Genomic DNA, 57,671 nt, shown 5'->3' with positions numbered 1-57,671 from the left:
TCGAGGAGATGGGCAGCCTCGGTACCGAGAGCCTGTTCCAGCACCCGGGTTTTGGTAACCCGGCCTTCCATGGTGGCCTTGATCACCTTCGGCTGCTCGTAGATTTCCTTGAGCATGAAGTGACGGTATTCGCCCTTGTCGGCGGAATCCGCGCCGTGTTCGAAACGGGTTACTTCCCGCTCCACTGCCTGACCTGCACGATCCAGGATGGTGATGCCATCCTTCTTAATGTCGGCAATGTCGCCTTCTTCCAGAAACATGAAGCGATCGGTGACCGGCAGCAGGGCCAGCTGATCCGAGGCGATGAAGTTCTCACCGATACCCACGCCGATAACCAGGGGGCTGCCCTCGCGACAAACCACCATATGGTTGGGTTCATCGGCGTGAACAACGGCCAGTGCATAGGCACCACGAAGACGGGCAATGGCGGCCCGCACCGAATCGTGAAGGTTACCCAGGACGCGGTAGTTCTTCTCAATCAGGTGGGCAACGACTTCGGTATCAGTCTGTGAGGTGAACTCGAAACCGTCAGCCCGGAGCTCTTCACGGAGCTCCTGATAGTTCTCGATAATACCGTTATGGACGATGGCCAGTCGCTCGCCCGACATGTGCGGATGGGCGTTGATCTGGGAGGGCTCGCCATGGGTTGCCCAGCGGGTATGAGCGATGCCCAAGTGGCCCGCGAGCGGGTTTGCTTTCATTGCATCCCCGAGTGCGGCAACTTTACCCACTTCCCGCGCACGCTGGACGCTGTGATCGCCACCGATCACAGCCATGCCAGCGGAGTCATACCCCCGGTATTCCAGACGGCGCAGACCCTCAAGAAGGATACCCTGAACGTCCCTTTCCGAAACCGCGCCTACAATTCCACACATGCTACTCTACCTGTCTGTTGATCGTTTCTATCAGTGTTTCTTCGGCTTTTCCCAACCGGCAATATTACGCTGTCGGCCCCGGGCGACTGCAAGCTCGTGATCGGCAACGTCGCGGGTAATGGTCGAACCGGCGCCAATGGTGGCATCCGCCGCAACCGTGACCGGGGCGACCAATGAACAATTGGAACCCACGAAAACACCATCTCCAAGAACGGTCTGATACTTGTTTGCACCATCGTAATTGCAGGTAATGGTTCCAGCCCCCACGTTCACTCGCGCGCCCAGAGTGGCATCACCAACGTAACTAAGGTGGTTGATCTTGCTACCCTCGCCGACTGTGGCTTTTTTGAGTTCAACAAAGTTCCCAACTTTTGTATTGGCACCTAAGTGATTGCCGGGCCGGAAACGCGCGTATGGACCAATCTGCCCATTCTCTCCAATTTTCGAACTCTCGATCACACTGTAGGCCTTGATCTCCGTTCCGTCACCCACTTCTGCATCCTTAAAAATGCAGCCCGGCCCTATTCGGACATTGTTACCAATTTTCACGTCGCCCTCGAAAACCACGTTGATATCGATGAAAACATCGGTACCAACCTGCAAACGACCACGCACATCCACCCGCTCCGGATCGGCGAGCGTAGCGCCGGCGAGCATCAACCGTTCGGCCTGGTGACGTTGAAACCAGCGTTCTAGTTCAGCGAGTTGGACTCGGTTATTGACGCCCTGGACTTCGAACAAGTCTTGAGGTTGGTTCACGACAACATCAACCTCATCACCCGCCGCCAGGGAGATGATGTCCGTTAGGTAGTACTCGCCCTGTGCATTGTCGTTTGATAGTTGGGGTACCCAGGCTTTGAGGTGGGAAGCCATGATCCCCATAATGCCTGTGTTCACCTCCCGGATACCCGTCTGCTCGGTACTAGCGTCCTTTTGCTCGACGATCGATGTGACTCTGCCACGATCATCTCGCACGATTCGTCCGTATCCTGTGGGGTCGTCCATCGTGACAGTCAAAAGGCCGAGACTGTCCGGCGCGACGTGACTCACCAGGGTCGCTAGAGTTGGCTCCTGAATCAGCGGAACGTCACCGTAGAGAACAAGAACCCTTGCATCATCAGGAAGGTAATCCAAAACCTGGGCAACCGCATGCCCGGTTCCAAGACGCTCTGTCTGTTCAACCCAATGGATGCCATCATCCTCAATGAGCTCTTGCACCTGGATCGCACCGTGACCAATAACAGTGTGAATCTTCTCGGCACCCAACTGATGCGCCGTGTTGATCACGTGCTGCAACATCGGTCTTCCGGCAAGGCTATGCAATACCTTAGGCATCGCCGAGTTCATACGAGAACCCTGGCCAGCGGCCAGAATAACAACGTGTAGCGGACTCATGAGGGGTCAGGCTCCCTGTAGTTTGATCTCTATCGTCAGTAAACAAAAAAACCGCACCCCTCGTGGCCGGAGGCACAACGCTTAGCGTTGGTCTTCCAGCCGCTCAGGATGCGGCTTCGGTGTTCGGCAAACCCGAAACGGAAATGCTTAGCGCATTTTGTTACGCAGCTGCTGGATGGTACGAAGCTGGGCAACAGCTTCGGCCAACTCTGCAGCGGCACGGGAATACTCGAATTCACCAGTCTGGTTGGCAAGTGCTTTCTCGGCTTCTTTCTGAGCGTCGAGCGCGGCTGCTTCGTCCACATCCTTTGCACGAACCGCGGTATCCGCCAACAAAGTTACCAGATTGGGCTGGACCTCCAGATACCCGCCGGACACGTAAAGAATTTCTTCTTCACCACCCTGCTTGATGATCCGAATAGGACCAGGTTTCAGCTGAGTCAGCAGCGGAGCGTGACCCGGGGCAATACCCAGGTCACCTTCAGAGCCTGCTGCAACCAGCATTTCTACCAATCCGGAATAGATCTTTGTTTCGGCACTTACCACATCACAATGCACGGTCATACCCATGTCAGTTGCCTCTTTGATCGATCCGGAAACAAATGCAACGGCTCAGATTAGCTCTTTGCCTTGCTCTTCATTTCCTTCGCTTTCTCGACCGCTTCCTCAATAGTACCAACCATGTAGAAAGCCTGCTCAGGCATATCGTCATAGTCACCGTTGAGGATGCCCTTAAAGCTGCTGATGGTCTCCTTCAGGGACACGTACTTACCGGGCGAGCCGGTGAATACTTCAGCAACGTGGAACGGCTGGGACAGAAAACGCTCGATCTTACGGGCGCGGGATACAACGAGCTTGTCATCTTCTGACAGCTCATCCATGCCCAGAATGGCGATGATGTCTTTCAGTTCCTTGTAGCGCTGCAGGTTAGTCTGCACGCCACGGGCCACTTCGTAGTGCTCTTGGCCGATGACCAGCGGATCCAGCTGACGAGAGGTGGAATCCAGCGGATCGATCGCCGGGTAGATACCCTTGGAGGCGATGTCACGGCTCAGTACAACTGTAGCATCCAGGTGCGAGAAGGTGGTTGCTGGCGAAGGGTCAGTCAAGTCATCCGCCGGCACGTAGACCGCCTGGATGGACGTGATGGAACCGTTCTTGGTGGAGGTAATACGCTCCTGCAACTGACCCATCTCTTCGGCCAGAGTCGGCTGGTAGCCTACCGCGGACGGCATACGACCCAGCAGTGCCGATACCTCGGTACCTGCGAGGGTGTAACGGTAGATGTTGTCAACGAACAACAGTACGTCACGGCCTTCGTCACGGAACTTCTCGGCCATGGTGAGACCGGTCAGGGCCACACGCAAACGGTTTCCGGGAGGCTCGTTCATCTGGCCGTAGACCATCGCTACTTTATCAAGGACGTTGGAGTCCTTCATTTCGTAGTAGAAGTCGTTACCTTCACGAGTCCGCTCACCAACACCCGCGAATACGGAGAGACCGGAGTGCTCTTTCGCGATGTTGTTGATCAGTTCCATCATGTTTACGGTCTTGCCTACACCGGCACCACCGAACAGGCCAACCTTACCACCCTTGGCAAACGGGCAGATCAGGTCGATAACCTTGATACCGGTTTCCAGCAGGTCCGCAGACGCTGCCTGATCGGCATAACCCGGTGCCTTGCGATGGATCGCCCAGCGCTCGTCTTCGCCGATTTCGCCCTGCTCGTCGATGGGACGACCCAGAACGTCCATGATACGGCCCAGGGTCTGAGTACCAACAGGTACGGAGATTGCCTTGCCGGTGTTTTCTGCTTTCAGGCCACGCTTCAGGCCTTCAGTGCTGCCCATGGCGATGGTACGAACAATGCCGTCACCCAGCTGCTGCTGGACTTCCAGAGTTGTTTCGCCACCTTCAAGCAGCAGTGCGTCATACACGTTGGGTACGGAGTCACGTGGAAATTCCACGTCGATAACCGCGCCAATGATCTGAACGATTTGTCCGCTACTCATGCTCGGTTCCTCGTTATCTTAGTAGTCAATAAAACCAGTTGGACTGTGGGCGAGATCAGACCGAAGCCGCGCCGCTCACAATCTCCGAAATCTCTTGGGTGATGGCTGCCTGACGCGCCTTGTTATAAGCCAACTGAAGTTCGTCCATAATGTCACCGGCGTTATCAGTTGCGCTCTTCATGGCGATCATCCGGGCTGCCTGTTCACATGCCAGATTTTCTACCACACCCTGGTATACCTGGGATTCAATAAAACGTGGCAGAAGACCATCGAGGATCTGCCTGGCATCGGGCTCGTAGAGATACTCCCACTGGTTCTTGATCTCTTCGTCTTCGCTTTCCGGCAGGGGCAGCAGCTGCTCCACCTTCGGGCTTTGGGTCATGGTGTTCACGAATTCATTGCTCACTACGTAAAGGCGATCAATCTTGCCTTCGGAGAACGAATCCAGCATGACCTTGACGTTGCCGATGAGTTTTTCAGAGCTCGGGCTGTCACCCAGATGGGTCAGCGCCGCGACGACATTACCGCCGTAGCTCCGGAAAAAGGATGCGCCTTTCTGCCCGATAGCGCACAGATCGGTTTCCACCCCTTTTTCCTTCCACGCTCGCATTTCACGGACAAGCGCTTTGAACAGGTTGCTATTCAGACCACCACAGAGGCCACGGTCAGTAGACACCACAATATAACCGACACGCTTAACCTCGCGGTCGACCATGAACGGGTGCTTGTACTGAGCGTTCGCCTTGGCAATGTGCCCGATCACCTGACGCATCTTTTCCGCATACGGGCGAGTTGCCTGCATGCGTTCCTGAGCCTTGCGCATTTTACTCGCAGCCACCATTTCCATGGCGCTGGTGATCTTTTGCGTGCTCTTGATGCTTGAAATCTGGTTACGTATTTCTTTGCCGACGGCCATAACTCACTGCCTTCTCAAGTTAGACACTCATTGCTACGAAAACCGGCCCGCGATAAACATCGCAGGCCCCTTTTCTTACCAGCTCTGAGTGGTCTTGAATTTCTCAAGTGCAGCTTTAAGGCCGGCAGCGATTTCGTCGTTGAAATCACCTTTCTCGTTGATTTTGTCGAGGAGGTCTTTCTGCTCAGAGCGCATCCAGTCAAGCATCTGCGCTTCGAACTTAACAACCTTGTCGACATCAACGTCGTCCAGGAAGCCTTCGTTGGCTGCGAACAGAACCGTGCCCATCTCAGCCACTGACATCGGGCTGTATTGGTTCTGTTTCATGAGTTCCGTAACACGCTGACCGTGCTCAAGCTGCTTTCGGGTTGCTTCGTCAAGGTCGGAAGCAAACTGGGCGAACGCAGCAAGTTCACGATACTGGGCCAGAGCCAGACGGATGTTACCGCCGAGCTTCTTCATGATCTTGGTCTGGGCCGAACCACCTACCCGGGATACGGAGATACCGGCGTTCATCGCCGGACGAATACCGGAGTTGAACAGGTTGGTTTCCAGGAAGATCTGGCCGTCAGTAATGGAGATTACGTTGGTCGGTACGAACGCAGACACGTCACCGGCCTGGGTTTCGATGATCGGCAGAGCGGTCAACGAACCGGTCTTGCCTTTCACTGCACCGTCGGTGAACTTCTCAACGTAGTCAGCGTTAACGCGGGATGCGCGCTCCAGCAGACGAGAGTGCAGGTAGAAAACGTCACCCGGGTAGGCTTCACGGCCCGGCGGACGACGCAGCAGCAGGGAGATCTGGCGGTAAGCCACAGCCTGCTTGGACAGATCATCGTAGATGATCAGGGCGTCTTCACCACGGTCACGGAAATACTCGCCCATGGAAGTGCCGGAGTACGGAGCCAGGAACTGCGTAGCTGCAGGGTCAGCAGCGCCGGCGGCAACCACGATGGTGTGGTCCATGGCGCCGTGCTCTTCCAGCTTGCGCACAACCGCGGCAATGGAAGACTGCTTCTGACCGATAGCAACGTAGATACACTTGATGCCGGTGTTTTTCTGGTTAATGATCGCGTCGATGGCGACAGCGGTCTTACCAATCTGACGGTCACCGATGATAAGCTCACGCTGGCCGCGACCGATCGGCACCATGGTGTCGATGGCTTTCAGACCGGTCTGGACCGGCTCATCAACGGACTGACGTGCGATAACGCCCGGCGCAACCTTCTCGATTGGAGAGGTCAGTTCGGTGCCCAACTCGCCCTTGCCATCAATCGGGTTACCCAGAGAGTCCACGACGCGACCCATCAGTTCCGGGCCAACCGGAACTTCCAGGATACGACCGGTACAACGTACCTTCTGGCCTTCCGCCAGTCCTTCGTAGTCACCCAGAACAACCGCACCTACGGAATCACGCTCCAGGTTCAGAGCCATACCGAAGATGCCGTTGGCAAATTCAATCATCTCGCCGTACATAACGTCGGCAAGACCATGGATTAGCACGATACCGTCAGAAACGGACAGGATCGTACCTTCATTTTTTGCTTCGGAAGAGATGTCGAGCTTCTCGATTCTCTTCTTGATGATGTCACTGATCTCGGATGGATTCAGTTGCTGCATGCCAATATCCTCAAACCTTGTGCTGAAATCAGGAGCCCAGAGCGTCGGCCAGCTTGGTCAGCTTTCCGCGTACAGATGCGTCAATGACCAAATCACCAGTGCGGATAATCGCACCGCCAATCAGAGACTTGTCCAGTGACGCTGCGAGTGACACTTTCCGCTCGAGTTTGGTCGAGAGTGCCTGGGCGAGCTTCTGTTGCTGTTCGTCCGTCAGCTCGAAGGCTGCGGTAACTTCGATATCAACAGTGCGCTCCAGATCAGCCCGGTACGTGTTGAAGAGCGCTGAAATCTCAGGAAGAAGAGTCAGCCGGCGGTTTTCTGCCAGTATGGCAAAGAAGTTACGAACCTGTTCGGTGACGCCCTCTTCGGCGACCTCCAAAATCAGCTCTGCCTTCTTCTGCTCTTCCAGACCCGGATTCGCGAGAAGCTGTCGAATGCTTTTGTTCGCGGTGACCTGTCCGGCAATCGTCAGCACCTGGGACCACTCAGCCATTTGCTCGTGGTCCTGAGCGGCCTTGAATGCTGCTTTTGCGTATGGACGGGCCAGCGTTCTCAGTTCTGCCATGATGAACCTCGTCGTTTAAAGTTCTGCCGCCAGTTTTTCCAACATTTCGTTGTGCTTGGAGGCATCGACAGAGGTTTCCAGGATCTTCTCAGCACCAGCGACGGCAATTGCGGCAATTTCTGCACGCAGAACGTCACGAGCCTGATTTCGTTCCTGTTCAATTTCGGCCTTGGCCTGCTCAATCAGCTTTTCGCCTTCTTTGCGGGCGTCATCTTTGGATGCTTCCACAATTTGGGCGGCACGCTTGTTGGCCTGTTCAATAAGGCCGGCGGCCTGCTGCTTGGCTTCACGCAGTTCCTGAGCTGACTTTTCCTGAGCCAGTTCCAGATCGCGCGCAGCGCGGTCTGAGGCAGCCAGTCCGTCAGCGATCTTCTTTTGACGCTCCTGCAGTGCAGCCATGATTGGCGGCCACACGTATTTCATGCAGAAGACGACAAAGATAAAGAACGCGATGGCTTGACCAATCATCGTCAAATTAATGTTCACGTCTTCACCTCTCGCCTGTTTTGTTAAGAATCATCTGACCGGGGCGAAACCCCGGCTCTGGCGACTCGATTAACCGGCGATCTGGCCGACAAACGGGTTGGCGAAAGTGAAGAACAGAGCGATACCAACACCGATCATGGTTACGGCGTCCAGCAGACCTGCAACGATGAACATTTTAACCTGCAGCATCGGGGTCATTTCCGGCTGACGCGCAGCGCCTTCCAGGAACTTGCCACCGAGGATACCAAAGCCAATCGCAGTACCCAGGGCACCCAGGCCAATCAGCAGTGCAACGGCAATAGCGGTCATTCCAACTACAGTTTCCATGATAACTCCCAGTTTTCAGTTAGGTTTTTCAGTTTAAGGGTTTAGGGTTTAGAACTACGGCTTAATGGTGTCCGATCAGTGACTGTCTTCGTGAGCCATGCTCAGGTACACGATCGTCAACATCATAAAGATGAATGCCTGCAGGGTGATAACCAGAATGTGGAAAATCGCCCAGGGAACAGACAGTGCCCACTGTGCCCAGAAAGGCAGCAGTGCAATCAGGATAAAGATCAGCTCGCCGGCGTACAGGTTACCGAAGAGACGCAGGGCCAGCGAGATCGGCTTGGCGATCAGGCTCACACCTTCCAGCAGGAAGTTGATCGGGACAAGCAAAATCTTCAGGAACAGATTGTCGGAAGAGAAGGGGTGCAGGGTCAGTTCACCGACGAAGCCACCCACGCCCTTCACTTTCAGACTGTAGTAGATGATCAGTGCGAATACCGACAGGGACATGCCCAGGGTAACGTTAACATCCGTGGTCGGAACGACCTTCATGTATTCCAGACCCATCAGATGGAACAGCTGGGGCAGGAAGTCCACTGGCACCAGGTCCATCAGGTTCATCAGGAACACCCAGCAGAAAATGGTCAGCGACAGCGGCGCGATCACCTTGTTCTTGCCGTGGAAGGTTTCCTTGACGCTCTGATCGACAAACTCAACCATCACTTCAACGAAGTTCTGGAGCCCACCAGGCTGGTCCGAGGTAGCACGCTTCGCAGCCAAACGGAAAATAAACAGGAAAAGGGCACCGAGCGCGACCGCCCAGCCCAGTGAATCAATATGCAGTGCCCAGAAGCCCATGTCGGATGCTTCCCTGCCGGTGTGAGCCAGCGTCCAGGTTGCATCTTGAAGTACGGTTCCGTCGGCACGCTCATAGCCTGCCGGAAGTTTACCGTAGGTGAGGTTCTGGAGGTGATGCTGGATATATTCGGATGCACTTCCTGCCATAACGGTTTCCCAGGTCCAGTTAGCTTTGCTGCGTATTGCTGCCCGCCAGAAGCGGTGTCAACCAATTGGTGACCAGCATGATCGCAAATGTTAAAAAAAGTGCCGCTATATCAAGCGGCTGAATCCATTTGAACACCATCGTGAAGAGGATGGCGCACAGGATGAGCTTTCCGGCCTCACCCTGGTAAAAAGACGTCATGATCTTCTTGGCAGACCGCGCGCCGGCGTAGCGGAATGCCTTGAGCGCAAAATAACCATGGGGGATCAGAAAAATAAGTCCACCCAGCAGCGCTGAATAACCGGACACCTCGCCTCGCAAGAGAAACGCCAGGCTGACGAAGACAAGTACCACACTCTCTATAACAAACCATCGTGCGATGGGTGGACGGCCAATACCGCCTGAAGCTGCCTTCGTCATGTTCGTTCCGGAAATACGGTGCTTTTCGGTCGATGTCGTTTAAAAAGTAAGCAAATACACCGACACGAGCGCCGCAGATTATATGTGTTCAATGTGCACGAATCAACAAAACCGGGAACCGGCTGATCGGTCAAAAGCGGCGTAATAACTGGGTTTTGGCAATTTTCGTCACAAATAGACGGCCGTTCAGTTTTTCACCACTACATGTTGTGTACGTAACCAGATACGAACTTTCGTAGGGGGGTCGGAAGACCCACAAAAGCCCAACGATTTTATTTGATGTGGCCCAGAATGCCGTCGAGTTCGTCGAGGGAACTGTACTCGATCACCAGCTTGCCTTTGCCGCGCTGACCGTGATCGATGGACACCCGCGCACCCAGACGCTCAGCCAGATCATCCTGCAGCGCACGAATGTTTGGGTCCACCACTCCCTTTTTCCGGGATTTGCTGTCTGGTGTTTCCTGCTGCACACGGCGGACCAGGGCCTCGGTCTGTCGAACCGAAAGGGATTTGGCCACCACCTGTTTGGCCACCTGCATCTGCAGCTCCGGCGCCAGGGTCAACATCGCCCGGCCATGGCCCATTTCCAGATCGCCATGCTCGAGCATAATACGAACGTCTTCGGACAAACCGATCAGTCGAAGCAGGTTGGTAATGGTAGTGCGGGATTTGCCAACGGCTTCGGCCACCTGGGCCTGGGTCAGGCCAAACTCATCCTGGAGGCGCTGAAGGGCGAAGGCTTCTTCAATGGGATTGAGGTTCTCACGCTGAATGTTCTCGATCAGCGCCATGGCGATGGCCGCTTCATCGGGCACATCACGGATGATGGCCGGAATGCTGTCCAGTCCGGCCATCTGGGTGGCACGCCAGCGGCGCTCACCGGCGATCAGCTCATACCGGCCTTCGGCAATGGGACGAGCCACGACCGGCTGCATCACGCCCTGTTGGCGAATTGAATCGGCCAGTTCCTGCAGGGCGGCAGGGTCCATATCGCGGCGGGGTTGGTAACGGCCACGCTGGATCAGATCAATGGGGACTTCGCGGAGCTCACCGTCGTGGTCTTTCAGCTCCTGGTCAAGATTGACCTTGGAGCCCGCCAGCAGGGCGCCCAATCCACGTTCACCCAATCCTCGTTTCTTCGCCGCCATGGTGTCAGTCATTCTTCCCGTTGAAAATCGTTGTACTTAAGTGAGTGACAGGGCGGTATGTTACACCGCAACCGGCGCGGATGTCTTTTTTGAACCGTGGCGCCGTACCATTTCGCCGGCCAGGGCCAGGTAGGCGATGGCACCCTTGGAGGCACGGTCATATTTCAGAGCCGGAACCCCATAGCTGGGGGCCTCGGCCAGACGGACGTTGCGGGGAATCACTGCACGATACACCTTGTCGCCAAAGTACTCGCTCAGTTGGCCGGACACGTCCAGGGTAAGGCTATTGCGCGGGTCGTACATGGTGCGCAGAATGCCTTCCACCTGCAGATTCGGATTGACCGTTTCCTGGATCTGCTCAACGGTGTTCATCAGCGCGGCCAATCCTTCCAATGCATAGTATTCGCATTGCATAGGGATCAGCACAGAGTCTGCCGCCGAGAGGGCATTCACTGTCAAAAGGCTGAGCGATGGCGGGCAATCAATGAGGATGTAATCGTAGTTGTCACGAACGGTGTTCAACGCCAATCTCAGGCGGTGTTCGCGACCAATCTCGTTCATCAGTTCCACTTCGGCCGCTGTCAGGTCGCCGTTGGCAGGAAGGATATCGAACCCGGAGGCCTCGGCGGGGATAATCACCTCGGCAGCGCTGGCACGTTTGGTCAGCATGTCGTAGCCGGACAGTTCCAGGGCGTTTTTATCCACACCGCTGCCCATGGTTGCGTTGCCCTGGGGATCCATGTCCACCAGCAACACCCGACGCTTGGTGGCGGCCAGGGAGGCAGCAAGGTTGACGCAGGTGGTGGTTTTGCCCACACCGCCTTTCTGATTGGTCACTGCAATCACGCGCGCCATGTCCTGCCTCCTTGTTTATGGGTTAGCGGTTCAGAAATTGGACTGCCAAACTACCGGGAATTCACGGTCCGGGCGATCACCAGCAGATGGCGGTCGCCATCGGCGCCCGGTACGTCCAGGGAGTGGCTGGATGTTACCTGCCAGCCAGCCGGAAGGGCAGACACTTCATCATCCGGAAACTGACCTTTCATGGCAAGGAACTCACCCTCATTTGCCAACAGATTGCCGCACCAGCTCACCAGATTCTCCAGCGCGGTAAAGGCGCGGCTGCTGATCTGGGTAAAAGGTTCCGGAGGATTGCAATCTTCCGCGCGCCCGTGAACAACCTCGACATTATCCAGGCCGAGCTCCAGCACACACTGGTGGAGAAATCGGGTTTTCTTGCCGTTGCTGTCGAGCAGAGTAAAGCGCTTTTCCGGCAGGGCGATCGCCAGGGGAATACCGGGCAGACCGCCGCCGGCTCCTACATCGAGGAGATGATCCGTGGTTACCCACGGCAGAATGCTCAGGCTGTCGAGCAGCTGCCGGGACACCATGACACGCTCATCACGCACAGCCGTGAGGTTGTAAGCCCGGTTCCACTTATTGAGCAGGCCCAGAAAAGCCAGCAGCTTTTCCTGCCGATCGTCTGCCAGCGATAGGCCCATCGTGACCAGCCCGTCCCGGAGCTGGCCCTGCCAGAGTGACTTGGTCATGGGCGCAGGTCAGGCCGACTGTTTGCGCAGCAGATCGCGCTTTTTCAGGTGCACCAGGATCTGGCTTACCGCCGCCGGGGTCACACCCTGGATACGGGAGGCCTGGGCCACGGTTTCCGGTCGCACGGTCTTGAGCTTCTGCTTGATCTCATTGGACAGGCCACCGATCACGTCATAATCCAGATCCACCGGCAGGGCGGTGTTTTCATTTCTGCGCAACCGCTCGATCTCGTCGGTCTGACGTGAGATGTAACCCTCGTACTTGATCTCGATTTCCACCTGGTCTGCGACAACCGGATCCTCGGCCTGCTCGGCACCAATCTCAGCGATGTGGCGGTAGACAATCTCGGGACGACGCATCAGCTCCGCCAGGGACTGATCCCGGGTCATCGGCTGCTTGAGAAACCCGTTCGCCCGTTCGCCGGCCTCGGTGTTCGGATGAATCCGGGTGGCTTCGAGACGGCTGCGTTCGGTGGCGATCGCCTCACGCTTGTCATTGAACTTCTGCCAGCGCTCATCGTTCACCAGGCCCAGCTTGCGTCCCGTTTCGGTCAGGCGCAGATCGGCATTGTCCTCGCGCAGGATCAGGCGATACTCGGCGCGGCTGGTAAACATGCGGTAGGGCTCGGAAGTGCCCATGGTGATCAGGTCATCCACCAGAACACCCAGGTAGGCCTCGTCCCGGCGCGGGTACCACTCGTCTTTTTCCTGGGACCGCAGGGCAGCGTTGATCCCGGCCAGCAATCCCTGGGCGCCCGCTTCTTCATAGCCGGTGGTGCCGTTGATCTGGCCGGCGAAGTACAGGCCCTGGATGAATTTGGTTTCCAGGGTATGGCGCAGGTCCTGCGGATTCAGGTAATCGTATTCGATGGCGTAACCCGGCCGGGTGATATGGGCATTTTCAAAACCGGGAATCGACCGCACCGCCGCCAGTTGGATATCGAACGGCAGGCTCGTGGAAATCCCGTTCGGGTAGAGCTCGTTGGTGGTCAGCCCTTCGGGCTCCACGAAAATCTGATGGGAATCCTTATCGGCAAACCGGTTTACCTTGTCCTCGATCGAGGGGCAGTAGCGGGGGCCCACCCCCTCAATGCTGCCGGCAAACATCGGCGAACGGTCGAACCCGCTGCGGATAATTTCGTGTGTCTGTTCGGTGGTCCGGGTCACGTAGCAGCACACCTGTTCCGGGTGCTGGCTACGGCTGCCGATGAAAGACATCACCGGCGTGGGGTCATCACCCCATTGCTCCTGCATCACCGAGAAATCCACAGACCGGGCATCAATCCGCGGGGGCGTACCGGTTTTCAGACGACCAACGTTGAACGGCAGTTCCCGCAGGCGTTTGGCCAGGGCATTGGCCGGAGCATCACCGGCACGGCCACCGGCATGGTGTTGCATGCCGATGTGGATAACGCCGCCGAGAAAGGTACCGGTGGTGAGTACCACGGTCTTGGCGTTGAAGCGGATGCCAGTCTGGGTGACGACACCGGTGACCTGGTCGTTTTCCACAATCAGATCGTCCGCCGCCTGCTGAAACAGCGTCAAGTTCGGCTGGCTCTCCAGGGTATGACGGATGGCGGCCTTGTAGAGAACGCGATCAGCCTGGGCACGGGTGGCACGGACTGCCGGGCCTTTGCGGCTGTTCAGTACCCGGAACTGAATACCGGCCTTGTCGGTTGCCTCGGCCATGGCACCGCCAAGCGCATCGATTTCTTTCACCAGATGGCTTTTGCCAATACCGCCGATGGCCGGGTTACAGGACATCTGGCCCAGGGTCTCAATGTTGTGGGTCAGCAGCAGGGTCTGAGAACCCATGCGTGCAGCCGCCAGCGCGGCCTCGGTACCGGCATGGCCACCACCAATGACAATGACATCGAAACGGGTCGGAAAATCCACAGCTCACCTCGGAAATCGGGGGATAAAATAGGGCGGCGAGTATAACGCCTCACCCGGGAAATTGCAGTCAGGATGTGCAAATTTTAACCAGAGACGAACCACGTTGAAAGCAGCAGCGGCCAGGTAAGGACTCAAAAGGGGACTTTTCCGGGCGTCCATTGGATAGTGGAAAACCGAAATCTACGGCTTTTCATAGGCTTGGATCACTCTTCTCAGAAAAGTTTTCAAGAAAGTTATCCACATGCAAGACTACTTATTAATCACCCTAAAAAAACAACTAACTTATTGTTTTATATAATTTCTTAGAAATTAATCCAGAGGCTTTCCGTAGGTTGTCCAACTAATTATCCACAGAACTCCCGGCTGTTTTACGTCGAAGTCGCCAGACCACCAGCAACACCACTCCGTTCAGGAGCGAGAGCAGCAGGAAAAACCCCGGAATGCTGACCTCCAACACACCAAGCACCACAATTCCGGCCAGGGCACTCACCACCATGAACAACGCGTTAATGACATTCAGCGCAGCAATGATACGTGCACGCTTGGTCCGTGGCGTTTCGTGCTGAATAAAGGCGTACAGAGGCACGATGAAAAGACCACCGCAGATTCCGATACCGACCAGATCCATCAACACCCGCAGGTAGACAGGATCGGTTACCAGGGTCCACCAGGTGGAGGCCACGGGGTCATCCGGCACAGCAAAATACAGGTCGATCCCGAATAGACTCAGCCCCAGGGCACCCCAGGGCACGGGCGACAGGGTAATCCGGTGTTTGGTAAGTCGCTCACACATCATGGAGCCAATGGAAATGCCGATCGTGAACATGGCCAACAACAGGGTCACCACGGTTTCGTCGCCCAGAAGGTTGGTGCGGGCAAAATTGGGAAACTGGGTCAGATAGGCTGCTCCGAGAAACCAGAACCAGGAGATGGTCAGCACTGCCAGCAACACCTGCCGGCGCTCGGCCGCCAGAGCCATCAGTCTCCAGGTTTCGAGCACCGGGCGAAAACGGACATGAACACCGGAACCATCGGATTCGGTCGCCGGAACCTGACGCGCCGCCAGATAGCCGAGTACCGCCATGACAAAAACGGCCACCGCCGTCAGCCGGGCGGCCGTCTCAAAACCCATCAAAAGCCCCGCGGCAATGGTGCCCAGAAGAATCGCCACAAACGTGCCCATACCAACAAGGCCATTGCCGCCCACCAACTCATCGTCCGCCAACACCTGGGGCAGGATCGCGTATTTCACCGGGCCGAAGAACGTGGACTGGGTACCCATCAGGAACAGCAGAACCAGCAACAACTCGTACCAGCCGAACCACAGCCCGAGTGCGGCAATGGCCATGATCACAATTTCCGCCAGCTTCACATTCCGGATGATCCGGGATTTCTCATAGCGATCCGCCATCTCGCCGGCAATACCGGAGAACAGGAAAAACGGCAGTATGAAGAGGAAAGCCGCAAGGTTAACCACCACATTCACCGAAAGCCCCATCAAACTGCCGGCACTGTAGGTAATCAGCAGCAACAGCGCGTTCTTGAACAGATTGTCGTTGAAGGCGCCGGAGAACTGGGTCAGATAGAACGGCAGGAACCGGCGTTGGCCAAGCAAACGGAACTGACTTTTTGATGGCATCAGGAAATCCTGTTTTGGTGCATTGCCAACGTTCCCGCGCATAATCTGCCCGGATCCGGTGCAAGAGTGCGGAAACCGGCGGCAAAGCTCAATTATTTGACGGGGTTAAGCAAAGCTAAATGCTTGATTTTTGACTGTCTGGTACGGAATTCGCTTAATCTCCCTGTTCAGACACTCTTTTATCATCAGGCCAGGATGGCCAGACCATTGGCAGTATAAAGGTTCCTGACCATGAGCAGCGTAGTCCGACTTCCACGGCGCATCTATCGCGGAGCCGAAATAACCCGGGCTCCCAAGATCATTGACGACTATGATTTCAGTTCTGTTTACCAGCCGATCCTGAGCCCGACCCATCGAAAACTGGTTGGCTACGAGGCATTGGTCCGTGTCAGAAAGAACAATGAGAGCATCTCTCCGTTTACGCTTTTCGAACAGGCCGAAAAAAACAACCAGACGCCGGAGCTGGACCGGCACCTGTTGCAGCTTCACCTGGATAATTTTGCGGCCAGCTCCCAGGCCGTATGGCTGTTTCTGAACATCAATCCCGGCACCTGCATCCACCCGGAAGCCTCCCTGGAAAAGCTTGCTCTGCAATGCCAGCGTAGCGGAATCGATCCCGAGAAAGTGGTTCTGGAGCTGGTGGAAACGGCATCCGACAACCCGGCCGCACTTCTGGAATTTATCCTCAAGGCCAAAGCACATGGCTTTCAGATCGCTATCGACGATTTCGGTATGGGCGATTCCAATTTCGAGCGCCTTTGGCGCATCAATCCGCTCATTGTGAAACTCGACCGAAGCCTCTTGGTAAACGCCGAGAACAACAGTCGCGCCCGGATGCTGCTGGAAAGTCTGGTAAAGATGATCCGCGAAAGCGGCAGTCTCGTGCTTCTGGAAGGGATCGAGAACCACACCCAGGCTCACATTGCCCTGCAAACGGAGGCAGATCTTCTGCAGGGCTTCCTGTTCGCAAGGCCGTCCAACCTGAAACAACACGAGCCGGAACTGACCGAACAGGCGTTGAAACGCATCATTGCCGATTCCAGCGAGTCGTCAGCCCAGGACATACGGGATCAGGAAAGTTATTTCCGCCTTCTGCGTTTCGAAATTCTCGAAGCCTGCCATTCCCTGAGCCGGGAGCTGCCGTTCAACAACGCCTGCAACAAGCTGTTGGAAGTGGATGGCGTGAAACGCTGCTTCCTGCTCAATCCACAGGGCATCCAGCAAGGCAACCTTGCCCGCGCCAATCCGGACATTCATCGCGGAAAGTTCAATCCGCTGTACCATTCCGCCGGCGCTCAATGGACCCACCGGGAGTACTTCCGGAATGCCCTGGAGAGGCCCCAGCACATCAGCAGCTGTCGGCCCTATGTCGGTCTGCCGGACGCAAAACGTACCGTCACCCTGTCAACAATGCTGCCGGGGCAACAGGTTTTCTGTGTCGACATCCACCCGGATGAAATGTTCGGCGGCCAGCTGGAATTCCCGGCCACCCTGTAATCATCCGGTCGGTCAGAAATCGTCGGCGCGTTTCTGTGGAGCGGCGGCCATTCCTGTGCCACCAGCCTGTCCGGACGCCTGGCGTTCCAGTTCTTTTTCCACCGCATTGGAAGATTTGGCAAACCGTGCCAGCAGGTTGTAGAGCACCGGGATGATGAACAGGGTCAGCGTGGTGGCGAAGATCAGCCCACCCAGAATAACCATACCAATCGCCGCCCGACTCTCGGCGCCGGCACCGGTGGCAATGACCAGGGGCACGGCACCGAAAATCGTCGATATGGTGGTCATCAGTACCGGACGGAAACGCAGGCAGGCGCCCTCGAGAATCGCCTCCCGCACCTCGTAACCCTTGTCCCGGAGCTGATTGGCGAACTCGACGATCAATATCCCGTTCTTGGCCATCAACCCCAGCAACATGATGATACCGATCTGACTGTATATGTTCAGACTGATACCCGTCCACCAGAGCGCCAGCAGCGCTCCGGTTACCGCCAGCGGCACCGATAACATGATAATCAACGGATGTATCCAGCTTTCAAACTGGGCTGCCAACACCAGGAACACGATGACGAAAGCCAGCGCAAAGGTAATGTAGATTGCCGCCGAGGATTCCTGGAATTCCCGGCTCAGGCCCTTGTAGCTGACGCGGGCTTCCGGCGGCAGGTTATCCACAGCCAGGTTGTTCAGGTAGGTCAATGCCGAACCCAGGTCGTAGCCATCCGCCAGCGAAGCACTGATCACCACGGCGGGCAGCCGGTCGATGCGGCGGAGGTCCGGGTTGGCGCCGATTTCCTGCACGGAAACCAGTGCCTGCAAAGGAATCAGGTTACCGCCCTCCCGAGGCCGCAGGAAAATCTGGCCCAGGTCTTCGGGCGTCGCCCGGTTGGCGGCTTCCGCCTGGATAATCACGTCGTATTCCCGACCACGATCAATGTAAGTCGTTACCTGGCGCGAGGCCAGCATAGTCTGAAGAGTGAGGCCCACGTCCTCTACCGTGATATCCAGATCCGCGGCCCGCTCCCGGTCGATATTCACCCGCAGTTCCGGTCGGGTCAGTTCAAAGTCGGTATCCAGGTTCTGGAGATTCGGGTTTTCCTTGGCCCGCTCAACGATCTCCTGACTCCAGGCCTGCACTGATTCGTAGTCCGGACCAGCCACCACAAACTCCACGGCCTGACTGAATCCCCGCTGGCCGAGACCCGGCGGGTTCACGGCCACGGTTCGGATCCCGGACACATCGGCCAACTTTTCGCGGATTTCGCTGGTCACTTCCTGCTGCTTGATATCCCGCTCTTCCCAGGGCACCAGGCCCATGATCATGAACGCATTATCCTCTTCATCACGGAACCCGACGATGGCGAGCAGGCGGTTGGCAATGCCCTCATCCAGGTATGGCAACAGGGATTGCTCCACCTGGCGAACGTAATGATCGGTGTACTCCACCGTCGAGCCCCTGGGCGCACTGGTAGGCATGATGATCACGGCACGGTCTTCGGTGGGCGCCAGCTCCTGAGGCAATTTCGGATACACCACGGCGGCAATGACCAGTCCGACAAGACCGAGGCCCAGTAACAATCCCGGCTGCCTCAGGGAAAACTGCAACAGCCTTCGGTAACCGTTGGTCAGGCCATTCAAGACCTTTTCGCTCGCGGCCCAGAGACGATGCCCTTCTGCCGATTCCGGGCTGTGCCGGAGCCACTTGGAACACAGCATCGGTGCCAGGGTCAGGGCAACGAGGCTCGAAAACACCACCGCGGCGGCCAGGGTAAAGCCGAATTCGGCAAACAGCCGGCCAATGTTGCCGCCCATGAACGAGATAGGGACGAACACCGCTACAAGGGTCAGGGTGGTCGCTATCACGGCAAAGGCAACCTGCTTCGCGCCCCGGTAGGCGGCAAGCAACGGCGGCTCGCCCTCATCAATCCGGCGCTGGATGTTTTCCAGCATTACGATGGCATCATCCACCACCAGGCCGATGGCGAGGATCACCGCCAGCAGGGTCAGTACGTTGATGGAAAAACCCAGGAAGCCCAGACCAATAAAGGCGCCAATCACCGCGACCGGAATGGTCACCGCAGGAATCAGGGTAGCCCGCCAGGAACGCAGGAACAGGAAGATAACCAGAATAACCAGGGACACAGCGATGGCGAGCGTGGTGACGACTTCCTTTATGGAAGCCCGGATGAAGATGGATTCGTCGTAGCTTTCCGCGATGGTCACTTCCGGTGGCAGGGTCTCGCGAATTTTCTCCAATTCGGCGCGGACGGCATCGGAAACCGCCACGGTGTTGGCCTTGGACTGGCGGATAATACCCATGCCAATGGCGGTCTGGCCGTTGGCGCGCAGGCGGCTGACATCCGACTCCACCCCCATCTGAACATTGGCCACCTCACCGAGACGCAGCAAATCGTTGCCATCGCGACGAATCACCAGTTCCCGGAACTGCTCGACGTTAGACAATCGGCCTTCCGCACGAACCGTGAAATTACGAGTGGAGGAATCCACCGATCCTGCTGGCAACTCTACGTTGTTCGAGCGCAACGCCCGCTCAACTTCCGCCACGGTGATATCCCGGGCCGCAAGCCGTTCCCGATCCAGCCAGACCCGGATGGCATAGCGCCGTTCTCCACCGATACGGACGTCGGCAACACCATCGAGTACCGACAACCTGTCCGCCAGGACCCGGTCGGCAAAGTCACTCAACTCGGCACTGTCCCAGACATCACTGCGAAGGGTGACCCACATCATCGGCCGTGCATCGGAATCCGCCTTACGCACCACCGGTGGATCGGCTTCGTCCGGCAGCTGGTTGGCCACCCGTGACACCGCATCACGGACATCATTGGCGGCAATATCCACATCCCGGGCCGTAGTAAATTCAATACTGGTTCGGGATTCGCCCTGCTCGGTGGAGGATTCGATAGAACGAATGCCCTCGATGCCACTGATGGCACCCTCGATCACCTGGGTAATCTGGGTATCCACCACCTCGGCTGCTGCGCCGGTATAATCGGTGGAAATGGAGACGACCGGTGGGTCAATATCCGGGTATTCTCGCACTGGCAGGCCCATCAGGGCTGCCAGCCCGAACACCACGATCAGAAGACTGAGAACCGTTGCAAATACCGGCCGCTTGATGGAAACGTCAGAGAGGACCACCGGTTACGACTCCCTGGCCGTGATAAAACGGTTCTCGGGAATGGCCTTGTCATCCTCAAGCACGCGTACCCTATCGCCGCTGCTGAGCCGATCCTGGCCAGTCACAATCACTGGATCGTCCTGGCTCAAACCGTTCGAAACTTCCACAAACCCGGGCATGCGCGACCCCAGGTTCACCGAAACCCGCCGGGCCACACCATCTTCAGCCACAAACACATATTGCTCATCACCCCGTATCATCACCGCCTGCTCGGGGATCACCAGTGCTTGCCGTTCCCGGAGCGTTAGCGTCGCAGACATGAACTGTCCTGGCCGGAGCAGACCATCCGGATTATCGATCAGTGCCCGGACGGGCAGCGACCGGCTCAACTCACTGACCCTGGAACCCAACTCCACCAGCTGACCGGAAAACTTCTGGTCCGGGTAGGCCGGCGATGCGCCTCTCACCTCTTGTCCGAGACTCACCTGCCCCAGAAAACGCTCCGGGATCGAAAAACCCAGTTCCATGCGGTCGGTGGTATCCAGGGTAGTCACCGAGGTTCCGGCAGTAATGTAGGCCCCGATACTGATGTCACTCAGCCCGACCACACCGGCAAACGGCGCTTCGATCCGGTGGTTCTCCAGACGGACCCGCGCTGACTGTCGCTGGGCCACGGCCACATCGACTGCCGTTCTCAGCTCATCCACCTGCGACTGGGAAATACTGTTGTTGGAGCGCAACCGCTGTGCCCTTTCATACCGCCGGCGGGCATCCGCCAGTTGCGCCTCGATCACCTGCAGGTCTGCCCGGGCCTGGCGATCATCAAGCCGCAACAGCACCTCGCCCTGCCCCACCCGGCGGCCGGTTTCCAGACTCAGTTCCACCACCCGGCCACTGACTTCAGTGGTCAGTTCCACCGCGTTAAGGGCTTTGAGACTGCCAACGGCATTGACCACATCCCGTACCGTCTCCATCTGCGGAAGCATGGTGTTGACCGCGCTGGCGGGACGTTCACGGCCGCTCTGGGCGGCGGTCCCATCATCGAAGTTCTGATACACAAAAGCGCCACCGATAGCGACAGCCACCAGTACCAACGCAATCAACCACTGTTTCCACATAGGATTTCCAGATATTTCGGGGTCAGGTTAGTCGTCTGTTACTTTTTCTGGATGACCAGAACCACCTCGCCCACGTCTATTCCCCACTTGCTCATGGTGGTCTGATTGATCAACGTGTCGGGCGTAATCAGATACATCCAGTCATCCATGCGTACATCCAGGGTTCCGTCGCCATAGGCCACCTGGAGAACATAATTCATGTGAATCGCGTTGCCACTCCAACGCATGGTTCCCGGTTCAACCACATCACCGGCGTCGGCGTGGTACCCGTCCGCCGCGGGAGTGAGGGTCCAGACGCGGGTCTGCACTTCGCCATCATTGAAGCGGAACACCTCATCCAGGGTGCCCACGCCTTCGTCATCCCATGACGCGCTGATATCCGCATCAAAGGTGCGAATCACCTCACCGGAGAAATTCTTGACCACCCCCCGGGCGGAAAGTTCGCCGGTAAAGAACTCTTCAGGGACCAGCTCTGGTGTGCGGTCTGCGTAGTCCTCGAGCGAAGGGCTGGCACAGCCACTGAGCAACAGTGCCGAGGCCAGTACCCAGAGTATAGGTGTCGACAGGCGTTTCGATATCTCAGTTAACAGGCTTTGCATGACTTTTACACTCTCTGAACGGGAATATTTGGGGATCTCGGGCGCAAGGAAATACGCCGCAACCGTCTTTTACGATCATTACCCGAAATCCGCAGGGTCTGATACGTCATCTCGGCCAATTGTCCATTCTGACAGTCTGCAGGGCGCTTTTCGTCAATGGCAGTGCCCGAGTATTGGCGTAAAACAATAGAAAACGGGCGGTGATCGCCCAGTCACGATTCCGAGAAAGACACAGAGGATTCCGCTATGCCGGTTTACAAAGCGCCCCTGCGCGACATGAAATTCCTGCTGAACGAGGTGTTCGACTACCCAGGCCATTATTCCACCCTGGCCAGCGGAGAAAACGCCACGCCGGATATCGTGGACGCGATACTGGGCGAATGCGGAAAATTCTGTGAGGAAGTGCTGAGCCCACTCTACCTATCTGGCGACGAAGAAGGCTGCAAACTGGCCAACGGTGAAGTCACCACACCCACCGGTTACCGTGAGGCCTACCAGCAATATGCCATGGGGGGCTGGCAGGGACTCTCAGCGCCCGAGGAATACGGCGGCCAGGGCCTCCCCGCGTCCATGGGACTGCTGAAACAGGAAATGATGGGTACCGCCAACTGGCCCTTCTCGATGTATCCGGGGCTGTCCCTGGGGGCCATGAACACGATTTTCCTTCACGGCACGGAAGACCAGAAACAGACCTACCTTGCGCCACTGACCGAGGGCCGCTGGGCCGGCACCATGTGCCTGACCGAAGCCCAGTGCGGCACCGACCTGGGTCAGGTAAAGACCAAAGCCGAACCTCAGGCCGATGGCAGTTACCGCATCACGGGTACCAAGATTTTCATCTCCTCCGGCGACCACGACCTGACCGAGAACATCGTCCACATTGTTCTGGCCCGTCTGCCTGATGCCCCCAAGGGCACTCGGGGTATCAGCCTGTTTATCGTGCCCAAGTTCCTTCTGGACAGCCAGGGTGGCGTGGGCGAACGCAACCCGGTGGTCTGCGGCAGTCTGGAAAAGAAAATGGGCATCAAGGCCTCGGCCACCTGTGTGCTGAATTTCGATGGCGCCACAGGCTTTCTGATTGGTCCCGAGAACGAAGGGCTCAATTGCATGTTCACGTTCATGAACACCGCCCGCATCGGCACCGCGATCCAGGGTGTGGGCCCGGCGGAACTCTCCTATCAATGGGCACTCGCCTACGCCAGGGACCGACGTTCCATGCGAGCGCTCTCGGGTAAGAAAGAGCCGGACCAGGTAGCTGACAGCCTGATCCATCATGCCGATGTGCGCCGCATGTTGCTGACCCAGAAGGCCATCGCCGAAGGCGGTCGGGCCATGCTGTATTACGCGGCCCGGCTGGCCGATCACATGGTGGAGGGATTCACCGAGGGCGACGATAAAAAGGCGGAAAAATACGATGACAAACTCGGCTTCCTGACGCCAATTCTGAAGGGCTTTCTCACCGAACTCGGCTGCGAAGCGGCCAACCTGGGAGTCCAGGTTTTTGGCGGCCACGGTTACATCCGAGAACACGGCATGGAGCAGATTGTCCGGGATACCCGCATCGCCACCCTTTATGAGGGCACCACCGGAATCCAGGCGCTGGACCTTCTGGGACGAAAAGTATTGCTGATGACCCAGGGCGGCGCGGTGCGCGAGTTCACCCTGAACATTGCCAATTTTGCCCGTAAGCATCTCACCGATAAACGGCTACGGCCCTGGGCTCTGGAACTGCTCAAGCTGACCGGGCAATGGAACCTGCTGACCGTCCGTATCATGCTCGCAGCCCGTAAGGACCGGGATGTGGTGAGTTCCGCATCCTTTGATTTTCTGATGTACAGCGGCTACGTCACCATGGCCTATATCTGGCTGCGTCAGGCTGCGGTGGCTGTGGATAAACTCGATAACGGAGGCGAGGAATCAGTCGGCTTTTACCAGGCCAAACTCGCCACCACCGAGTTCTATTTCGAACGTTTGCTGCCCCGGGCCCAGAGCCACGCTGCCAGCATGCTCAGCCCCAGCAAAAACCTGATGCAGCTCGATGCCGAAGATATGGCCTTTACCGTATAACACGGTTCTGTGATTGATTGAGACCAAAAAGGGAAGACTCAAGTCTTCCCTTCGCCTAGTCTTTTTTATCCACCGCAGCCGTTTGGCCAAACAACAGTTTCTTCCCTTCATCGGTGACGGCCGGTCGTTTAGACCAGGGAGCACCTTTCTCATAGGCAGTCACTACCGCAGGCCTCGCCTGCATTGCATGAAACCACCGCTCAAGGTTTGGAAAGTCAGACAAGGATTGCTGTTGCCGCTCGTGGGGAACAATCCAGGGGTAGATGGCCATATCGGCAATGGAATAATCGTTGGCAACCCAGTCCCGACCACTCAAACGGGTATTGAGTACGCCGTATAGACGATTGGTTTCATTGACGTACCGATTGATCGCATAGGGAACTTGCTCAGGGGCATACTGGACGAAATGATGATTCTGACCCGCCATGGGCCCCAGACCGCCCATCTGCCACATCAGCCATTCCAGTACTGTCTTCCTGCCACGGAGATCAGCTGGCAGGAAGCGACCGGTTTTTTCCGCAAGATACATAAGGATGGCACCGGACTCGAACACCGTAACAGGCTCGCCATCCTCGGCAGAATCGTGGTCGATGATAGCCGGCATACGGTTGTTGGGTGAAATCGCCAGAAATTCCGGTTTGAACTGGTCTCCGGCACTGATATCTACTGGATAAATCCGGTAGTCCAGTCCGGACTCTTCAAGGAATATGGTGATCTTGTGGCCGTTAGGCGTAGGCCAGTAATAAAGATCAATCATCACTTCGCTCCGGGCTTTGATTCCAGCGTCTCCGCCAGCAACTCAACCCGATCTTGCCCCCAGAATTGCTCACCATTCAACAGGTAGGCCGGCGCACCCAACACGCCCTGGCCAACGGCATCGTCACTGTTGCGCTCGTACTGGTCCGCAATATCGGTTGACGCCGCGGACTTGAGCACGTTCTCGGCATCGAATTCGAGTGTGCTCAGGATCTCGCGAATCACCGCTTCGTCGGCAATGTTTTTCTCCTCAGACCAACAGGCGGCCAAAGCGCGCTGCACAAATTCTCCTGGATCTTCACCGGCCTGTTGCAGTGCAATAACGCAACGGTCAGCCAGGCCCGGGTCTGTTGGAAAGTGCGCCGGCTTCAGGTTGATAGCCAGATCCCGTTTCTTCGCCCAACGTTCAATTTCGAGCAGGCGGTACTCCTGTCGGCATACCGGACGCTCTGGAACGGGCTTCGCTCCGGAGTTGGCAAACACTTTTGCCAGCTTCACGGGCCTGAAATTAACCTTGGCACGTGCGGTGCCGGCTGTTTCCAGAAATGCCCGATGGCCGAGATAAGTGAACGGAGAAATGCAGGTGAAGTAATAATCGATCGTGGGATTCATCGTTTATGGCTCCTGGACGATTGCGTTTGTTGTTAGCCTGTCCAGTACTCTAGTCTTTATTGAGCGATCGCTCAATAAAAAATTCAGCAGGTTGTTGCCGAGAATCAGTGCAACTGAGGGGTTTGCTGATTACTTCCCGATGCAGAAGCTGCTGAATATCTTGCCCAACAGCTCATCCGGGGTGAGGTGTCCGGTGATCTCTCCCAGGGCATCCTGTGCGGCCCGCAAGTCCTCTGCCAGGAGTTCGCCTGCACCGAATCCCTCCAGCTGGCTCTGGCCCTGGATCAGCAGGGCCTGGGCCCGCTCCAGGGCATCCAGGTGGCGGCGCCGGGCGAGGAAACCACCTTCTGTGGTGCTGGCAAAGCCCATGCACTGCTTGAGATGGTCCCGCAGAATCTCCAGTCCCTCGGCAGACTTTGCCGCCAAACGAATCACCGGGGCGCTCTGGTAGTCTTCAGCAGTGATACCAACCGGTTCACCGGACAGGTCCACCTTGTTACGAATCACCGTCACCGGGGCGTTGGCCGGTAGCTGGTCGATAAAGTCCGGCCAGATTTCATGGGGACTGGTTTTATCGGTGGTAGTCGCATCCACCATCAGAAGAATGCGATCGGCCTGACGGATTTCCTCCCAGGCCCGGGCAATACCGATCTGTTCCACTTCGTCCGGGCTGTCCCGCAGGCCTGCGGTATCGATGATGTGCAGGGGCATCCCGTCAATGTGGATATGCTCTCTCAGGACATCACGGGTTGTGCCCTCAATCGCCGTAACAATGGCCGCTTCGCGACCGGCCAGCGCATTGAGCAGACTGGACTTGCCGGCATTGGGCCTTCCGCCGATAACCACTTTCATGCCGTCACGAAGGATAGTGCCCTGCTGGGCTTCGGCCAGGATTTTCCCGAGCCGCTCCAGCAGGTTCTGCAGGTCACTGGCCACCTTGCCGTCGGCCAGGAAGTCGATCTCCTCCTCTGGAAAATCGATCGCCGCCTCGACGTAGATCCGCAGGTGGGTCACCGCGTCCACCAGATCCTCGATCTGCCGGGAGAACACCCCCTGCATGGAACGAACGGCGCAGCGGGCCGCCTGTTCCGAGCTGCTTTCAATCAGGTCGGCAATGGCTTCGGCCTGGGCCAGATCCAGTTTATCGTTGAGAAACGCCCGCTCTGAAAACTCACCGGGACGGGCCAGTCTTGCGCCTTGGCAGCACACTTCACGAAGCAGAAGATCGAGAATCACGGTGCCACCGTGGCCCTGAAGCTCGAACACATCCTCACCGGTGAACGAGTGAGGGTTGGGGAAAAACAGCCCAATGCCCTCATCAATCAACTCGCCCCGGCTATCTTGGAACGGGCCGTAATGGGCATAACGGGGTTTGGGCTCAAACCCAAGCATCTGTCTGGCAATAGCCCGGGCTTTAGGACCGGACACGCGAACGATTCCAACCCCGGCTTGTCCGGGTGCGGTGGCGATGGCTGCGATGGTTTCAGAACTCTGGCTCATGCTTTTTCCACAGGCTGAAAACAACAAAGGCTCCATACAGGAGCCTTTGCCGGGTCGGTTCGGGCACCGGTCAGTGCTTCTTGCCGGCCATTTCTGTTTCGATCTTGCGGGTAATGTACCACTGCTGCGTAATGGACAGAATGTTGTTCACCAGCCAGTACAGTACCAGACCTGCCGGGAACCACAGGAAGAAGACGGTGAAGATCAACGGCATCATCTTCATGATCTTGGCCTGCATGGGATCCGGCGGAGTCGGGTTCAGGCTCATCTGCACGAACATGCTGGCACCCATCAGAATCGGCAGGATGAAGTACGGGTCCATGACCGACAAATCCTGGATCCACAGCATGAACGGCGCGTGGCGAAGCTGAACACTTTCAAAGAGTACCCAGTACAGGGAGATGAACACCGGCATCTGCACCAGTATGGGCAGACAGCCACCAAGCGGATTGATCTTCTCCCGCTTGTACAACGCCATCATTTCCTGGGACATGCGCTGCCGGTCGTCCCCGTACAGTTCTTTCAGCCGGGTTAGCTGGGGCGCAACGGCCCGCATCTTGGCCATGGACTTGTAGCTGGTTGCGGATAGGTGGAAGAACACCGCCTTGACCAGAACCGTCAGCAGGATGATAGACACGCCCCAGTTGCCAACGAGGCTGTGGAACCAGTCCAGAATGATAAACAGCGGCAGCGAAATGAAGAACAGCCAGCCGAAATCAACGGTACGGTCAAGGTTCGGAGCCATGCCTTCGAGACGCTCAATAATCTTTGGCCCGACGTAGGCCCGGGCACCGATCTCTGCGGTCTCACCCGGCGCTACTGTGGTGGCGGGGTAGACAAAGCCCATTACGTAGTTTTGGCCACGTTGTGTGGTCTGATACTGCGCAGAGATGTCGCGTTCGGGTACCCAGGCAGACAGGAAGTAGTGCTGGAGAAAGGCCAGCCAGCCATTGGTGACGGACTGGTTGATCTGGGTCTCCTGCAAGTCGCCAAAATCGAATTTCTCGTAGGGATCTTCCGGGGAGCTGATCACCAGGCCAAGAAATGCCTGAATACCCATGCTGGTCTGGGAGGTCGGGTCCGGAGACTGGTCACGGACGATCTTGCCGGTGAAATTGCCTTGCCAGTTCTCACCTGACTGGTTTTCAACCAGATACTTGACGCTTATCTCATAGCTGTCGCGTTCGAACTGGTAGCGCTTGGTGATCTGCACACCGCTATCGGTGGTGTATGTCAGGTCTACCTGGAGCTGGTTATCACCTTCGGCCAGCTCATAGCTGGAAGCATCCGCACTGTATACGGGTGCTGAACCGTTCTTGCGACTGTCAGGACCATCACGACCAATCAGACCACTTTCAAGAACGTAAAGACGATTCTGCGTGTTGTTCAGGAGTGTCAGCGGTTCCTTGCTGTTCAGGGAGTCGTCGTAATTAAGCAACTGGGCTTTCACCAGGTTACCGCTGACCCGATCAATTTGCAGGTCGTAAACGTCAGTGCGGACAGTAATGAACTGGTCGCTGACTGTGGTGTTGTTTTCTGTTGAGCTTACGACAGCCTGACCTGTTTCCGGTGTAGTGAACTCGCCATCACCGTCTACCTGTGCAGAACCTTCCTCCGGAAGCACCATATCGTCTGAATTGCCCATGCTGGCTGTGTTTTGCGAAGGCTGCGATTCAGCGACTTGAGCCGTCTGCGGCTGCTGATGGTAATCCTCATTCCAGGCAAGCACCATCAGATAACTGACAATAGCCAGGCCGGCAAATAATACGATGCGTTGAATATCCATAGAGTTACTGTCTGGTCTGGGTTGTTGTGTGGGAGTGATCAGCGTGTACGCAGGTTGTTGCCGCTTCCTGAACCCGGGGATCGGTAGTTCCCGGTACAGGATCATAACCGCCTTCGGCCCAAGGATGACACCTTAACAGACGCCGGATTGCGAGAAATAATCCTTTAAGCGCGCCATGATGGGTTATGGCTTCAACGGCGTATTGTGAGCAGGTGGGATAGTGGCGGCAGTGACTTGCCATCAGGGGACTGATTGCGTACTGGTAGAAGCGGATGGGCAGAAGCAGAAGCTTGCGCATTAACCCGTTCCTCGACCGGCAGGTTCGGATGTTGCTGCCCGGGATGGCTGAGATTGAGCGTACTTTTTCCTGAGACGGCGCAAGAGGTCGTCCATGGCTGCGCGTACCAAATGGTTGTCCAGGGAAACCAGCCCCTGACGTCCCAGAACAACAAGGTCGACACCGGGCAGGTCCGTCTGGTGCCGGAAGCTTTCCCTGACCTGTCGTTTTATCCGGTTTCTCTGGACGGCAAGCTTCAGGTTCTTCTTCGAGAAGATCAGACCGATCCTGGCGTGACCGAGATTGTTCGGTGTCGCCAGGATCAGAAAATTCCGGTGCGGAACTTTCAGCTGCACGTCGTTGAAGACTTTGCCGTAATCAGCAGGTCGCAAAAGACGATGTGATTTCGGGAAACTCAAAGCCTTCATGAGGCGATCAGAGCTTACGCGGACAGACGTGCGCGGCCTTTGGCACGACGACGGGAAATAACCTTGCGACCGTTGGCGGTGGCCATACGGGCACGGAAACCGTGAACGCGCTTACGCTTCAGGACGCTTGGTTGAAACGTTCTTTTCATGGTGATGATCTCACAATTCGTAAGTTGGAAATTCAGTAACTGGCTGGAAAATGAACAGCCAAAACAGGAGCGGCATTCTATGCAAATACCGGTGGGAATTCAATGCTTATTGCTTGCGGGTTGTGCGCATCCTGAAAATTTCGGAATGGCCTGGCCAGCTAATAAATTCAGTAAGTCTTTTTAGAATTCTTTTAAGGATTAATTATTACTGTTATTAGTATCGAAGATTTCTGTGGATAAGCGAAAAAATAGGATGAAAAACAAATCCCTGAATGGTTTATAAGGGTATTGATAAGGCACCCTGAGGGCTGTGGACGGCGGCAGGGCGAAATGTGGGTAAGTCTGTTTCGTGCGATGGGTCCAAGTTATCCCCGGTTGCGTCCCGGGGTTCTTAACAGGGTTAAACCCGGGCTATACACACAGGCCTGTGGGTAACTTTCCGAGAAGTTATTTTCTGTACACAAGGTTGTAGGTAAGTTCGTAAAAAACTGAAATACAAAGAAATAAATTTCCACAGGCTGTTCATTAACTGGCTTTGGCTCTTTTACTGGTGGGCCGGTCGGGTTAGAATTCGTGGTCATCTCACAGGACAGGAAGTCCCTTGTCCGTTCAGAGACATTTCAGGGTTATCGGGAGCAGGCTGTCGTGCCAAACAGTATGTGGCATCAATGTCTTGAAGTACTCCGGGACGAGTTTCCCGCACAACAGTTCAATACCTGGCTCAGGCCCCTGCAGTCCGATCACCGGGAGGGGCAGCTGATGCTGTTCGCTCCTAACCGCTTTGTGATGGATTGGGTGAACGAAAAGTACCTGCGGCGTATCGAAGAGGTGCTGAAGGATCTGAACGGCGGGCAGGCGCCCCGCGTCAATATGAAAGTGGGTTCGGCACCCCGTGAAGGTGAACCGGTCAAACGCTCGGAAGTACCTGCTCGCGTGAATGGTCAGGTTCATGAAGAGACCGGTAGCCGGGTAACCGAAGAAGAGAAAGGTGTGGCTGCTACGGTGGCCGGTTCGCCTTCTGTTCGTCCGAAAAGTGGCAGTGAGCGGCGGCCGGTTCAGGTTGAAGGCGATATAAAGCACCAGAGTTTCCTGAATGAAGGATTCACCTTCGAAACCTTTGTTGAAGGTAAATCCAACCAACTGGCAAGAGCCGCCTCCATGCAGGTAGCGGAGAACCCGGGTGGTGCCTACAATCCGTTGTTCCTTTACGGCGGTGTTGGTCTGGGTAAAACACACCTGATGCATGCCATCGGGAACGAAATTGTCCGTCGCAACCCCAAGGCGAAAGTCGCCTATCTTCGCTCGGAACGATTTGTGGCGGATATGGTGAAGGCATTGCAGCTGAATGCCATCAATGAATTCAAGCGCTACTACCGGTCTGTGGATGCCCTGTTGATCGATGACATCCAGTTCTTTGCCCGCAAGGAGCGTTCCCAGGAAGAGTTCTTCCACACTTTTAATGCGTTGCTGGAAGGTGGTCAGCAGGTCATCGTCACCTGTGACCGGTTCCCGAAAGAAATTGTCGATATGGAAGAGCGGCTCAAATCCCGGTTTGGTTGGGGTCTGACTGTCATGGTTGAGCCACCGGAACTCGAAACCCGGGTCGCCATTCTGATGAAAAAGGCCGATCAGGCCAACGTAAAGCTGAGCAGCGAAGCGGCCTTTTTTATTGCCCAGAAGATCCGTTCAAATGTTCGAGAGCTTGAAGGCGCGCTTCGTCTGGTGATAGCGAATGCTCACTTCACCGGTTCGGAAATCACGCCCCCGTTTATCCGGGAGAGCTTGAAAGACCTGTTGGCGCTGCACGAGAAACAGGTGAGCATCGATAACATTCAGCGCACCGTGGCGGAATACTACAAGATCAAGGTAGCCGATCTGCTCTCCAAGCGCCGGACCCGAACGGTGACGCGGCCCCGGCAGGTCGCCATGTCCCTGTCCAAGGAGCTGACTAATCATAGCTTGCCGGAGATTGGCGACGCCTTTGGCGGTCGGGACCACACCACTGTATTGCATGCGTGCAAGAAAATCGTGGAATTGCAGGAGACTGATCCGGGCATCCGCGAAGATTATCAGAATTTTATGAGACTGCTGACCACCTGATGCCGGGCGTTGGCGAATACCATTCACCCTTCCAACATAAAGAAAGCTGAGTGCCATGAAACTGACGATCAGCCGTGAATCCCTGCTTACCCCGCTGCAAAGCATTGCCGGCGTGGTGGAAAAGAAACAGACCATGCCCGTGCTCTCCAACGTGTTGCTGGTGGCCGAGGACAATACCCTGACCCTGACCGGTACCAATATGGAGGTGGAGCTGGTGGCACGGGTAACGCCGGTGCATGTGGATCAGCCCGGCCGGATTACGGTTCCGGCCCGCAAGCTGTCCGATATTTCCCGCGCCCTGGGCGACGAGGCGCCGATGGAACTGTCGCTTGAAGGCGATCGGTTGCATCTGCGCTGTGGCGCCAGTCATTTTACGTTGTCGACGCTGCCGGCGGAGCACTTCCCCAACGTGGAAGACGAAGATGAAAGCTTTCGCCTGGAGTTGCCCCAGAAAGAACTGGGTCGGATGCTGGATGCCACTGCATTTGCCATGGCTCAGCAGGATGTTCGCTATTACCTGAACGGCCTGTTGCTGGAAGTGGACAAAGATCATGTACGGACGGTGGCGACGGATGGTCACCGGCTGGCGATGGCACATCTGGAACTGCCGACCAATTGCCCGGAGTTGCGGCAGGTTATTGTCCCGCGTAAAGGGGTCCTTGAGCTGGCCAGGTTGCTGGATGATGTGGAAACACCGGTCACCCTGGTGATCGGCGACAATCATCTGCGGGCGACGGTGGGTTCGTACACCTTTACGTCGAAACTTATTGAAGGGAAATTCCCCGATTACAACCGGGTCATTCCGCGAGGTGGCGATAAGGTTGTTTTGGCCGACCGCGCCACATTGAAGAATACCCTGCAACGGGCGGGGATCCTGTCTCACGAGAATATCCGTGGTGTACGACTTAACCTGGCATCGAATGAACTCCAGGTCTTCGCCAACAACCCGGATCAGGAACAGGCCGAAGACGCGCTTCCGGTGGACTATCAGGGCGAATCCTTGCAGATCGGTTTTAATGTAGGCTATTTGGTGGATGTCATGAACGCGCTGGATGAGGATCAGGTAAAGATTACCCTTTCCAATCCGAACAGCAGTGCGTTGATAGAGGCGCAGAATGATAACCGCTGCCTCTATGTTGTCATGCCCATGAGGCTGTAGGAGGAGACGAGATTGATGAGTACCGTAACGAATGGAATCAAAGGCGTGTTCAGGATTGGCCAGACTGTGTCGGTACTCGGGCGCACCGGGATCAATTGGCTGAGAGGGGAGCGTCCTCCCACGCCGAGGCTGCTGAGGCAGACGTTTGAATCCCTTGGTGCGACCTACATCAAGCTGGGACAGTTTATTGCCAGTTCCCCTACGTTTTTCCCGAAGGAGTATGTGGAGGAGTTCCAGCACTGCCTGGATAGAACGCCTAACCTGCCCTTTGGCGTGATCAAGAAGATTATTCGGGAGGAATTGGGTCGGCCGCTGGATGAGGTCTATGCGGAAATCGATCCGGTTGCGTTGGCATCGGCTTCGATTGCCCAGGTTCACGCCGCCAGGTTGCTATCCGGTGAAGATGTGGTCATTAAGGTGCAGAAGCCGGGAGTCGAGAACATCCTGCTGACGGATCTGAACTTTCTGTATGTTTCAGCCCGCATTATTGAAACCCTGGCGCCAAAACTGTCCTGGACCTCTATGTCCGGTATCGTCGAGGAAATCCAGCGGACCATGATGGAAGAGTGCGACTTCATCAAGGAAGCCAACAATCTTAAGGTATTCCGGGATTTCCTGCACGACACCCATAATGAAGACGCGGCAGTGCCGAGGGTATTCGAGCATTGCAGCACTCGCCGCATTCTGACAATGGAGCGCTTTCATGGGGTTTCGCTGACGGATCTGGAAAGCATTCGCGGTTACGCCCGTGATCCGGAGCGGACCCTGATCACCGCGATGAACACCTGGTTTGCCAGTCTCACCCAGTGCGAGTTCTTCCATGCCGACGTTCACGCCGGAAACCTGATGGTGTTGAAGGATGGCCGGGTCGGTTTTATCGATTTCGGCATTGTTGGCCGGATCAAGCCGGATACCTGGCAGGCAGTCAGTGATTTTATTTCGGCGGTAATGGTTGGCAATTTCGAAGGGATGGCCGACGCCATGATTCGTATCGGCATTACCCACCAGACGGTCCGGGTGGATGATCTCGCTGCTGATCTCAGAAGGCTGTATCAGCAAATGGACAGGATGGTGCCGGATGAGGTGCCTTATGAGGCGGATCAGGCAGAGGACGATGTAAATCATATCCTGATGGATATGGTTAAGATCGGGGAAAGCCACGGGCTGCATTTTCCGAGGGAATTTGCCCTGCTGCTGAAGCAGTTCCTGTACTTCGACCGGTACGTTCATATCCTCGCGCCGGAGATGGATGTGTTTATGGACGAACGGCTGAACATGCTCCACTGAGGCTGTCGCCTTGAGCGATTGGCTTTTGTACACTAGGGCGGCGTTACTGAAGGGAGGTAACGCCGCCTTTTTCGTTTGACGGGTTTCATTCGGTTTTCTCCCCTCTGCCCCTTCGAGTTTGCTTTTCTATGGCGCTTGTAAAATTCCAGACTGAAAATTTTCGAAATCTGTCTTCCGCGCCTGTGAGCTTTTCGCCTTCCTTCAATCTGTTGTACGGAGAAAACGGCAGCGGCAAAACCAGTGTCCTGGAAGCCATAGGTTACCTGGGGTTGGGTCGTTCGTTTCGGGTGAACCGACATCAGGCGGTGGTGAGTCACGGTCAACAACGACTTACGGTCTTTGGCGGGTTGGATCACGGTTTGGAGGAGAGTGAGCGCACCAATAATTCCGAACTCGTTCACCGGCTCGGAATATCTCGGGATGTTGGGCAGAAGGAAACGGTTTTACGAGTGGATGGGGAAGCAGTGCGGAGCCTGTCTGGTCTCGCCAAGCACCTGCCAGTATCGGTAATCGATCCGGGAGTGTTTGATGTAGTCGCCGGAGGACCAGGAAAGCGGCGACAGTTTCTCGACTGGTTGGTGTTCCACGTGGAACCTTCTTTCGGATCGTTATGGCAACAATGCCAACGAGTCACATCACAGCGGAATCAAACGCTGAGAAATGGTAGACTAGACGAAGCTTTAATGCGGGTCTGGGATAACCAGTACACCACGCTGAGTGAGCGGATTACCGATGCTCGCGCTGGCACGTTTAGCCGGTTTAAGGCGGCTTTTGAAAAGCTGGTTCGGGAAGTGGAAGTACCCTGGACCGAAGGTCTGAAGCTTGAGTACTACCCGGGCTGGGATGTTAGCCGCCCACTAGTGGAGTTGCTTGCAGATCATCGGGAGCAGGAGCGAAAGGTTGGACATACGCTTTATGGTCCGAACCGAGCCGACATCCGGTTGAAGTTTCAGGGCAGGCCTGTTGCTGAAACCTTCTCCCGGGGCCAGCAGAAAACCCTGGTGATTTTGATGAAGATTGCCCAAGGCATGGTTCTGAGTGAGATGGGCAAGCAGGTGACCTTTTTGCTTGACGATATCAACGCCGAGCTGGATGAGGGCCATCGAGCCATGCTGGCTAGCAGGTTACAGGCATTACGTTGTCAGGTGTTCATTACGTCTATAGTGCGTCCCCTCGTGGAGCAGCTCTGGCCAGGCGGTAAGGCACCAGATTACAGATTGTTCCACGTGGAACATGGCAAATTGACGGAAGAATAAGACCGGTGCGAAGAGCGAAATACTGCCCGGGCTATCACGCTTCAGGAGTTTCCGAATGAGTGAATCGAACTACAATTCCTCCAGTATCAAGGTCTTGAAAGGACTCGATGCGGTGCGAAAGCGGCCAGGTATGTACATCGGGGATACCGATGATGGCACCGGCCTGCACCACATGGTCTTTGAATTGGTGGATAACTCCATCGACGAAGCGCTTGCGGGCTATTGCTCAGAGATTGGCGTGGTTATCCACCCGGACGAATCGGTGACTGTTAAAGATAACGGCCGTGGTATCCCGGTGGATCTGCACGAAGAGGAAGGGGTTTCTGCAGCCGAAGTTATCATGACCGTGCTGCACGCCGGTGGTAAGTTCGATGACAACTCCTACAAGGTGTCTGGTGGCCTTCACGGTGTGGGTGTATCCGTGGTCAACGCACTGTCCTCTACCCTCACCCTGACGATCCGTCGTGAAAACAAGGTGTACGAGCAGACCTACACCCACGGTGTTCCCAATGCGCCTCTGGCGGCTGTTGGCGAAACCGACGCATCGGGCACCAAGGTGCACTTCATTCCGTCGCCGGAAACCTTCACTCACATTGAGTTCCACTACGACATTCTTGCCAAGCGCCTTCGTGAACTGGCGTTCCTGAACAGTGGCGTCCGCATCCGTCTGACCGATGAACGTTCGGGCAAGGAAGAAGTCTTTGAATATGAAGGTGGTCTGCGGGCATTTGTTGAGCATCTGAACGCTAACAAGACTCCGATTAACCGGGTATTTCACTTCAACCGAGAGCGGGAAGACGGTATTGCCGTGGAAGTGTCCATGCAATGGAATGACGCCTTCCAGGAAAACCTTTACTGCTTCACCAACAACATCCCCCAGCGGGATGGTGGTACCCATCTGGCCGGTTTTCGGGCGGCTCTCACCCGTTCCCTCAACAACTACATTGAGCATGAAGGTCTGGGTAAGAAGGCCAAGGTTGCGACTTCCGGTGACGATGCCCGGGAAGGCCTCACTGCCATCATTAGCGTGAAAGTTCCGGACCCGAAGTTCTCCTCCCAGACCAAAGACAAGCTGGTGTCCTCCGAGGTAAAAACCGCGGTCGAGCAGGAGCTGTACCAGAGTTTTGCGGAATACCTGCAGGAACAGCCCAACGAAGCCAAGCTCATCGTCAACAAGATGATCGAGGCCGCCCGGGCCCGTGAAGCCGCTCGCAAGGCACGGGATATGACCCGTCGAAAAGGAGCCCTGGACATTGCCGGCCTGCCCGGAAAACTGGCGGACTGCCAGGAGAAAGATCCTGCCCTTTCCGAATTGTACATTGTGGAGGGTGACTCGGCCGGCGGCAGTGCCAAACAGGGCCGTGACCGCAAGACCCAGGCGATCCTCCCGTTGAAGGGTAAAATCCTGAACGTAGAAAAAGCCCGCTTTGACAAGATGCTTTCCTCTGCGGAAGTGGGCACCCTGATCACGGCTCTGGGTTGTGGCATCGGCCGGGAAGAATTCAATCCCGACAAACTGCGTTACCATTCGATCATTATCATGACCGACGCGGACGTGGACGGTTCCCACATCCGGACCCTGCTGCTGACCTTCCTGTTCCGTCAGATGCGCGAAATCATCGAGCGAGGCCACGTCTTTATCGCCATGCCGCCGCTTTACAAGGTGAAGCGTGGCAAACAGGAGCAGTACCTGAAGGATGAGAAAGCCAAGGAAGCCTACCTTACACAGACCGCTCTGGAAGGCGCCCAGCTCTATGTGAACCCGGAGGCTCCGGCGATCAAGGATTCTGCGCTGGAAACCATGGTCAAGGACTACCAGGCTGTTATGAACATGATTGGCCGCCTGTCCCGTGCCTACCCGGCCAAGGTTCTGGAACAGATGCTTCAGAACGTCACGCTCAAGCCCGAGCACCTGAAAGAGGAAGCGGAAGTGGCCCGCTGGGTCGCTCGCCTGGGTGACGGCCTGGACCTCGATACCCGTACCGGGACCAAGTACACCTTCTCGGTAACCAAGGATACCGAACGGGGCCTGTACCTCCCGAAAGTGACCATCTACGTTCACGGGATCCCCTACGACCACGTCTTCAGCCATGATTTCTTCGAATCATCCTCGTACGCAGCGATCGCTCGTATGGGTGAGACCCTGGATGGTCTCATTGAAGAAGGCGCTTATATCCAACGGGGTGAGCGCAAACAGGCGGTTCTTTCTTTTGAGGGCGCTCTGGACTGGCTGATGAAAGAGGCTCAGCGAGGTTTGAACATTCAGCGCTACAAGGGACTGGGCGAGATGAACCCGGAACAGTTGTGGGAAACTACCATGGATCCGGAGACCCGTCGGATGATGAAAGTGACCATCGAAGACGCCATTGCGGCCGACCAGATCTTCACAACTCTGATGGGCGACGACGTAGAGCCGCGTCGCAACTTTATCCAGACCAATGCACTGGAAGTGACCAATCTTGATATCTGATCAATAACGTTCAGGCGCAATAAAAAAGCGGCGGAGGCTTTAAACCTCCGCCGCTTTTTTGTGTCGGGCCTTAACGGAAAATCCAGGGGACTGTTATTTCCCTGTGGTCGATTCCGAGGATTTGTTTCGTTCCTTCTCTTTCTCAGCCAGATGAGGCGCCATCACCTCTTCCAGCGTGTAGCCAGTCAGCCGTCGAATGGTCCGCCACAGATAATAGAAAATCAGCATCATCATGATCATGGAAGGAATGGCGATCATCGGATAGCTCACCAGTGTCATCCGGCCGAGCTCCTCATTGAATGCCTCCGTACCAGACGGGCTGACCACGATCCATTTGGCTATGACGTAGTTCATGATCGAGGAAAACAGGAAGGTGCCCGCAAAGAAGTAACTGGCCTTGAGCAGGCGGGCCTCGAACTCCCCCACCCGGTTTTGCTCCTCGAGGGTCTTGTGGATCTTGTCCACATCCAGAACTGACGGGTTATACAGGAGGGTGCGTACCAGGGGATATTTCGTCCTTGTGGAAGCCAGTACCGCCAAACCAATGATCGCCGGAATCGCAGCTTCCTTGATGGCCAACCATCCCGCATCCAACTCAAGCAGGCCAATGCCGCCGGTCAGTCCGACACTGACCAGACCGAGTACCGCAATGAAGTTTTTCTTGCGATACCTGATCAGTTCGAATAAACCCCAGCCCAGTGGAAACGCCAGGCCGATGAGCAGCGCGTTCACGCTGCCCAGATGTTCTTCGCCACTGAACTTCATCAGGATAACGGATGGAATGATAATGCTGACCAGCAAGTCGACCCAGGGTCTTGGCTTGTGGTCCGGAACGTTGGCAGAGCTCGGAGACGTCATGATCTAGCCTGATTGGTGGAACTGGCGCAGGCCGGAAGGCACTGCCGGAGTAGTCTGGGCAGTATACGATGAATCCGAGTGCGGACGTAACCGCCGTCCCCGTACACTGAAGCGGTGGTCTGGCTAGCTGAATAGACGCCTTCCAAACGGGCATAAAAAAGCCGGGCTTATGCCCGGCTTCTCTAACTCCTCGTGAACGTCAGCGCCGATCAGGCACCCACTTCCTTGAGGCTCTCTTCCACAATGGCCAGGCCTTCTTCCAGTACATCGTCTTCGATGGTTACCGGCATCAGGAAGCGCAATGTGTTGCCATACATGCCACAGCTCAGAAGAATCAGACCCTTCTCCTTCGCCTTCTTGGTCACCGCAGCCGCCAGTTCTGGCTTGGGTGTATGGCTATCCTTGCTTTCCACCAGCTCGAAGGCTGCCATGGGGCCGAGATTGCGCACATTATCGACATGGGCAAACTGTTCCTGCCACTGGCTGAAGCGCTGCTTCAGCTTCTCACCCAGCGCCTGGGCCTTACCAAGAATGTCCTCTTCCTTGAACACGTCGAACACGGCGAGGGCTGCGGCACAGGCCGTCGGGCTACCCGTGTAGGTGCCGCCCAGGGAGTTCGGACCGGAGGCATCCATGTGCTTGTCTGTACCGACAATTGCGGAGATGGGCATACCGTCAGCCATACTCTTCGCCATGGTCATCATGTCCGGCTCGACACCACTGTGCTCGATGGCAAACATCTTGCCGGTCCGGCCAAAGCCGCTCTGAACTTCGTCCACAATCATCAGGATGTTGTTTTCATCGCAGATTTTTCGGATTTCCTTCAGGAAGCTGGTTGGCGCTGCGTAAAAACCACCCTCACCCAGCACTGGCTCAATCACGATGGCGGCCGTATTGTTGGCCGGCGAGTCCGCTTTCATGGTCATCTTCAAACCACGAAGTGCCTCGTCTTCGCTGACGCCGTGATACGGCACCGGATATGGCGCGCGATAGACAGTTCCTGGCATCGGCCCGAAGTCGGTCTGGTAGGGCGCTGCCTTGCCGTTCATCGCCATGGTGTAGAAGGTACGACCGTGATAACCGCCGTCAAAGCAGATCACGTTGGTCTTGCCGGTCGCCGCACGGGCAATCTTCATGGCGTTTTCCAGGGCCTCGGCACCGGAGTTGGCCAACATCACCTTGGCATGGCCACGTACCGGTACCACGCCACTGAGTTTCTCTGCCAGTTTAACGTAGCCCTCATAGGGCATAACCGTCTGGCAGGTATGCATCAACTTGTCCAGCTGTGCCTTTACCGCTTCCACCACCTTCGGGTGGCGATGGCCGATGTTCAGTACGCCGATGCCACCGGCAAAATCGATCATGCGCTTGCCGTCTGCATCCCACAGTTCCGCATTCGTTGCATGGTCGGCAAACTGTTCGTTGGGACTTGCCGCGCCCGCCGCAACGTAGCGTTCTTTGAGTGCCTGCAATTCTTTATTGCTCACTTTGCCATTCTCCCTGGGTTCAGGTTCGAAAGTTTCACCTACCAGTGTAAGTAGTACGGTCACAGGAAACAAACCGACTATTGTCTCCCTCAGGCGGCATCGTCCCTAAACTGCAGTTTTGCGAGGCGCTGATAGAGGGCGTTTTGGCGCATTAACTCCTCGTGACTGCCTACTGCCAGCAGGCGTCCCTGGTCCAATACCGCAATACGGTCAGCGTCCCGGACCGTGGCCAGTCGATGGGCGATCACCAGGGTGGTTCTCCCGGCGGTGAGCGCCGGCATAGCCTGCTGGATCAGGTTTTCACTTTCCGCATCCAGTGCACTGGTAGCTTCATCCAGTAACAGGATCGGGGCATCGGCCAGCAGGGCGCGGGCGATGGCAAGACGCTGCTTCTGGCCACCGGACAGGCCCAGGCCAGCATCCCCGAGCGGCGTCTCGTAGCCCTTTGGCAGGCTCTGGATGAAATCATGGGCATGGGCGATCTTCGCGGCCTGCTCCACGTCCTGTTGGCTGGCATCAGGCCGGGCGTAGCGGATGTTGTCGGCCACCGTGCCATGGAACAGGGCGGGATTCTGGGGCACCAGGGAAAAACACCGGCGCAGGGCATCGAGAGACAGCTCGGCGGTGTCCATGCCATCAATGAGAATGCTGCCCTCCGTTGGCTGGTAGAAGTGCAGCAGCAGATCAAACAGGGTGGATTTGCCGGCCCCGGACGGGCCCACCAGGGCCAGGGTCTCGCCAGCGTTTACCGTCAGCGTGAGATCTGTCAGCGCTGGAGTTTCCAGACGTCCCGGGTAACTGAAGCTCAGGTGGTCAATCCGGATCTCACCCTGAACGGGCTCCGGAAGGCTTCGGGTGGTCTCTTTACGCTCAAACGCCGGCTCGGTTTGCAGCAGCTCGAACAACCGTGCCGCCGACCCGGCGGCCCTTTGCAACTCGCCAATCACCTCGCTGATGGCACCGGCAGCTACGCCTACCAGCAGGCTGTAAAACACGAAGGCCGCCAGCTCGCCGGGGCTGATCCGGCCGTTAATCACATCCAGCCCCCCTATCCAGATAACAATCCCGACGGCGCCCATCACCAGGGAAATAGCCAGCGTGGTCAGCCAGGCCCGCTGACGGATACGCTGCCGGGCTATGTCGAAGGCCCGTTCCGATACCTCGGAAAAATACCGACGGTCGTGGGGCTGATGGTTAAAGGCCTGAACCGTCTTGATCTGGGTAAGGTTCTCACCTACATAACTGCCGACATCGGCCACCCGGTCCTGGCTGAGCCGGGACAGCGCCCGTACCCGCCGGCCAAAAAAAAGGATGGGGGCAATCACCAGCGGAAAGCCCAGCAGAATAATACTGGCCAGCTTGGCGTTGGTAATGAACAACAGCAGCAACCCGCCGACCAGCATCAGGGCGTTGCGCAGGGCAATGGATACGGTGGAGCCAATCACCGACTGCAGCACGGTGGTATCGGCAGTAAACCGTGACTGGATTTCCAGGGCCCGGTTCTGCTCGAAAAAGCCGGGATGCAGATCAATCAGGTGGTTGAACACCTTCTTGCGAATATCCGCCACTACTCGTTCGCCGATCCAGGACACCAGATAGAAGCGGGCAAACGACCCAAAGGCCAGACCTAATACCAGTATGAAAAACAGCCCGATGGCTCTGGCCAGATTCTCCGGCGACTCGGTGGCTAATCCCTGATCGACAAGAATACGTAAACCCTGCCCTAACCCGAGCGTAATACCGGCCGTTAAAATCAGCGCCACCAGGGCACCTGCGACGGCCCGGCGATAAGGGCTGATAAAGTCGATGACCAGTTTCAGGGCCTTGCGGTGACGAGTGTTAATGATGTGCCTCCTGGATACGGGGTGCTGTAGACTCCGTCAAAAATACGGTTTGTACTGGATACAAGACCTATCATAACTCCGGGAAGAGCCCACATGGGTGGAGGGTCCTTCCGAGACACGCTGTAAATACGTCCCTGTACGCTCGTCAAAAGCCATCCATGGCTTTTGACGGTCTCGGAAGGACCCTCCACCCACGCGAGCTCCGAGAATTTGGAGTTAACTCGTAGGTCGGATTAGCCCAGCGTAATCCGACAACATTGTTAAAGGATATTCCCAGTGCGCGCATACGCCGACAACGATTACCCGGCAGATCATAAACCGGACTGGAAAATCATTTCAGGCCTCTGGCCCTATCTCGCCGAATTCCGCGGCCGGGTGGCCTTATCCCTGGCTTTGCTGGTGCTGGCCAAGCTGGCCACCGTCGCCACGCCCATCGCCCTGAAATACATCGTCGATTACCTGGACCAGAACCGCGGGGCCGACATGCTGCTGTGGATTCCGGTGGTTCTGGTGGTTGCCTACGGCGCGCTACGCTTCGGGGCGACGCTGTTCAACGAGCTGCGGGATGCGGTCTTTGCCAGGGTGGCAGAGCGGGCCATGCGGCGGGTGTCCCTGCGGGTGTTCGAGCACCTGCATCAGCGCGAACTGGCCTTCCACCTGGACCGCAAGACCGGTGGCCTGGCCCGGGATATCGAGCGGGGTACCAATGGCATCAGCTTCCTGCTCCGCTTTACCCTGTTCAACATTGTGCCCACCCTCCTGGAAATTCTGATGGTCGCCGGCATCCTGTTCGTGGTGTTCAACGTGGGTTACGTGTTGGCGATCCTGGTGGCCGTGGTGGTCTACGTGGTCTTCTCCATCAAGATTACCGAGTGGCGAACCAAGTTCGTTCGTGAGGCCAATGCCCGGGATAACCAGTCGAACTCGCGGGCGATAGACAGCCTGCTGAACTATGAAACCGTCAAATACTTCAACAATGAACGCTATGAGGCGCAGTTATACGACGTTGATCTGGATGACTGGGAACAGGCCCGGCTGAAAAACCGGTTGTCCCTGGCTGCGCTTAACTCCGGTCAGGCACTGATTATTGGTCTGGCGATGATCGTGATTATGGCCATGGCGGTCCGGGAGGTGGCCAGTGGTGAGATCACCCTGGGCGACTTCACCATGATCAACGCCTACCTGCTCCAGCTGTTCATTCCCCTGAACGCCCTGGGTTTTGTCTATCGGGAAATCCGGCAGGCCCTGGTGAATGTCGAGCGGCTGTTCAAACTGCTGGGGGATAAACCGGCCATTGAAGATGCCCCGGACGCCACCGAGCTGGCTGTGGATAAAGGCGAAGTCCAGTTTGAACACATCCACTTTGCCTACCGCCCTGACCGTCCGATCCTGCGGGATGTGAATTTCACGATCCCGGCCGGTCACAAGGTGGCGGTGGTGGGGGCCAGCGGTGCCGGCAAATCCACCCTGGCTCGTCTGCTGTTCCGTTTTTACGATGTCGATCAGGGCGCCATCCGTATCGATGGCCAGGACATTCGGCAGGTGACCCAGGACAGCCTGCGATCGGCGATTGGTGTGGTGCCCCAGGATACGGTGCTCTTCAACGATACCCTGTACCGGAACCTGGCCTATGGCCGGCCGGAAGCCACCGAGGAAGAGGTGTACCGGGCGGCTCGAATGGCTCACCTGGAAGACTTTATCCACAGCTTGCCGGAGGGTTATGAAACCAAAGTCGGCGAACGTGGCCTCAAGCTCTCCGGTGGCGAGAAACAGCGGGTGGCCATTGCCCGGGTGATTCTGAAGAACCCGCCCTTGCTGATCCTGGATGAGGCCACGTCCTCCCTGGATTCACTCTCGGAGCAGGCAATCCTTGGGGCTTTGAATGAGGTCAGCCAGCAGCGGACCACCCTGGTGATTGCCCACCGGCTGTCGACCATCCGGGATGCCAACACCATCTTGGTGATGGACGCCGGACGAATTGTCGAGGGTGGCAGTCACAACGACTTGTTGGCCGCCGGTGGCTACTACGCCAATCTCTGGGCGCAGCAGCACAGCCGGGACGAAGAGGGCAATGACGACGAAAAGGACGCCAGTGACTAGTTCGCCCTGAGTCTCTCGGCCAGGCCGGAGGCCCGGATTACTTGCTGCCCCACGGCGTCTCTGAGAACGTCCACATTGCCGGCGATAAGGCTGAACCAGTTCCGGGCCCGGGTGATCCCGGTGTAGATCAGCTCCCTGGTCAGGACCGGGCTCAGGCGGTCTGGCAGCACCAGGCAGGTGTGGTTGAACTCCGAACCCTGGGACTTGTGCACCGTCATGGCGTACACGGTTTCCAGCTGCTGCAAACGACTGGGAGAGATCCAGCGGATACCGCCAGCCGTGTCGCTGCTGGGGAACGCCACCCGCAGGGTATAGCGGGACTCCCCGGTTTCGGTCCGGTCCCAGGGAACGCTCACGGCAATACCGATATCCCCGTTCATCAGGCCCAGGTTGTAGTCGTTACCGGTAATCAGCACCGGCCTGCCCGGGTACCAGCCTTCTGCCCGTGGGATCAGCTTTTCAGACAGTAATTGCCTTGCGATCCGGTCGTTCAGCCCTTCCACGCCCCAGGGGCCTTTGCGCAGGGCACAGAGCACCTGGAAGTCACTGAAGGCTTCAAGGAGCTGCACCGCCATCGCATCCCAGTCTTCCCGGGGGCAGTCTGCGTTCAGACCATGATTCTGTAATCGTTCCAGATAATAGCGATAACCAACGGGTGGCGGCAGGGGCTGGCCGTTCACTTGCCGACCCTGCCCAGCACTTCGGAATGACTCGGGTGAGCCGGTGATGGCATGTCGACACACCAGGTCCAGAGTGTCTTCCGGATCGGGTTTTCCGGACCGGCCGTTAAGCAGGATGACATCGTTGAATTCCGCTTCCCGAATCTGGCGCAACATGGCGCTATCAAGGGCATTGGTGTTCACGGCTTCCGCGAACGCCCGGATGCCGCTGTCCTCCTGGAACCGGTAACTCCTGCGCAGCATGGCCACGGCCTGATCCATGGGTTGGCCGGTTTTGTCCACCAGTGACTCCGTTATCTGGCTGCCGGTTATGGCGGCCAGCCACTGCGCCGTTTCCGGTGTGTAGTGGGCCTGCAGCGCCCGCTGGCACAGCTCTCCCAGAACCGCACCGGCATCCACGGAGGCCAGTTGGTCCTTGTCGCCCAGCAGGATCAGTTGGGCGTTGGCGGGCAGGGCATCGAACACCGACGCCATGAGGTCGACATCCACCATGGAGGCTTCGTCGATCACCAGGATATCCACCGGCAAAGGATTGTCCCGGTTATGGCGGAATTTGCGGGTATCCGGCCGGCTGCCCAGCAACCGATGCAGGGTCGTGACCCTGGTAGGAATATCATTCAGGTCCACGTTGCCCGGCAGCTCGGCAAGCGGCAAGCGGCTGACCGCCCCACCGATCGATTCGTTCAGCCGGGCAGCGGCCTTGCCGGTGGGGGCGGCCAGGCGGATCCGGTATTTCCGACCCGCCCGCTCGGGGGATTCCCCGGCGACCGCCTGCAACGCCGCCAGCAGGTTGACCACGGTGGTGGTCTTGCCGGTGCCCGGCCCACCGGTGATAACGGTAAAACGGTTTCGAGCCGCCAGGGCACAGGCCAGTTTCTGGTAATCCACCGGTTCTGACGACTGAAACAGGGTGTCCAGCGCAAGAGACAGGGTGCGGGCCGGCCCGGATTCAGGGTCTGTCAGGGGCGATGGCAGAGCCAGCCGTTGCCGGATGCCCTCCGCAATGCGTTGTTCGTAGCGCCAGAACCTGCGCAGGTAGAGCCGGGTTCCGTTCAGCACCAGTGGTGCTGTATGTGAGCCATCACTTACGGCACAGGCGCTCTCCAGTATGCTCAAACATTCCGGCAGCGTTACAAGTGCAAGCACGTCGTCGGGCTTGGGCTGGTCAGGTTTGTCGGCGGTGGAGTCCGTGAGTGGCTCGTGAACCGACTCCTCCGGTGGCAGTGACAGCGTCTGCCGGGCATCGGTCAGGAGATTGCCCAGATCAATACAGACATGGCCACGACCCACCTGATGCGACACCAGTGCTGCCAGCAGCAGAACCAGAGGGTCCGGGCGTTCGCCCTGCTCTTCCGACAGCTCCCGGATCAGCCGGGCGAACCCGACATCCAGCGGGCGGATCCACTCCGCCTGCTGCCAGTGCACCAGCAGAACCTCGGTTTTATCCGGGCTGGTGAGCAGATCGTTGATATCGAAGGTGGTATCACCGGTTGCCGTTACGGTTGACGTTTCCGGACCGGTGTCCTCGGCGAACAGGTCAATCTGATGGTCGGACTTTCCGGTGTGGGAACGGGAACGGCTCATGCGGCCACCTCCCCAACGGACTCGCCATCGAACAGGGCATCCAGTTGTTCAATCAGGACTCTGGGCGGTTTATCGGTGAAGGCGCCACCTGTGCCGGAATCAACGCCTCGCAGGAACAGGTAAACCGCGCCGCCCATGTGCCGGTCGTAGTCGTAATCCGGCAAACGGGCTTTCAGCAGCCGGTGCAGGGCCAGCAGGTAGAGCACGTATTGCAGATCGTAGCGTTTATCCAGAATGGCGTTGCCCATCGCCTGGTCGGTATAGGCGCTGTCGTCCTCGCCCAGGGTATTGGATTTGTAGTCCAGCACGTAATACTGCCCGTTGTGTTCGAACACCAGATCGATAAATCCCTTGAGCATCCCGTTGAATCTTGTCTCCTCGACCCTGGGGCGGTCGGCGCCATTCAGCGTGTGCGCGGTTACCAGCTGATCCAGTTTCCGAATACTGACGTTGCGGCTTTCAAACCAGAACTCCAGTTCAGGGCGCAGGGTTGTCAGGCCCGCCAGGCTAACGCTTTGAGTGACGGCCCGGTCGAGGTTCAAGGGTTTGCTGATCAGCGCCAGCAGCCAACGCTCCAGTGGTTCCACCCAGTCACTCCAGCCGCGAGTCCCACAGCGGCGGGTCAACTGCTCACGGAGCAGGGCCGGGTTATCCACAACCCGTTGGAACCCCTGCTGTGTGCACCATTCCAGAAGTTCGTGCAGGAAGGTCCCTGGCCCAGCGCCTTTGGGGAAGTTGTGCTGGTTGCCGTGAGTGGCCAACTGAACCGCCTCGTCCCCTTCTTCCTGGGTGCTTTCCTCCAACAGGTTCTGGGTCTGGGCATCTTCCACCTCACCGGTGAAAGTGATGCCGGTGCCGGTCATGCCGGTGTATTCGATGGAGGAGTAACTGGCAATCCACCAGTCCTCTTTGGCCTCGCGGGAAGAGATCATGGCCGGTCCCAGGGCCTTCGGCGCCGGTTCGTGGTATTGCCTTTCGTCTGGATCCGGTAACGGGGTTATCCGGATCTCCGCTCTGCCCTGTGCCAGACGATCCAGGCAGTCGCTGATACGGCCCTGCCCGTCGCATGCAATCAGGTAGCCCAAGCCGCTTTGCTGCCAGTTGTCGAGGGCCGCTGTGCCGACCCAGGTGGCGAAGCGGGCCCGGGTCAGAGCCACGTAGAGTTTACGGATATCCTCGCCGAGGCGTTCCTGGTCGGCTTTGGCAACGCTCTCCGCCGCCGGATCGAACACGGTGATCAGCTTGCCCTGGTCATCGTGATAGCGCACGAAGGCCTGCTTTTCACTCTGGGCGCGAAAGGCTGTGCCGAAGGGTAGGAACACCAGCGGGTACTCCAGACCCTTGGACTTGTGCACGGTGATGACCTTCACCAGGCCGGCATCGCTTTCCAGCCGCAGGGTACGGTGTTCGTCTTCCTCGTCGGCTGCTCGCAGAATCTGGGTGTAGTGATGCACCAGGGCATGCTCGCCGTCCAGTTGCAGGCTGTCCTGCTGCAGCAACTCGGCAATGTGCAGAATGTCGGTCAGCCGCCGCTCGCCGTCAGGGCGTTGCAGTAACCGGCCCGGCACCTCGAAATCCATCAGGAAGGTTCGCAGCATGGGCAGCACACCCTGCCTTTGCCATTGCTGCTGGTAACCGATAAAGCGCTCGATTTCCCGCTCCAGCACGAGCTCGTCGATGAGCAGCTGATTCATGGCATGCCAGGACTGACCGAGGGTGGGCGTGGCCAGGGCTGCGCGGATATAGGCCAGCTGCCGGGGCTCGGCGAACGCCCGTAGCCAGCTCAGCATTTCTTTTGATTCCCGGGAGGTCAGCACTGAATCCCGGTCTGACAGGTACACACTCTTGATGCGCCGGCGCCCCAGGGCGTCCCGCACGGCGCTCGCCTCATTGCGGTTGTTGACCAGTATGGCGATGTCTTTCGGGGCGACCGGCTCCAGATCCTCCGGATTATCCGACAAGGCAAAACCCGCCTGCCCGGCCTGGCCCAGGGTCAGCAAGCGGGCGATCTCGCTGGCGCAGGTTTCTGCCACATCGGCTGTGGCAGTGCCCTTGGCAATGCCCTTGGGGTTGCCGTCCCTGTCCTCTTCCCCGGATTCGTGGGTCCAGAACACCAGGCTGGGCTGAACCTCGCCGTTGATCGACCAGATTCGTTTAGTGCCGTTGGCATCCACGCCCTGGAACGGCAGCGGTGAGGTGTCACCCTTGCCGAACAGGAAGGCGCCGTCACGGCTGTTCTGGTCGCTGTGTTCAAATACCCGGTTAACCGCCGCCACCATGGTTTTGGCGGAGCGGAAGTTTTTACCCAGTGTGTAGGTGCGCTCTTTCACGCCCTGCCGGGCCTGCAGGTAGGTGTAGATATCGGCACCCCGGAAACCGTAAATGGCCTGCTTGGGATCGCCGATCATCAGCAGGCAGGTATCGTAATCGCCGTCCGCGACATCGTAGATGCGGTCGAAGATACGGTACTGCACCGGGTCGGTGTCCTGGAATTCGTCGATCAGGGCCACCGGAAAATGGCGGCGGATGGTGGCCGCTAACTGGTCGCCCCGGGGGCCGTGCAGGGCATCGTCCAGCCGGGTGAGCAGGTCGTCAAAGCCCATCTCCGAGCGTTTCTGTTTCTCCGATTCCAGCCGCTCGGCAATCCAGTGGCTGGCGTGGCGCAGGATGTCGGATTTGGCGCTGGGCTGGTTCTGGCTGAAATCCAGCAGCGCTCCGATGGCATCAAAGGCCGGGTGATGGGGGGCAGAATCATCACCCTTGAGAATCTTGTCGAGCCCTTCGGGCGTCTGATTCTTGAAGCCCGCGGCGCTATCGATCTTTTCGGGTAAAAGGTCGTCCGATTCCGCCCAGGCAACCAGCAAATCCCAGACCTTGATCATGGCATTCTTGCTGGCGCCATGGAGTCGCTTGCGCTTGTTCAGATCGTTCAGCAGCTCGATGACGTCATCGCGCCACTGGCGCCAAGGGTGGGCTTTCAGAGCCTGTGACTGTTCCAGACGCTGCTGGACCACCTGATCGATGGCCTGATGAACGCTGTCCGGCGGTGGGCCCAGGCTCAGGGGATCGTCAATCAGATTGCGAACACCCTGGCGCAGGTCCCCGGGGGTTTTCCAGTGGCTCAGGGCCTCGTCCATCAGCGCCGGCGGCAGAGGGTAGACGAAGGTGCGCCAGTAATCCCGGGCGACCTCGTCCAGCAATTCGCTCTGGTCGGTTTCGAGGGTGAGTTTGAACAGGCTGCCGCTGTCGAAGGCGTGCTCGCTGAGCATGCGGTTGCAGAAACTGTGGATGGTGGATACCGCCGCCTCGTCCATCCATTCGGCGGCCAATAGCAGCTTCTTTCGGCATTCCGGCCAGCTGGCCGGATCCGGGTAGCTTTCATCCCGTAGCTGGTAGATCAGTGCCGTTTCCGCGGGTGGATTGGGCTCGTCGGGCGCGTCAGAAAACACCTCGGCGGCCTGGGTGAGGCGGGTGCGGATACGGTCACGCAGCTCTTTGGTGGCGGCCTCGGTAAAAGTGACCACCAGCAGGTTGGGAGGCAGCAGGTTCTGCAGAGGGCTGTCAGGCGACTGGCCGTGGCCAAGCACCAGGCGCACGTACAGAATGGCAATGGTAAAGGTTTTGCCGGTGCCGGCACTGGCCTCGATCAGAGCACTGCCGTTGAGGGCCAGTGCCAGGGGATCCAGGTTCGGATTCCGGTTGGTCATCTGCTCGGTCATTCCAGGCCTCCGATCTGATCTGCAGCCGATTTGTCCTGCTCGGCTTCCCAAACCGGCACGTAGAGCTGATGCAGCAGGGCTTCGAATTCACCGCTGGCCATCAGCAGCTCCGGTGTTTCAAAGGCTCCTCTCAGGTAACCCGCATCCCGCTCCAGAGCAGTGGTATAGGCCTGCTGCGCCTCTGATATGGCTCGTTCATGGTCACCGACGTACTTTTTGCTGCCGTAGAAACTGGTGATCCAGGCAAAGCCGGCCTCGCAGTGAATGGGCAGCGCCCGGGTGGTGGCGTCCATCCACCCGCTGAGCACCGCTTCGAACAGCGGTCTGGCCTGCTCTGGATCCAATGGAGCAAAGCGGAATTTCCGCCCCTCCTCCTTGCCCAGAACCAGGGTCTCAAAAGGTTGACCGCCGAGCTGGCCTGCCAGATGGATCAGCCAGTCCCGCATCAGATTGGCATAGCGTACTTTCTTGCTGGATCCTGAACCGCTCAGCAGGCTGGAACTGGCTACCACCAGCCGGCACAGCTCTCCCTGGGCATTGCAGCGCAGGTTGTCGATCAGATCCGCGATTTCCACCGAACCCAGGGCGTTTTCAAACCGGTAATCAAAGGGCAGCGGTTCAGCAACCGCTTCCGGCCAGTCAGCCAGTGCGTTCTGGTAACGCTCGAACAGATCGGGCAAGCGCCCCGCCAGCTCGGAACGCAGGCGGTGTTCGGTCACGCCCATACCCAGGTCGCCGCGTCGCGCCATGCGGTCCAGGGTTGCCTGCAACCGGCCGTGCAGTTCCTCCTCGCTGCTGGCTTTCAATAGCCCGTCCTGGATCAGCTCGTTGTCCAGGCGCCAGCGGTCCAGGCCGTCCAGTTCGAAATTTTCGTTGTCGGTGTCGTCGTCTTCGACATCCTCGAAGCGCACCTGCAGCCTGCGCTGGTAAAAGGTGTCGATGGGCTTTTTTAGGAAAGCCGCCAGATCGTTCAGGCTGATGGGCTCTTCGGGCGCCTGGTAAGGTAGTGCCGACTGTGTCTGCGCGGCAGACTCGCCACCGTGGGCACTGCGCCATTCCCGCTCGTAGGTGAACAACCGGCGTGCCTCCAACACCTCGGCCAGGGGACGGGGCGAACTGTTTTCCCCCTCTCCACCCTCCTCCAGCCCGTTGGCTTTCGGGAAATAGCTCCGGCTGAACGGCTGCAACGGGTGTTGGGTCGTGAGTGCCTCGATCACCTTGGTTTCGGGTTGCCCTGCCACGGACCAGAGACTGTCCAGATGATCCTGCAGCTGGCCGACCAGGACTGATGGTGGTCGTTCGGAATCGTCCTTGATGCTGCGGCCGACCCAACTGATGTAAAGCTGCTCCCGGGCGGATAACAGGGCTTCCAGGAACAGGTAGCGATCGTCTTCCCGGCGGGAGCGATCACCCGGGCGGTAATCCTGGGCCATCAGGTCGAAATCCACCGGTGGCCGGGACCGCGGGTAGTCGCCGTCGTTCATGCCCAGCAGGCACACTTTGCGGAAGGGTATGGCCCGCATGGGCATCAGGGTGGCGAAGTTGACCTTGCCGGCCAGGAATCGCTGGTTCAGGCCGCCTTCATCCAGCCCTTCCAGCAGGATATCCTTGACGATATTCAGGGGCAGGGTCTGGTCCTCAAGGCCTGCTGCCAGGGCGTCTTCAAGCCACTGCTCCAACTGGCGGCGGAAACGGTTCAGCAGCAACAGGTCGCTGCCTTCGACCTTGTGGAAGAACTGCCCGAGCATCTCTGAGAACAGGCGTTCCCATTCGTCCGGTGTGCGATGGGTCTGAAGCGCCTGCCAGAGGGTTTCCAGCTGATGCACGAAGTCGTTCAGGCGGCCGGCAAGACTGGCCTGCAGGCCGCCGATCTCGCCGAAGGGTTCCACACCGGCCCAGGGCTCATCGTCGCCCATACCATAGCCCAGCAGCATTGAGCGCAGCCCGGATTGCCAGGTGTTGCGCTCCAGCTCGGAGGGCAGGTCCAGGCTTTCCCGGTGCTGGCCGTGCAGACCCCAGCGGATATTGGCGCCCTCGACCCAGCGACGGGCCAGGGGGATCTCGTCTTCATTGATTCCGAAACGGTCCCGTATGCCCGGTACTTCCAGCAGGCTGATGATCTCACTCACCGCAAAACGGCTGCGGGGCAGTGACATCAGGGTTTCCAGGGCAATCAGCACCGGCTCGTGGTGGCGCTGGCCCTGGTCGGAAATGGTGAAGGGAATGTGGCGTTTCCGGCCCGGCTGGTAGCGGCCGAATACGGCCTGGATGTGGGGCGCGTACACGTTGATATCGGGCACCATAACGATGACGTCCCGGGGCCGCAGCGTGGGATCGACGTTGAAGGCCGCGAGAAGCTGATCGTGCAGAATTTCCACTTCCCGCTGCGGGCTGTGGGCCTGGTGGAACACCAGGGAATGATCCTGCTGCACATCCAGCCGGCGTTGCTGGGCGCGGATTTCCTGCAGGGGGGTCAGGTTGTGGATATCGTTCTGCAGCTGGTGCAGCAGGCGCGGTGCGTCATCGTTGCCGTGGTCTGAGAAGATATCGATCTTCCGGTCCGGCGTCTGGAAGCTGCCCCTGTATTCATCCGGGTTATCGAACTCGTCCAGCAGCCGTATGTAGTCCCGGCCCTGCTTGCCCCAGGCGGCCAGCAGTGGGTTGGCGTGCTGGTGCAGCTGGTCCGGATCTTCAATGGCGGACAGTGCCGGATGGGTCCTGCCCCGCTTGCGCTCGGCGGTGAGCAACTCCCGGTCGCTGATGATGTCGGCCCAGTAGAACTGACAGGGGTTATGAACACACAGCACCACCTGACTGAACCGGCTCAGCACATAGAGGGCTTCCAGCGCTTGCCGGGGCAGCGAGGAGACGCCAAAGACGACAATTCGGGTCGGCAGCCGGGACGGGTTGGCCGGCGCCTGAATACGCTGACCTTGTTCCATGAACCGGGTATGGATCTGCGAGCGGCTGGTATGGGCTTCAGCGCCCACATCCTCAACGAGTCGGCGCCAGAGCAGGGGTTGCCAGCGGGTTTCCGCATCCAGAGGCTTTTCCTCGGCCCGGGCGGTGATAATCACGTCCTTGCCCTGCTCCCAGGCGGCCAGCCAGTCGGCCCGGAACACCTGGTACTGGTCAAACAGATCGGCCACCTTTTCCGCTAGCTGGAAATTGCGCAGGTCCGGATCGTTGCCTTCCAGAAACCGGGCCAGCGGTGTAAAGGCCTCGTCCTGCCCCACCAGGCGTGGCAATAACCGGTACAGGCGCCACACCAGCCGCCGCTTGTCGAAGGGCGACTGTTCCGGCACCTCGCCGTCCGGGAGCACCGCCCGGTAGGCCTGCCAGATAAACCGGGCCGGGAACAGGAAATCCATGCCGGCAGCGATACCCAGGCCGCCCTCCACGCCATCGTCAGTGCGCTTCTCTGCCAATGCCAGTTTCAGCCATTGGGCAATGCCGTTGCTCTGCACCAGGAAAGTCTCGCTCTGCAGCGGGGGCATCGGGTTATGCCGACAGATGTACACAACGGCCCGGCGCAGATCTTCCAGATGGTTGGCGTGGATCGCGTGAAACCCCGGCTCGATGCTGACGGGTTGCTCGGTGGAGAGTGCGGCCATGAATTTCCTTGTCTGGTGTGCAGTTCAATCCTGTTGCCACAGGTTACCGTATGTGACCACAGATGCGGACAGTCTGAAACGTCTGATCTCCGAAAATCATAACGGCCCGTCGCGACAAACGGTGTCGTGAATTATCTGCAAAAGGGAGAAGCACTATGTGGACACTGATCACTGGCGCGGGGTCAGGCATTGGGCGGGCTCTGGCCCTGGAACTTGCCGCTCGGGGCCATGACCTGATTCTTGCTGGCCGCACCGTGTCGAAGCTGGAGGAGGTCGCGACCAAGCTCCGCGTTGAGGCGCCCGGCTGTGAGGTGATGACCCTTGAAGTGGACCTTGCAGATCCCACAAGCACCCGCAATCTGGCGCAACAGGTGAGTGATGCCGTCGATCATCTCTCAGCGTTCGTGTATTGCGCTGGCGTTGGTGAGCCGGCTGCGGATTTTGCCAGCCTCGCGCTCATTGATTTTCAGGAAGCCCTGGCCGTGAACGTGTCCGCGCCCATGCTCCTCACCCAATCATTGCTGCCGCTCTTGCAGGGGAGTGATCCGGCGTCAAGAATCGTGATGATTGGTGCGGGTATGGACAAGCACGCGCAGCCCGGAACCGGCAGTTACGGGATCAGCAAAATGGCGCTGCGACGCTTGGTGCGGCAGATGGCGGTAGAGTTCGACGCCATGTCGGACGGGCCGGTTGTCAGTCTGTTTCAGCCTGGGCTGGTGGATACTCCGGGTATTCGAAGCCACATCGAGAAGGCCGGCATGTTGAATCTCCCCCATGCGGAGTGGCTGGTCAACCGACTGGCATCAGGGGATTGTCTAAGTGCCGAGCAGGCAGCCAGCGCTCTGGTGTTCACGCTGACCCAGGTTCCGGAGAGCGATTTTCACGGGGCGGTGTTCAACGGCGCCGACCTGGTGGATTCTCTGTCATTCGCTGGCAGCTAAGGGATCCTCAAGCGGGCCCTATAGGGGTACCCGCATGGTTTCAGAGCTGCTGTCTGGCATGCCGATCATTTCATCGGTTCCCGTCGGCGGAATCACCTCGGTGCGCTCAACCTCGTACTCGTGGAAATGTTCTCGCACAGCACAGGCCCCGGTGAACATGACCGGCTTGTCGTAGGCGTCAGTCAAAACATAGCCCTGATCATCCAGATAGAACCGCGCCATGTAATAACGCCCTTCCATCGAGACAATCTCCAACAGAGAAATCGTGTCGTGCTTGTGTTTTTTCAGTTCGCCGGTGTCCATGTGCATGGGAAGTCTCCCGCAGGTTTGTTGTCGTAAGGAAGGGTACGAAACGCTTTCCGTTACAGGTCATAAAACGAGCAACTATGAGCAGGATTGATTTGGTGAAAGCCGCCGTGGACGAGCAGTTGAATGACAGCTACGACCTGCTGGCCATGCGGATGCTGTTTCCTCCGAACCATGTGGAAGTGAAAATTGATCAGGAAATCAAAGACCTGTACGTGTATCCGGAAAGGCTTGATACCGGGTATCGCGACGAATGGCGAGCCATTGCCACCCGGGCCCTGTTCCGGAACGCCTTTGGCGATCACTGGAGGCCTGATGAAGAGAACCTGGATCGCTACCTGCATTTTCTGAGGGATGAGGCCATTCCCCGTTGTGTTCACGACAACATCGAACTGTTTCGTATGCTCGGCGAGGTACTGTCAATTGCGAGGTCTGACAACGCCATTGCCTTCCCGGATCCAAAGCGTCGGGCCCTGATGAAGATCATCTGGCCGGAGAAGGGTCGTCGGTGAGAGTAAGCTGGTTGGCGGAACTCGAATCCGGAGCCCTGATTCGGCCGTATTGTTTAAAAGGTGAACAATAGAGAGGTGCCATCATGGGTCACCAACACATCATTTTCGGAAAGTGGCTGATTCCTGTTCTTATGGCCTTTGTGGGCCTGGCGATTCTCGGGTCTCCACAGTCTGTGGCCAGCGACAAGGACGCAGACATCCGCGACACCATCCTGCGCCAGATCGAAGCCTTTGCGAACAACGACGAGGAGCAGGCCTGGGCCCACGCGTCCGAGGGCATCAAGCGTCGATTCGGCTCGTCACAGGTGTTTGTCGACATGGTTCGTGAAGCCTATCCGGCGGTGCACAACGCCACGGCCATCGAATTTACCCAGCGCGTGCCCCACGGCGCCTTTGAAATCCAGGTGGTGCGCTTGCAGGGGCCGGACGGCAAACGTTGGGACGCCTACTACCGGATGGTGCTCACGGAAGGTGCCTGGAAGGTAGCCGGCGTGAGGCTCCAACCGGCCGAGCTTGGGATTTAACGGGATCAGGCCAGGTGCTCAGGCAAGGTGCTCAGGCAAGGTGCCGCCCGCCATCCAGGGGCAGGGTCCTGCCCGTGATGTAGGGGTTGTCCAGTAGAAACTGCAGTGTGGCGACAGCGACCTCGGCCCCTGGCTCTATGCCCATAAGTGATTTCTTCAGGGTTTTCTCCCGGTAGGCTTGGCTATCCCCTTGATTGAACATGATCAGTGACGGCGCAACGGCATTGACCTTGACCTTGGGTGCCAGTAGACGGGCGAACGACAGGGTCAGGTTAGTCAGAGCTGCCTTGCTGGCGGCATAGGCAATGTGTTTGGCGCTTCCCTTCTCCACCACGTAGTCAGTCATGTGGATAATATCCGTGGTCGTATCGCCCTGCTCCAGCATCGATCGGCAGGCCAGGTTGATGAGGTATGGTGTGGTCACGTGAATCTGCATCATGGCGTTCATCACGTCTGCCGGGTCGGAATCTTCGCTCTCTGGTAACCAGTCCGAGGCATTATGAATAATGGCACGGAGCGTGTCCGTTTTGGATTTCAGGGCCTGGATGAAGTCATCAATGCCTTCATTCGTGGCAAAATCCGCGTGGAGACACACAGCCCCGGCCTTTTGCAGCGCGTCGATGGCCGGTCGATAGGTGCGGTAGGTGACAATAATCGGTTGGCCATGATCAAGGCAGGCTTTGGCAAAGGCCAGGCCGATTCTCTGGCCGGCGCCGGTGATCAGAATGGGTGCGGTCATGGTGTTCTCCTGTAATCAGTGTCTTACCTACGTTAATGTCATGGCGACGGCTCAACGTGGTAGCGTCACATTCCCGAACCATCCTGAAGGAATATCAACCTGGCCATGTCACCGGCAAAGCCACAGAGCAAACAACTGGCCACTGCGGATCTCGATAATCCGCTTTATTACCTTGAAAATATGGAAACCGTCCTTGGCTGGGTGCTGAGCCATCACGGTGACTTGCTGACAGCAGAAGAGCTGGATCGACTGGCCAGTTTCCATACCCTTTCAATGCCGGCCCGGGCCTTGCTGACGCGCATGGTGATGCGCACGGGCGATCTCTTTCGGTCGGACAAGCTCAAGTACCCGGAGCTTGGCGTACCAGAGCACCGGGCCCTGGCGGAACTGACTGACGCGGGCTGGCTGGACACTGACCCCTTGCTCACCCTGGACGAGCTGTTTCGGTTGTTCACTCTCGGAGAACTGCGTCCGGCCCTGGAGCCCCTTCTGAAAGCGGCCGGAGAGCCTGCCAACCTGCCCAAGGGCCGGATGCGCGACGCCCTGCTTCCGCGGTTCCCCGACCCTCTGACCGTCGCCGACTGGCTCGGTCAGCACGCCAGGCCGGTTATCAGGCTCAAAACCATGGCGCTGTTTGACCGGGTGCGCCTGATGTTTTTTGGCAACCTTCGTCAGAGCTGGTCTGATTTCGTGTTGGTGGAACTGGGTCACCAGCGCTACGAGCCGGTGACCTTCACCCCGGAATCCCGTGCGTTCCAGAACCGTTCG

Annotated in this window: 46 protein-coding genes (2 of these 46 running past the window's edge); 12 read left to right on the top strand and 34 right to left on the bottom strand. The window is 57.5% G+C overall.

The window, feature by feature from the left end; genetic code table 11:
- The 16 genes from glmS to ACWJ62_RS08400 form a co-directional block, all read right to left on the bottom strand.
- Positions 1-875 carry the start of a glutamine--fructose-6-phosphate transaminase (isomerizing) gene (glmS, locus tag ACWJ62_RS08475; protein ID WP_449285783.1) on the bottom strand. The gene continues 958 nt to the left of window position 1, outside the view, so the window shows 875 of its 1,833 coding nt (coding positions 1-875); it begins with the start codon at positions 873-875; its stop codon lies beyond the left edge, outside the window.
- Between the two features lie 30 nt (positions 876-905).
- Entirely contained in the window at positions 906-2,270 is a 1,365-nt protein-coding gene (glmU, locus tag ACWJ62_RS08470) for a bifunctional UDP-N-acetylglucosamine diphosphorylase/glucosamine-1-phosphate N-acetyltransferase GlmU (protein WP_449285782.1), read from the bottom strand.
- Positions 2,271-2,417: 147 nt separating this feature from the next.
- Positions 2,418-2,840, bottom strand: a complete 423-nt coding sequence (locus ACWJ62_RS08465) for a F0F1 ATP synthase subunit epsilon (protein WP_449285781.1) — start codon at positions 2,838-2,840, stop codon at positions 2,418-2,420.
- Between the two features lie 47 nt (positions 2,841-2,887).
- Positions 2,888-4,282: a F0F1 ATP synthase subunit beta gene (atpD, locus tag ACWJ62_RS08460; protein WP_449285780.1), complete on the bottom strand. Its 1,395-nt coding sequence runs from the start codon at positions 4,280-4,282 to the stop codon at positions 2,888-2,890.
- Positions 4,283-4,337: 55 nt separating this feature from the next.
- The gene (gene atpG, locus ACWJ62_RS08455; protein ID WP_449285779.1) at positions 4,338-5,198 is read right to left on the bottom strand and encodes a F0F1 ATP synthase subunit gamma; all 861 of its coding nucleotides are present in this window, start codon (positions 5,196-5,198) and stop codon (positions 4,338-4,340) included.
- 75 nt (positions 5,199-5,273) lie between these two features.
- Positions 5,274-6,818 (bottom strand): F0F1 ATP synthase subunit alpha, encoded by a 1,545-nt coding sequence (atpA, locus tag ACWJ62_RS08450; protein WP_449285778.1) that lies wholly within the window; start codon positions 6,816-6,818, stop codon positions 5,274-5,276.
- 28 nt (positions 6,819-6,846) lie between these two features.
- A complete protein-coding gene (locus tag ACWJ62_RS08445; protein WP_449285777.1) occupies positions 6,847-7,383 on the bottom strand; it encodes a F0F1 ATP synthase subunit delta in 537 nt (178 codons plus the stop codon).
- A 15-nt stretch (positions 7,384-7,398) separates the two neighbouring features.
- Complete coding sequence (locus tag ACWJ62_RS08440; protein ID WP_449285776.1) at positions 7,399-7,869, bottom strand: F0F1 ATP synthase subunit B; 471 nt, start codon at positions 7,867-7,869, stop codon at positions 7,399-7,401.
- Positions 7,870-7,938: 69 nt separating this feature from the next.
- Positions 7,939-8,196, bottom strand: coding sequence for a F0F1 ATP synthase subunit C (gene atpE, locus ACWJ62_RS08435; protein WP_012138088.1), 258 nt, complete (start codon positions 8,194-8,196; stop codon positions 7,939-7,941).
- Between the two features lie 75 nt (positions 8,197-8,271).
- Entirely contained in the window at positions 8,272-9,144 is an 873-nt protein-coding gene (gene atpB, locus ACWJ62_RS08430) for a F0F1 ATP synthase subunit A (protein WP_008172580.1), read from the bottom strand.
- Between the two features lie 19 nt (positions 9,145-9,163).
- Positions 9,164-9,562 carry a F0F1 ATP synthase subunit I gene (locus ACWJ62_RS08425; RefSeq protein WP_008172578.1) on the bottom strand — a complete coding sequence of 133 codons (399 nt, stop codon included), beginning with the start codon at positions 9,560-9,562 and terminating at the stop codon, positions 9,164-9,166.
- A gap of 272 nt (positions 9,563-9,834) precedes the next feature.
- The gene (locus ACWJ62_RS08420; protein WP_449286162.1) at positions 9,835-10,710 is read right to left on the bottom strand and encodes a ParB/RepB/Spo0J family partition protein; all 876 of its coding nucleotides are present in this window, start codon (positions 10,708-10,710) and stop codon (positions 9,835-9,837) included.
- A gap of 60 nt (positions 10,711-10,770) precedes the next feature.
- Complete coding sequence (locus tag ACWJ62_RS08415; RefSeq protein ID WP_008172572.1) at positions 10,771-11,565, bottom strand: ParA family protein; 795 nt, start codon at positions 11,563-11,565, stop codon at positions 10,771-10,773.
- A 50-nt stretch (positions 11,566-11,615) separates the two neighbouring features.
- Complete coding sequence (gene rsmG / locus ACWJ62_RS08410) at positions 11,616-12,260, bottom strand: 16S rRNA (guanine(527)-N(7))-methyltransferase RsmG (RefSeq protein WP_449285775.1); 645 nt, start codon at positions 12,258-12,260, stop codon at positions 11,616-11,618.
- 9 nt (positions 12,261-12,269) lie between these two features.
- Entirely contained in the window at positions 12,270-14,156 is a 1,887-nt protein-coding gene (gene mnmG / locus ACWJ62_RS08405; protein ID WP_449285774.1) for a tRNA uridine-5-carboxymethylaminomethyl(34) synthesis enzyme MnmG, read from the bottom strand.
- A 340-nt stretch (positions 14,157-14,496) separates the two neighbouring features.
- Positions 14,497-15,795 carry an MFS transporter gene (locus ACWJ62_RS08400; RefSeq protein ID WP_449285773.1) on the bottom strand — a complete coding sequence of 433 codons (1,299 nt, stop codon included), beginning with the start codon at positions 15,793-15,795 and terminating at the stop codon, positions 14,497-14,499.
- Positions 15,796-16,026: 231 nt separating this feature from the next.
- Here ACWJ62_RS08400 and ACWJ62_RS08395 point away from each other — a divergent pair, with 231 nt between their 5' ends.
- Positions 16,027-17,292 (top strand): EAL domain-containing protein, encoded by a 1,266-nt coding sequence (locus ACWJ62_RS08395; RefSeq protein ID WP_449285772.1) that lies wholly within the window; start codon positions 16,027-16,029, stop codon positions 17,290-17,292.
- Positions 17,293-17,304: 12 nt separating this feature from the next.
- Here the strand turns inward: ACWJ62_RS08395 and ACWJ62_RS08390 are convergent, their stop codons facing one another.
- From ACWJ62_RS08390 to ACWJ62_RS08380, 3 genes are read right to left on the bottom strand one after another with little or no spacing between them, the layout of a single operon-like run.
- Positions 17,305-20,451, bottom strand: a complete 3,147-nt coding sequence (locus tag ACWJ62_RS08390) for an efflux RND transporter permease subunit (protein ID WP_449285771.1) — start codon at positions 20,449-20,451, stop codon at positions 17,305-17,307.
- A 3-nt stretch (positions 20,452-20,454) separates the two neighbouring features.
- Positions 20,455-21,549 (bottom strand): efflux RND transporter periplasmic adaptor subunit, encoded by a 1,095-nt coding sequence (locus ACWJ62_RS08385; RefSeq protein WP_449285770.1) that lies wholly within the window; start codon positions 21,547-21,549, stop codon positions 20,455-20,457.
- 38 nt (positions 21,550-21,587) lie between these two features.
- Complete coding sequence (locus ACWJ62_RS08380) at positions 21,588-22,148, bottom strand: DUF3833 domain-containing protein (protein WP_449285769.1); 561 nt, start codon at positions 22,146-22,148, stop codon at positions 21,588-21,590.
- Between the two features lie 246 nt (positions 22,149-22,394).
- On the opposite strand from ACWJ62_RS08380, the gene ACWJ62_RS08375 reads away from it, so the two are divergent.
- Entirely contained in the window at positions 22,395-24,215 is a 1,821-nt protein-coding gene (locus ACWJ62_RS08375) for an acyl-CoA dehydrogenase C-terminal domain-containing protein (RefSeq protein ID WP_449285768.1), read from the top strand.
- 55 nt (positions 24,216-24,270) lie between these two features.
- Here ACWJ62_RS08375 and ACWJ62_RS08370 read toward each other — a convergent pair whose 3' ends face one another.
- From ACWJ62_RS08370 to rpmH, 7 genes are all read right to left on the bottom strand, one after another.
- Positions 24,271-24,972, bottom strand: a complete 702-nt coding sequence (locus ACWJ62_RS08370) for a glutathione S-transferase N-terminal domain-containing protein (RefSeq protein ID WP_449285767.1) — start codon at positions 24,970-24,972, stop codon at positions 24,271-24,273.
- Entirely contained in the window at positions 24,972-25,583 is a 612-nt protein-coding gene (locus tag ACWJ62_RS08365) for a DsbA family protein (RefSeq protein ID WP_449285766.1), read from the bottom strand. Before ACWJ62_RS08365 ends, ACWJ62_RS08370 begins: the two co-directional genes overlap by 1 nt.
- Positions 25,584-25,712: 129 nt before the next feature.
- Positions 25,713-27,083, bottom strand: coding sequence for a tRNA uridine-5-carboxymethylaminomethyl(34) synthesis GTPase MnmE (gene mnmE, locus ACWJ62_RS08360; RefSeq protein WP_449285765.1), 1,371 nt, complete (start codon positions 27,081-27,083; stop codon positions 25,713-25,715).
- Between the two features lie 70 nt (positions 27,084-27,153).
- Entirely contained in the window at positions 27,154-28,869 is a 1,716-nt protein-coding gene (gene yidC, locus ACWJ62_RS08355) for a membrane protein insertase YidC (protein WP_449285764.1), read from the bottom strand.
- 4 nt (positions 28,870-28,873) lie between these two features.
- Positions 28,874-29,167, bottom strand: coding sequence for a membrane protein insertion efficiency factor YidD (yidD, locus tag ACWJ62_RS08350; protein WP_449285763.1), 294 nt, complete (start codon positions 29,165-29,167; stop codon positions 28,874-28,876).
- Positions 29,167-29,574, bottom strand: coding sequence for a ribonuclease P protein component (gene rnpA / locus ACWJ62_RS08345; RefSeq protein ID WP_449285762.1), 408 nt, complete (start codon positions 29,572-29,574; stop codon positions 29,167-29,169). Before rnpA ends, yidD begins: the two co-directional genes overlap by 1 nt.
- Before the next feature lie 14 nt (positions 29,575-29,588).
- Positions 29,589-29,723, bottom strand: coding sequence for a 50S ribosomal protein L34 (gene rpmH / locus ACWJ62_RS08340; protein WP_008172542.1), 135 nt, complete (start codon positions 29,721-29,723; stop codon positions 29,589-29,591).
- 645 nt (positions 29,724-30,368) lie between these two features.
- On the opposite strand from rpmH, the gene dnaA reads away from it, so the two are divergent.
- From dnaA to gyrB, 5 genes are all read left to right on the top strand, one after another.
- On the top strand, positions 30,369-31,823 hold the full coding sequence (gene dnaA, locus ACWJ62_RS08335) for a chromosomal replication initiator protein DnaA (RefSeq protein WP_449285761.1): 1,455 nt from the start codon (positions 30,369-30,371) through the stop codon (positions 31,821-31,823).
- Between the two features lie 55 nt (positions 31,824-31,878).
- On the top strand, positions 31,879-32,982 hold the full coding sequence (gene dnaN, locus ACWJ62_RS08330) for a DNA polymerase III subunit beta (RefSeq protein ID WP_088826473.1): 1,104 nt from the start codon (positions 31,879-31,881) through the stop codon (positions 32,980-32,982).
- A 15-nt stretch (positions 32,983-32,997) separates the two neighbouring features.
- Positions 32,998-34,269, top strand: coding sequence for an ABC1 kinase family protein (locus ACWJ62_RS08325; protein ID WP_449285760.1), 1,272 nt, complete (start codon positions 32,998-33,000; stop codon positions 34,267-34,269).
- Positions 34,270-34,397: 128 nt separating this feature from the next.
- On the top strand, positions 34,398-35,525 hold the full coding sequence (gene recF / locus ACWJ62_RS08320) for a DNA replication/repair protein RecF (RefSeq protein ID WP_449285759.1): 1,128 nt from the start codon (positions 34,398-34,400) through the stop codon (positions 35,523-35,525).
- Between the two features lie 55 nt (positions 35,526-35,580).
- A complete protein-coding gene (gene gyrB / locus ACWJ62_RS08315) occupies positions 35,581-37,995 on the top strand; it encodes a DNA topoisomerase (ATP-hydrolyzing) subunit B (protein ID WP_449285758.1) in 2,415 nt (804 codons plus the stop codon).
- A gap of 93 nt (positions 37,996-38,088) precedes the next feature.
- On the opposite strand, the gene ACWJ62_RS08310 is transcribed toward gyrB, so the two are convergent.
- The 3 genes from ACWJ62_RS08310 to ACWJ62_RS08300 form a co-directional block, all read right to left on the bottom strand.
- On the bottom strand, positions 38,089-38,853 hold the full coding sequence (locus ACWJ62_RS08310; protein ID WP_449285757.1) for a VC0807 family protein: 765 nt from the start codon (positions 38,851-38,853) through the stop codon (positions 38,089-38,091).
- 209 nt (positions 38,854-39,062) lie between these two features.
- Positions 39,063-40,340: a 4-aminobutyrate--2-oxoglutarate transaminase gene (gene gabT / locus ACWJ62_RS08305; RefSeq protein ID WP_148608442.1), complete on the bottom strand. Its 1,278-nt coding sequence runs from the start codon at positions 40,338-40,340 to the stop codon at positions 39,063-39,065.
- 89 nt (positions 40,341-40,429) lie between these two features.
- Positions 40,430-42,160: an ABC transporter transmembrane domain-containing protein gene (locus ACWJ62_RS08300; RefSeq protein WP_449286161.1), complete on the bottom strand. Its 1,731-nt coding sequence runs from the start codon at positions 42,158-42,160 to the stop codon at positions 40,430-40,432.
- A gap of 300 nt (positions 42,161-42,460) precedes the next feature.
- Here ACWJ62_RS08300 and ACWJ62_RS08295 point away from each other — a divergent pair, with 300 nt between their 5' ends.
- On the top strand, positions 42,461-44,284 hold the full coding sequence (locus ACWJ62_RS08295; protein ID WP_449285756.1) for an ABCB family ABC transporter ATP-binding protein/permease: 1,824 nt from the start codon (positions 42,461-42,463) through the stop codon (positions 44,282-44,284).
- Here the strand turns inward: ACWJ62_RS08295 and recD are convergent.
- The 3 genes from recD to recC are packed head-to-tail and all read right to left on the bottom strand — an operon-like array spanning position 44,281 to position 53,881.
- Complete coding sequence (recD, locus tag ACWJ62_RS08290; RefSeq protein WP_449285755.1) at positions 44,281-46,548, bottom strand: exodeoxyribonuclease V subunit alpha; 2,268 nt, start codon at positions 46,546-46,548, stop codon at positions 44,281-44,283. The genes ACWJ62_RS08295 and recD overlap by 4 nt on opposite strands.
- Complete coding sequence (gene recB / locus ACWJ62_RS08285; RefSeq protein ID WP_449285754.1) at positions 46,545-50,267, bottom strand: exodeoxyribonuclease V subunit beta; 3,723 nt, start codon at positions 50,265-50,267, stop codon at positions 46,545-46,547. Before recB ends, recD begins: the two co-directional genes overlap by 4 nt.
- Complete coding sequence (gene recC, locus ACWJ62_RS08280) at positions 50,264-53,881, bottom strand: exodeoxyribonuclease V subunit gamma (RefSeq protein ID WP_449285753.1); 3,618 nt, start codon at positions 53,879-53,881, stop codon at positions 50,264-50,266. The genes recB and recC overlap by 4 nt, the downstream gene beginning before the upstream one ends.
- Before the next feature lie 155 nt (positions 53,882-54,036).
- Here recC and ACWJ62_RS08275 point away from each other — a divergent pair, with 155 nt between their 5' ends.
- On the top strand, positions 54,037-54,822 hold the full coding sequence (locus ACWJ62_RS08275) for an SDR family NAD(P)-dependent oxidoreductase (protein ID WP_449285752.1): 786 nt from the start codon (positions 54,037-54,039) through the stop codon (positions 54,820-54,822).
- Between the two features lie 18 nt (positions 54,823-54,840).
- On the opposite strand, the gene ACWJ62_RS08270 is transcribed toward ACWJ62_RS08275, so the two are convergent.
- Entirely contained in the window at positions 54,841-55,131 is a 291-nt protein-coding gene (locus ACWJ62_RS08270) for a DUF6482 family protein (RefSeq protein ID WP_449285751.1), read from the bottom strand.
- A gap of 77 nt (positions 55,132-55,208) precedes the next feature.
- On the opposite strand from ACWJ62_RS08270, the gene ACWJ62_RS08265 reads away from it, so the two are divergent.
- Both ACWJ62_RS08265 and ACWJ62_RS08260 read left to right on the top strand, forming a co-directional pair.
- Positions 55,209-55,640 carry a hypothetical protein gene (locus ACWJ62_RS08265; protein WP_449285750.1) on the top strand — a complete coding sequence of 144 codons (432 nt, stop codon included), beginning with the start codon at positions 55,209-55,211 and terminating at the stop codon, positions 55,638-55,640.
- 83 nt (positions 55,641-55,723) lie between these two features.
- A complete protein-coding gene (locus ACWJ62_RS08260) occupies positions 55,724-56,164 on the top strand; it encodes a DUF4864 domain-containing protein (protein WP_449285749.1) in 441 nt (146 codons plus the stop codon).
- Positions 56,165-56,195: 31 nt separating this feature from the next.
- Here ACWJ62_RS08260 and folM read toward each other — a convergent pair whose 3' ends face one another.
- Positions 56,196-56,903, bottom strand: coding sequence for a dihydromonapterin reductase (gene folM, locus ACWJ62_RS08255; RefSeq protein ID WP_449285748.1), 708 nt, complete (start codon positions 56,901-56,903; stop codon positions 56,196-56,198).
- Positions 56,904-57,008: 105 nt separating this feature from the next.
- Between folM and ACWJ62_RS08250 the strand changes: the two genes are divergently transcribed.
- Positions 57,009-57,671 carry the beginning of a VRR-NUC domain-containing protein gene (locus ACWJ62_RS08250; RefSeq protein WP_449285747.1) on the top strand. It continues 1,047 nt past the right edge of the window, so 663 of the gene's 1,710 nt are visible here — the first part of the coding sequence; the start codon lies at positions 57,009-57,011; the stop codon falls past the right edge of the window.

This window comes from Marinobacter sp. PE14 (genome assembly GCF_053566155.1).
Note: the sequence above shows the minus strand (reverse complement) of the source record. Positions and strands in the feature narration are given on the sequence as shown.

What these genes read in the sequence shown, in the direction of transcription:
- glmU (WP_449285782.1), bottom strand. Translation starts at nt 2,270, where the DNA reads ATGAGTCCGCTACACGTTGTTATTCTGGCCGCTGGCCAGGGTTCTCGT.
- ACWJ62_RS08465 (WP_449285781.1), bottom strand. Translation starts at nt 2,840, where the DNA reads ATGGGTATGACCGTGCATTGTGATGTGGTAAGTGCCGAAACAAAGATC.
- atpD (WP_449285780.1), bottom strand. Translation starts at nt 4,282, where the DNA reads ATGAGTAGCGGACAAATCGTTCAGATCATTGGCGCGGTTATCGACGTG.
- atpG (WP_449285779.1), bottom strand. Translation starts at nt 5,198, where the DNA reads ATGGCCGTCGGCAAAGAAATACGTAACCAGATTTCAAGCATCAAGAGC.
- atpA (WP_449285778.1), bottom strand. Translation starts at nt 6,818, where the DNA reads ATGCAGCAACTGAATCCATCCGAGATCAGTGACATCATCAAGAAGAGA.
- ACWJ62_RS08445 (WP_449285777.1), bottom strand. Translation starts at nt 7,383, where the DNA reads ATGGCAGAACTGAGAACGCTGGCCCGTCCATACGCAAAAGCAGCATTC.
- atpE (WP_012138088.1), bottom strand. Translation starts at nt 8,196, where the DNA reads ATGGAAACTGTAGTTGGAATGACCGCTATTGCCGTTGCACTGCTGATT.
- atpB (WP_008172580.1), bottom strand. Translation starts at nt 9,144, where the DNA reads ATGGCAGGAAGTGCATCCGAATATATCCAGCATCACCTCCAGAACCTC.
- ACWJ62_RS08425 (WP_008172578.1), bottom strand. Translation starts at nt 9,562, where the DNA reads ATGACGAAGGCAGCTTCAGGCGGTATTGGCCGTCCACCCATCGCACGA.
- ACWJ62_RS08420 (WP_449286162.1), bottom strand. Translation starts at nt 10,710, where the DNA reads ATGGCGGCGAAGAAACGAGGATTGGGTGAACGTGGATTGGGCGCCCTG.
- ACWJ62_RS08415 (WP_008172572.1), bottom strand. Translation starts at nt 11,565, where the DNA reads ATGGCGCGCGTGATTGCAGTGACCAATCAGAAAGGCGGTGTGGGCAAA.
- rsmG (WP_449285775.1), bottom strand. Translation starts at nt 12,260, where the DNA reads ATGACCAAGTCACTCTGGCAGGGCCAGCTCCGGGACGGGCTGGTCACG.
- ACWJ62_RS08400 (WP_449285773.1), bottom strand. Translation starts at nt 15,795, where the DNA reads ATGCCATCAAAAAGTCAGTTCCGTTTGCTTGGCCAACGCCGGTTCCTG.
- ACWJ62_RS08395 (WP_449285772.1), top strand. Translation starts at nt 16,027, where the DNA reads ATGAGCAGCGTAGTCCGACTTCCACGGCGCATCTATCGCGGAGCCGAA.
- ACWJ62_RS08385 (WP_449285770.1), bottom strand. Translation starts at nt 21,549, where the DNA reads ATGTGGAAACAGTGGTTGATTGCGTTGGTACTGGTGGCTGTCGCTATC.
- ACWJ62_RS08380 (WP_449285769.1), bottom strand. Translation starts at nt 22,148, where the DNA reads ATGCAAAGCCTGTTAACTGAGATATCGAAACGCCTGTCGACACCTATA.
- ACWJ62_RS08375 (WP_449285768.1), top strand. Translation starts at nt 22,395, where the DNA reads ATGCCGGTTTACAAAGCGCCCCTGCGCGACATGAAATTCCTGCTGAAC.
- ACWJ62_RS08370 (WP_449285767.1), bottom strand. Translation starts at nt 24,972, where the DNA reads ATGATTGATCTTTATTACTGGCCTACGCCTAACGGCCACAAGATCACC.
- ACWJ62_RS08365 (WP_449285766.1), bottom strand. Translation starts at nt 25,583, where the DNA reads ATGAATCCCACGATCGATTATTACTTCACCTGCATTTCTCCGTTCACT.
- mnmE (WP_449285765.1), bottom strand. Translation starts at nt 27,083, where the DNA reads ATGAGCCAGAGTTCTGAAACCATCGCAGCCATCGCCACCGCACCCGGA.
- yidC (WP_449285764.1), bottom strand. Translation starts at nt 28,869, where the DNA reads ATGGATATTCAACGCATCGTATTATTTGCCGGCCTGGCTATTGTCAGT.
- yidD (WP_449285763.1), bottom strand. Translation starts at nt 29,167, where the DNA reads ATGCGCAAGCTTCTGCTTCTGCCCATCCGCTTCTACCAGTACGCAATC.
- rnpA (WP_449285762.1), bottom strand. Translation starts at nt 29,574, where the DNA reads ATGAAGGCTTTGAGTTTCCCGAAATCACATCGTCTTTTGCGACCTGCT.
- rpmH (WP_008172542.1), bottom strand. Translation starts at nt 29,723, where the DNA reads ATGAAAAGAACGTTTCAACCAAGCGTCCTGAAGCGTAAGCGCGTTCAC.
- dnaN (WP_088826473.1), top strand. Translation starts at nt 31,879, where the DNA reads ATGAAACTGACGATCAGCCGTGAATCCCTGCTTACCCCGCTGCAAAGC.
- ACWJ62_RS08325 (WP_449285760.1), top strand. Translation starts at nt 32,998, where the DNA reads ATGAGTACCGTAACGAATGGAATCAAAGGCGTGTTCAGGATTGGCCAG.
- recF (WP_449285759.1), top strand. Translation starts at nt 34,398, where the DNA reads ATGGCGCTTGTAAAATTCCAGACTGAAAATTTTCGAAATCTGTCTTCC.
- gyrB (WP_449285758.1), top strand. Translation starts at nt 35,581, where the DNA reads ATGAGTGAATCGAACTACAATTCCTCCAGTATCAAGGTCTTGAAAGGA.
- ACWJ62_RS08310 (WP_449285757.1), bottom strand. Translation starts at nt 38,853, where the DNA reads ATGACGTCTCCGAGCTCTGCCAACGTTCCGGACCACAAGCCAAGACCC.
- recD (WP_449285755.1), bottom strand. Translation starts at nt 46,548, where the DNA reads ATGAGCCGTTCCCGTTCCCACACCGGAAAGTCCGACCATCAGATTGAC.
- recB (WP_449285754.1), bottom strand. Translation starts at nt 50,267, where the DNA reads ATGACCGAGCAGATGACCAACCGGAATCCGAACCTGGATCCCCTGGCA.
- recC (WP_449285753.1), bottom strand. Translation starts at nt 53,881, where the DNA reads ATGGCCGCACTCTCCACCGAGCAACCCGTCAGCATCGAGCCGGGGTTT.
- ACWJ62_RS08275 (WP_449285752.1), top strand. Translation starts at nt 54,037, where the DNA reads ATGTGGACACTGATCACTGGCGCGGGGTCAGGCATTGGGCGGGCTCTG.
- ACWJ62_RS08270 (WP_449285751.1), bottom strand. Translation starts at nt 55,131, where the DNA reads ATGCACATGGACACCGGCGAACTGAAAAAACACAAGCACGACACGATT.
- ACWJ62_RS08265 (WP_449285750.1), top strand. Translation starts at nt 55,209, where the DNA reads ATGAGCAGGATTGATTTGGTGAAAGCCGCCGTGGACGAGCAGTTGAAT.
- ACWJ62_RS08260 (WP_449285749.1), top strand. Translation starts at nt 55,724, where the DNA reads ATGGGTCACCAACACATCATTTTCGGAAAGTGGCTGATTCCTGTTCTT.
- folM (WP_449285748.1), bottom strand. Translation starts at nt 56,903, where the DNA reads ATGACCGCACCCATTCTGATCACCGGCGCCGGCCAGAGAATCGGCCTG.